This is a genomic window from Pseudomonas putida, from assembly GCF_022627325.1.
In the GTDB taxonomy this organism is placed as follows: Bacteria; Pseudomonadota; Gammaproteobacteria; order Pseudomonadales; family Pseudomonadaceae; genus Aquipseudomonas; species Aquipseudomonas putida_X.
The window spans coordinates 56498-114168 of the sequence record NZ_JAETZZ010000017.1 but is presented as its reverse complement, the minus strand read 5'-3'; the positions used below and the strand labels follow the sequence as shown (position 1 = coordinate 114168).

54 protein-coding genes (2 of these 54 running past the window's edge) are annotated in these 57671 nt (G+C 59.3%); 34 read left to right on the top strand and 20 right to left on the bottom strand.

Annotation, left to right across the window (positions count from 1 at the left end):
- From JNA92_RS23240 to dnaA, 5 genes are all read right to left on the bottom strand, one after another.
- Positions 1-142 carry the 5' end (the start) of a TnsA endonuclease N-terminal domain-containing protein gene (locus JNA92_RS23240; RefSeq protein ID WP_011953077.1) on the bottom strand. It extends 497 nt beyond the left edge of the window, so only the first 142 of its 639 coding nucleotides appear in the window; the start codon lies at positions 140-142; its stop codon lies off the left edge, out of view.
- Between the two features lie 836 nt (positions 143-978).
- Entirely contained in the window at positions 979-3399 is a 2421-nt protein-coding gene (gyrB, locus tag JNA92_RS23235) for a DNA topoisomerase (ATP-hydrolyzing) subunit B (RefSeq protein WP_241806868.1), read from the bottom strand.
- Positions 3400-3403: 4 nt separating this feature from the next.
- Positions 3404-4507 (bottom strand): DNA replication/repair protein RecF, encoded by a 1104-nt coding sequence (gene recF, locus JNA92_RS23230; protein ID WP_241806867.1) that lies wholly within the window; start codon positions 4505-4507, stop codon positions 3404-3406.
- A gap of 15 nt (positions 4508-4522) precedes the next feature.
- The gene (dnaN, locus tag JNA92_RS23225; protein WP_012312006.1) at positions 4523-5626 is read right to left on the bottom strand and encodes a DNA polymerase III subunit beta; all 1104 of its coding nucleotides are present in this window, start codon (positions 5624-5626) and stop codon (positions 4523-4525) included.
- Between the two features lie 40 nt (positions 5627-5666).
- Positions 5667-7202: a chromosomal replication initiator protein DnaA gene (gene dnaA, locus JNA92_RS23220; RefSeq protein ID WP_241806865.1), complete on the bottom strand. Its 1536-nt coding sequence runs from the start codon at positions 7200-7202 to the stop codon at positions 5667-5669.
- Between the two features lie 582 nt (positions 7203-7784).
- Here dnaA and rpmH point away from each other — a divergent pair.
- The 22 genes from rpmH (at position 7785) to JNA92_RS23110 (ending at position 29505) form a co-directional block, all read left to right on the top strand.
- A complete protein-coding gene (gene rpmH / locus JNA92_RS23215; RefSeq protein WP_003253163.1) occupies positions 7785-7919 on the top strand; it encodes a 50S ribosomal protein L34 in 135 nt (44 codons plus the stop codon).
- Positions 7920-7932: 13 nt separating this feature from the next.
- Positions 7933-8337 carry a ribonuclease P protein component gene (rnpA, locus tag JNA92_RS23210; protein ID WP_080516507.1) on the top strand — a complete coding sequence of 135 codons (405 nt, stop codon included), beginning with the start codon at positions 7933-7935 and terminating at the stop codon, positions 8335-8337.
- Positions 8330-8575: a membrane protein insertion efficiency factor YidD gene (yidD, locus tag JNA92_RS23205; RefSeq protein ID WP_241806864.1), complete on the top strand. Its 246-nt coding sequence runs from the start codon at positions 8330-8332 to the stop codon at positions 8573-8575. Before rnpA ends, yidD begins: the two co-directional genes overlap by 8 nt.
- Before the next feature lie 2 nt (positions 8576-8577).
- Positions 8578-10260: a membrane protein insertase YidC gene (gene yidC / locus JNA92_RS23200; RefSeq protein ID WP_241806863.1), complete on the top strand. Its 1683-nt coding sequence runs from the start codon at positions 8578-8580 to the stop codon at positions 10258-10260.
- Positions 10261-10346: 86 nt separating this feature from the next.
- Positions 10347-11717, top strand: a complete 1371-nt coding sequence (mnmE, locus tag JNA92_RS23195; protein ID WP_241806862.1) for a tRNA uridine-5-carboxymethylaminomethyl(34) synthesis GTPase MnmE — start codon at positions 10347-10349, stop codon at positions 11715-11717.
- 514 nt (positions 11718-12231) lie between these two features.
- Positions 12232-14124, top strand: coding sequence for a tRNA uridine-5-carboxymethylaminomethyl(34) synthesis enzyme MnmG (gene mnmG, locus JNA92_RS23190; RefSeq protein ID WP_241806861.1), 1893 nt, complete (start codon positions 12232-12234; stop codon positions 14122-14124).
- Complete coding sequence (gene rsmG, locus JNA92_RS23185) at positions 14121-14771, top strand: 16S rRNA (guanine(527)-N(7))-methyltransferase RsmG (protein ID WP_241806860.1); 651 nt, start codon at positions 14121-14123, stop codon at positions 14769-14771. The genes mnmG and rsmG overlap by 4 nt, the downstream gene beginning before the upstream one ends.
- A gap of 18 nt (positions 14772-14789) precedes the next feature.
- Positions 14790-15581 carry a ParA family protein gene (locus JNA92_RS23180; RefSeq protein WP_012316952.1) on the top strand — a complete coding sequence of 264 codons (792 nt, stop codon included), beginning with the start codon at positions 14790-14792 and terminating at the stop codon, positions 15579-15581.
- 9 nt (positions 15582-15590) lie between these two features.
- Positions 15591-16463, top strand: a complete 873-nt coding sequence (locus JNA92_RS23175; protein ID WP_241806859.1) for a ParB/RepB/Spo0J family partition protein — start codon at positions 15591-15593, stop codon at positions 16461-16463.
- A gap of 148 nt (positions 16464-16611) precedes the next feature.
- Positions 16612-17019 carry a F0F1 ATP synthase subunit I gene (locus JNA92_RS23170; RefSeq protein ID WP_241806858.1) on the top strand — a complete coding sequence of 136 codons (408 nt, stop codon included), beginning with the start codon at positions 16612-16614 and terminating at the stop codon, positions 17017-17019.
- Between the two features lie 16 nt (positions 17020-17035).
- A complete protein-coding gene (gene atpB, locus JNA92_RS23165; RefSeq protein WP_241806857.1) occupies positions 17036-17905 on the top strand; it encodes a F0F1 ATP synthase subunit A in 870 nt (289 codons plus the stop codon).
- A gap of 143 nt (positions 17906-18048) precedes the next feature.
- Entirely contained in the window at positions 18049-18306 is a 258-nt protein-coding gene (gene atpE / locus JNA92_RS23160) for a F0F1 ATP synthase subunit C (RefSeq protein WP_003097235.1), read from the top strand.
- A gap of 56 nt (positions 18307-18362) precedes the next feature.
- Positions 18363-18833, top strand: a complete 471-nt coding sequence (locus tag JNA92_RS23155) for a F0F1 ATP synthase subunit B (RefSeq protein ID WP_003260032.1) — start codon at positions 18363-18365, stop codon at positions 18831-18833.
- Between the two features lie 12 nt (positions 18834-18845).
- Positions 18846-19382, top strand: coding sequence for a F0F1 ATP synthase subunit delta (locus tag JNA92_RS23150; protein WP_039605254.1), 537 nt, complete (start codon positions 18846-18848; stop codon positions 19380-19382).
- 21 nt (positions 19383-19403) lie between these two features.
- Positions 19404-20948: a F0F1 ATP synthase subunit alpha gene (gene atpA, locus JNA92_RS23145; protein ID WP_241806855.1), complete on the top strand. Its 1545-nt coding sequence runs from the start codon at positions 19404-19406 to the stop codon at positions 20946-20948.
- Between the two features lie 48 nt (positions 20949-20996).
- Positions 20997-21857 (top strand): F0F1 ATP synthase subunit gamma, encoded by an 861-nt coding sequence (gene atpG, locus JNA92_RS23140; RefSeq protein ID WP_012316947.1) that lies wholly within the window; start codon positions 20997-20999, stop codon positions 21855-21857.
- A gap of 27 nt (positions 21858-21884) precedes the next feature.
- Positions 21885-23261, top strand: coding sequence for a F0F1 ATP synthase subunit beta (gene atpD, locus JNA92_RS23135; protein ID WP_012316946.1), 1377 nt, complete (start codon positions 21885-21887; stop codon positions 23259-23261).
- A gap of 44 nt (positions 23262-23305) precedes the next feature.
- The gene (locus JNA92_RS23130) at positions 23306-23725 is read left to right on the top strand and encodes a F0F1 ATP synthase subunit epsilon (RefSeq protein WP_012316945.1); all 420 of its coding nucleotides are present in this window, start codon (positions 23306-23308) and stop codon (positions 23723-23725) included.
- Between the two features lie 121 nt (positions 23726-23846).
- Positions 23847-25214: a bifunctional UDP-N-acetylglucosamine diphosphorylase/glucosamine-1-phosphate N-acetyltransferase GlmU gene (gene glmU / locus JNA92_RS23125; protein WP_241806854.1), complete on the top strand. Its 1368-nt coding sequence runs from the start codon at positions 23847-23849 to the stop codon at positions 25212-25214.
- A 232-nt stretch (positions 25215-25446) separates the two neighbouring features.
- Positions 25447-26223 carry a DeoR/GlpR family DNA-binding transcription regulator gene (locus JNA92_RS23120; protein WP_241806852.1) on the top strand — a complete coding sequence of 259 codons (777 nt, stop codon included), beginning with the start codon at positions 25447-25449 and terminating at the stop codon, positions 26221-26223.
- A 2-nt stretch (positions 26224-26225) separates the two neighbouring features.
- Positions 26226-28061, top strand: coding sequence for a glutamine--fructose-6-phosphate transaminase (isomerizing) (glmS, locus tag JNA92_RS23115; protein ID WP_241806851.1), 1836 nt, complete (start codon positions 26226-26228; stop codon positions 28059-28061).
- Positions 28062-28665: 604 nt separating this feature from the next.
- Complete coding sequence (locus JNA92_RS23110) at positions 28666-29505, top strand: DUF3800 domain-containing protein (protein ID WP_241806849.1); 840 nt, start codon at positions 28666-28668, stop codon at positions 29503-29505.
- Positions 29506-30017: 512 nt separating this feature from the next.
- Here the strand turns inward: JNA92_RS23110 and lpdA are convergent.
- Entirely contained in the window at positions 30018-31418 is a 1401-nt protein-coding gene (lpdA, locus tag JNA92_RS23105; protein ID WP_241806847.1) for a dihydrolipoyl dehydrogenase, read from the bottom strand.
- A gap of 199 nt (positions 31419-31617) precedes the next feature.
- Here lpdA and cfaB point away from each other — a divergent pair, with 199 nt between their 5' ends.
- Entirely contained in the window at positions 31618-32802 is a 1185-nt protein-coding gene (gene cfaB, locus JNA92_RS23100) for a C17 cyclopropane fatty acid synthase CfaB (RefSeq protein ID WP_241806846.1), read from the top strand.
- A gap of 38 nt (positions 32803-32840) precedes the next feature.
- Here the strand turns inward: cfaB and cls are convergent, their stop codons facing one another.
- Positions 32841-34280: a cardiolipin synthase gene (gene cls / locus JNA92_RS23095; protein WP_241806844.1), complete on the bottom strand. Its 1440-nt coding sequence runs from the start codon at positions 34278-34280 to the stop codon at positions 32841-32843.
- A 130-nt stretch (positions 34281-34410) separates the two neighbouring features.
- Here cls and JNA92_RS23090 point away from each other — a divergent pair, with 130 nt between their 5' ends.
- Positions 34411-34938, top strand: coding sequence for a DUF3617 domain-containing protein (locus JNA92_RS23090; RefSeq protein WP_241806843.1), 528 nt, complete (start codon positions 34411-34413; stop codon positions 34936-34938).
- Positions 34939-35283: 345 nt separating this feature from the next.
- Here the strand turns inward: JNA92_RS23090 and JNA92_RS23085 are convergent, their stop codons facing one another.
- Positions 35284-35664, bottom strand: a complete 381-nt coding sequence (locus JNA92_RS23085; RefSeq protein WP_241806842.1) for a glutamine synthetase — start codon at positions 35662-35664, stop codon at positions 35284-35286.
- Positions 35665-35775: 111 nt separating this feature from the next.
- On the opposite strand from JNA92_RS23085, the gene zigA reads away from it, so the two are divergent.
- Genes zigA through JNA92_RS23070 form a run of 3 tightly spaced genes read left to right on the top strand, consistent with a single transcriptional unit; the run spans position 35776 to position 38618 of the window.
- Positions 35776-36984 carry a zinc metallochaperone GTPase ZigA gene (gene zigA / locus JNA92_RS23080; RefSeq protein WP_241806841.1) on the top strand — a complete coding sequence of 403 codons (1209 nt, stop codon included), beginning with the start codon at positions 35776-35778 and terminating at the stop codon, positions 36982-36984.
- Positions 36981-37607, top strand: a complete 627-nt coding sequence (locus JNA92_RS23075) for a DUF1826 domain-containing protein (RefSeq protein WP_241806840.1) — start codon at positions 36981-36983, stop codon at positions 37605-37607. Before zigA ends, JNA92_RS23075 begins: the two co-directional genes overlap by 4 nt.
- A gap of 39 nt (positions 37608-37646) precedes the next feature.
- Positions 37647-38618: a CobW family GTP-binding protein gene (locus JNA92_RS23070; RefSeq protein ID WP_241806839.1), complete on the top strand. Its 972-nt coding sequence runs from the start codon at positions 37647-37649 to the stop codon at positions 38616-38618.
- Here JNA92_RS23070 and JNA92_RS23065 read toward each other — a convergent pair whose 3' ends face one another.
- Complete coding sequence (locus JNA92_RS23065; protein WP_241806838.1) at positions 38619-39011, bottom strand: DUF3301 domain-containing protein; 393 nt, start codon at positions 39009-39011, stop codon at positions 38619-38621.
- 120 nt (positions 39012-39131) lie between these two features.
- Between JNA92_RS23065 and pdxY the strand changes: the two genes are divergently transcribed.
- Entirely contained in the window at positions 39132-40004 is an 873-nt protein-coding gene (pdxY, locus tag JNA92_RS23060; RefSeq protein WP_241806837.1) for a pyridoxal kinase PdxY, read from the top strand.
- Here the strand turns inward: pdxY and JNA92_RS23055 are convergent.
- Positions 40001-40486, bottom strand: a complete 486-nt coding sequence (locus JNA92_RS23055) for an acyl-CoA thioesterase (RefSeq protein ID WP_241806836.1) — start codon at positions 40484-40486, stop codon at positions 40001-40003. The two genes, pdxY and JNA92_RS23055, sit on opposite strands and share 4 nt — an antisense overlap.
- Before the next feature lie 321 nt (positions 40487-40807).
- Here JNA92_RS23055 and JNA92_RS23050 point away from each other — a divergent pair, with 321 nt between their 5' ends.
- Positions 40808-42568: a cation:proton antiporter gene (locus JNA92_RS23050; protein WP_241806834.1), complete on the top strand. Its 1761-nt coding sequence runs from the start codon at positions 40808-40810 to the stop codon at positions 42566-42568.
- An 87-nt stretch (positions 42569-42655) separates the two neighbouring features.
- On the opposite strand, the gene JNA92_RS23045 is transcribed toward JNA92_RS23050, so the two are convergent.
- The 5 genes from JNA92_RS23045 to zwf all read right to left on the bottom strand — a co-directional run bounded on the left by JNA92_RS23045 (position 42656) and on the right by zwf (position 48379).
- Entirely contained in the window at positions 42656-43063 is a 408-nt protein-coding gene (locus JNA92_RS23045; RefSeq protein WP_012316884.1) for an SMI1/KNR4 family protein, read from the bottom strand.
- Between the two features lie 114 nt (positions 43064-43177).
- Positions 43178-44032 carry a Tim44 domain-containing protein gene (locus JNA92_RS23040; protein ID WP_241806833.1) on the bottom strand — a complete coding sequence of 285 codons (855 nt, stop codon included), beginning with the start codon at positions 44030-44032 and terminating at the stop codon, positions 43178-43180.
- A 120-nt stretch (positions 44033-44152) separates the two neighbouring features.
- The gene (gene uvrD, locus JNA92_RS23035) at positions 44153-46342 is read right to left on the bottom strand and encodes a DNA helicase II (protein WP_241806831.1); all 2190 of its coding nucleotides are present in this window, start codon (positions 46340-46342) and stop codon (positions 44153-44155) included.
- 135 nt (positions 46343-46477) lie between these two features.
- The gene (locus JNA92_RS23030) at positions 46478-46795 is read right to left on the bottom strand and encodes a hypothetical protein (protein WP_241806830.1); all 318 of its coding nucleotides are present in this window, start codon (positions 46793-46795) and stop codon (positions 46478-46480) included.
- A 141-nt stretch (positions 46796-46936) separates the two neighbouring features.
- Positions 46937-48379 (bottom strand): glucose-6-phosphate dehydrogenase, encoded by a 1443-nt coding sequence (zwf, locus tag JNA92_RS23025; RefSeq protein WP_241806828.1) that lies wholly within the window; start codon positions 48377-48379, stop codon positions 46937-46939.
- 103 nt (positions 48380-48482) lie between these two features.
- Here zwf and hexR point away from each other — a divergent pair, with 103 nt between their 5' ends.
- On the top strand, positions 48483-49349 hold the full coding sequence (gene hexR / locus JNA92_RS23020) for a transcriptional regulator HexR (RefSeq protein ID WP_012316879.1): 867 nt from the start codon (positions 48483-48485) through the stop codon (positions 49347-49349).
- 112 nt (positions 49350-49461) lie between these two features.
- Positions 49462-49680, top strand: coding sequence for a PA3496 family putative envelope integrity protein (locus JNA92_RS23015; protein ID WP_241806827.1), 219 nt, complete (start codon positions 49462-49464; stop codon positions 49678-49680).
- Here the strand turns inward: JNA92_RS23015 and JNA92_RS23010 are convergent.
- Positions 49622-50569, bottom strand: coding sequence for a LysR family transcriptional regulator (locus JNA92_RS23010; RefSeq protein ID WP_241806870.1), 948 nt, complete (start codon positions 50567-50569; stop codon positions 49622-49624). The two genes, JNA92_RS23015 and JNA92_RS23010, sit on opposite strands and share 59 nt — an antisense overlap.
- A 205-nt stretch (positions 50570-50774) precedes the next feature.
- On the opposite strand from JNA92_RS23010, the gene JNA92_RS23005 reads away from it, so the two are divergent.
- Together JNA92_RS23005 and oadA are read left to right on the top strand one after the other, a co-directional pair.
- A complete protein-coding gene (locus JNA92_RS23005) occupies positions 50775-52190 on the top strand; it encodes an acetyl-CoA carboxylase biotin carboxylase subunit (RefSeq protein WP_012316877.1) in 1416 nt (471 codons plus the stop codon).
- Positions 52191-52288: 98 nt separating this feature from the next.
- Positions 52289-54097 (top strand): sodium-extruding oxaloacetate decarboxylase subunit alpha, encoded by a 1809-nt coding sequence (gene oadA, locus JNA92_RS23000; protein WP_241806826.1) that lies wholly within the window; start codon positions 52289-52291, stop codon positions 54095-54097.
- 136 nt (positions 54098-54233) lie between these two features.
- Here oadA and JNA92_RS22995 read toward each other — a convergent pair whose 3' ends face one another.
- Both JNA92_RS22995 and JNA92_RS22990 read right to left on the bottom strand, forming a co-directional pair.
- On the bottom strand, positions 54234-55055 hold the full coding sequence (locus JNA92_RS22995; RefSeq protein ID WP_241806824.1) for an amino acid ABC transporter permease: 822 nt from the start codon (positions 55053-55055) through the stop codon (positions 54234-54236).
- Complete coding sequence (locus tag JNA92_RS22990) at positions 55052-55873, bottom strand: ABC transporter substrate-binding protein (protein ID WP_241806823.1); 822 nt, start codon at positions 55871-55873, stop codon at positions 55052-55054. The genes JNA92_RS22995 and JNA92_RS22990 overlap by 4 nt, the downstream gene beginning before the upstream one ends.
- A 105-nt stretch (positions 55874-55978) precedes the next feature.
- Between JNA92_RS22990 and JNA92_RS22985 the strand changes: the two genes are divergently transcribed.
- Complete coding sequence (locus JNA92_RS22985; protein ID WP_241806822.1) at positions 55979-56878, top strand: homocysteine S-methyltransferase family protein; 900 nt, start codon at positions 55979-55981, stop codon at positions 56876-56878.
- Positions 56879-56881: 3 nt separating this feature from the next.
- Here JNA92_RS22985 and JNA92_RS22980 read toward each other — a convergent pair whose 3' ends face one another.
- Positions 56882-57556, bottom strand: a complete 675-nt coding sequence (locus tag JNA92_RS22980; RefSeq protein WP_241806821.1) for a GNAT family N-acetyltransferase — start codon at positions 57554-57556, stop codon at positions 56882-56884.
- Between the two features lie 14 nt (positions 57557-57570).
- Positions 57571-57671, bottom strand: partial view of a GNAT family N-acetyltransferase gene (locus tag JNA92_RS22975; RefSeq protein ID WP_241806820.1) — the 3' portion only. The gene runs 346 nt beyond the window's last position; 101 of the gene's 447 nt are visible here — the last part of the coding sequence; its start codon lies off the right edge, out of view; its stop codon occupies positions 57571-57573.

Below are 57671 nucleotides of genomic sequence, written 5' to 3'. Positions count from 1 at the left end.
TGACCGCAGGAGACAGCTCAAGAAGCCGAAAAAGAGCGCCTTCGAGCTGGGACTCCCAGGGCACAGGCTTTTTATTTTTGAGCGATGGGAAGTAGCCGCGGTAATGGTTGGACCGCCGCGTGACCACCTTTCGTACTGTCATGAAACACCTCCGAAAATCTCGAAACGAGCGCCGACGCTGCGCCAAAAAATCAAGGCGCAGGGCGGGCGAAGTGAGGCCTTTCGACAGGCAACACTGTGCCGTCGAGTAACCTCGCTAAGGTCGAAAAAATGGGAGAGGATTGACAGTCGCTTCGAAAAAGCAGACATTGCGGGTTCTGAGGACGCAAGTCTGCTTCGCTAAGCGCGGTCAGTCCTCTCGGGATTGATCGCGTTTTTCTACATTTTCAGGTCTCCTTTTCTCTCATTGGTCATGACTCTCATGACTGATCAGAATCTAAAGCAATCGGCTTGCTCTCTTTATTTCTAAACGGCCACTTCGTGATCGCTGGAGCAATTTGGATCAGGTCTGAAGCTCTCGCTTCAAACAGCTGATTTGGCTGAAAATCTTCAGTGCAAAGCGGAAAAGTTGGTCATAGATCTTATTCCAACATCCCTTCGAAATCTACAAAAAATCCAAAATGGCAACTTCCACCAAATTCCATTTCCATACTAAATTGTTCAAATTAATACTTAACACGTACGCTTAATTAACTATTAAGGTGTTCAAATATTAGTTTTAAAGTCCTCTCAATCTCTCTGCTGCTCAGATCCGCCCGCCGACCCTCTCAGCACTTCCAGCGCCCCATCAAATCACTTCCTCAAATCCCCCCATCTGCATCATTTTCCAATGAGCGGAGTAGGGCGCCCCGGCAGGAATTCCAGGCAAAAAAAAGCCCGCGAAGGCGGGCTTGATGGTGACCGACAGGGGCCATGGTTGAAGCCCGGCCGGTCATCTATTTGTGAAAGCGTGCAGCTTTTCTGTGAACCTACACCTGATCAGAAGTCCAGGTTCGAAACCGACAGCGCGTTGCTTTCGATGAAGTCACGGCGAGGCTCAACCGCATCGCCCATCAAGGTGTTGAAGATCTGATCGGCGGCAATCGCGTCTTCGATGGTGACCTTGAGCATGCGCCGTACAGTTGGGTCCATGGTGGTTTCCCACAACTGATCCGGGTTCATCTCACCCAGCCCTTTGTATCGCTGGATGGTGTGTCGCTTGGTGGTCTCGTTCATCAGCCAATCCAGGCCTTCCTTGAACTCGACGATCGCCTTGCGACGCTCACCACGCTGTACATAAGCACCTTCACCCAGCAGGCTCGACAACTTGGAACCTATGTTGACCACCGTGCGGTAGTCGTTGCTGCCGAAGAAATCGCGGTTGAAGGTGATGTAGCTGGCCAGGCCGTGCGAGGTGATTTCCACTTCTGGCAGCCACACATTGCGCTCCTTGTCCTCGCGCAGGGTGGCCTTGTATACCAGGCCAGACTTCTGGCTATTGCTCAGGCGCTCCTGCAGTTTGGCCAACCAGTTCTCCATGACGGCATGGTCGCCCAATTGCTCAAGGGTAACTTCCGGCAGGTAGATGAAGTGCTCGGTCAACTCTTCCGGGTACAAGCGAGACAAACGCTTGAGGGTCTTCATTACACTGCGGAACTCGTTGACCAAAACCTCCAGCTGAACACCGGAAACGGCTGGCGCAGATTCATCCAGGTGCAGGCTGGCATCTTCGAGGGCCGACTGGGTCATGTATTCTTCCATGGCCTCGTCGTCCTTGATGTACTGCTCCTGCTTGCCTCTCTTCACCTTGTACAGCGGTGGCTGGGCAATGTAGATGTAGCCACGCTCGACCAGCTCTGGCAGCTGACGGAAGAAGAAGGTCAGCAGCAGGGTACGGATGTGCGAACCGTCAACGTCAGCATCGGTCATGATGATGATGTTGTGATAGCGCAGCTTGTCGATGTTGTACTCTTCACGGCCGATGCCACAGCCCAGCGCGGTGATCAGTGTGCCCACTTCCTGGGAGGAGATCATCTTGTCGAAACGTGCTTTCTCGACGTTGAGAATCTTGCCCTTGAGCGGCAGGATCGCCTGGGTACGACGGTTACGACCTTGTTTGGCCGAGCCACCTGCGGAGTCACCCTCCACCAGGTACAGTTCGGAAAGGGCAGGGTCCTTCTCTTGGCAGTCCGCCAGTTTGCCCGGCAAGCCGGCGATATCCAGCGCGCCCTTACGGCGAGTCATTTCACGCGCTTTGCGCGCCGCTTCACGGGCACGGGCAGCATCGATCATCTTGCCGACGACCGCCTTGGCTTCGTTGGGGTTCTCCAACAGGAAGTCGGCGAAGTACTTGTTCATTTCCTGTTCCACGGCGGTTTTCACCTCCGAGGAGACCAGCTTGTCCTTGGTCTGGGAGCTGAACTTCGGATCCGGCACCTTGACCGAAATGATCGCAGTCAGGCCTTCCCGAGCGTCGTCACCGGTGGTGGAAACCTTGTTCTTCTTGGCCAGGCCTTCCTGCTCGATGTAGTTGTTAAGGCTACGGGTCAGCGAGGAGCGGAAACCAACCAGATGGGTACCGCCATCGCGCTGTGGAATGTTGTTGGTGAAGCACAGCAGGTTTTCGTTGAAGCTGTCGTTCCACTGCAGGGCGACTTCAACACCTACGCCATCGTCACGTTGAACGTTGAAATGGAACACCTGGGAGTTGACCGGCGTCTTGTTGGTGTTCAGGTATTCAACGAATGCACGCAGGCCGCCTTCATATTTGAAGAACTCTTCTTTGCCCGAGCGCTCGTCTTTCAGCAGGATGCCAACACCCGAGTTCAGGAACGACAACTCACGAATACGCTTGGCCAGGATATCCCAGCTGAAGTGAATGTTCTTGAAGGTCTCAGCCGAAGGCTTGAAATGAATGTGGGTGCCGGTAGTTTCGCTTTCGCCCACAACGGCCATCGGCGCCTGTGGAACGCCGTGAACGTAGGTCTGTTCCCAGATCTTGCCGCTACGGCGAACGGTTAGCACCAGTTTTTCAGACAGGGCGTTTACGACCGAAACACCTACGCCGTGCAGACCGCCGGAAACCTTGTAGGAGTTATCATCAAATTTACCGCCGGCGTGCAGCACGGTCATGATGACCTCGGCTGCGGAGACGCCTTCTTCTTTATGCACGTCGACCGGAATGCCGCGACCGTTGTCGCGCACACTAATCGATTCGTCCGGGTGGATAATGACGGTAATGTCATCGCAGTGCCCGGCGAGGGCTTCGTCGATCGAGTTGTCGACCACTTCGAAGACCATGTGGTGCAGGCCGCTACCGTCATCGGTGTCGCCAATGTACATGCCGGGACGCTTGCGCACGGCATCCAAACCTTTCAGCACCTTGATGCTTGAGGAGTCGTACGTTTGATTTTCGCTCATGCCTTCACTCCCGATGGTCGTGGGTCTGGGTGATACGGCCTTGTTCCACGTGGAACAAAGCGACTGGCGTTTCCGTCTGCCAGCCTTCCCTCAGTAATTCTTGATCTACACAGGTGATGAACACCTGGCAGCGTAATTCTTCTAGCAAGCGGCACAGTGCACGGCGATGCTGGTCGTCCAACTCGGACGGCAAGTCATCCACGAGATAAATACAGTGGCCGCGGCGAGCCTGGCTAACGAGATGGCCTTGAGCAATGCGCAGAGCACAGACCACCAACTTTTGCTGACCACGCGACAGGATGTCGGCTGCATTATTGGCAGCCAGACGAAGGCGCAGATCAGCACGCTGCGGGCCGGCCTGGGTATGGCCCATCTGCTGATCGCGAAGGAGAGAAGAGGCGAGTACTTCGTTGAGTTCCCGGTCCTTGTCCCAGCCTCGGTAGTAGCTAAGGGTCAACCCGTCCAGCTCGACCAGTTCGCTCAGGGTTTGCTCGAAGACGGGCTTCAAGGCCTTCATGTAGTTGCGACGGTATTCATCTATTTCCGCGCTGGCCAGGCACAATTCCCGGTCCCAGGCGGCTTGCGAAGCTGGGTCAAGTGTACCATGCCGCAACCATGAGTTCCGCTGCCGCAACGCCTTCTGCAGACGCTGCCACGCTGGCATGAAGCGAGGTTCCACGTGGAACACTCCCCAATCGAGAAACTGGCGGCGGATCTTCGGTGCGCCTTCAAGCAACCTGAAACTGTCTGGGTTGATGAGCTGCAGGGGCAGCAATTCTGCGAGCTGCGCAGCGCTCTTGGCATTCTGCCCATCAATACGGATAGTGAAATCGCCCCCGCGCTCGCGCGACACACCCAGGTTGCTGATGCCGCCTTGGCCTGACTGCACTTCGCCAAAAACCGTACACGCTGCCTGCTCGTACTGGATGACCGGGTTCAGTCGAGTACTGCGGAACGACCTGGCCAAGCCGAGCAAATGCACCGCTTCAAGCACACTGGTCTTGCCGCTGCCGTTTGCGCCGTAGAGGATATTGATGCGGGGGGAGGGTGAGAGGGTCACCGGGTGCAGGTTGCGCACCGCGGTGACCATGATACGTCGAAGGGACATCTGGCCTGCTACAGGTTACAGGCGCATTGGCATGACAACATAAGACGAGTCGTCATTGCCTGCTTCTTGCAGCAGAGCACTGCTATTGGAATCGGAGAGAATCAGGCGAACCTGTTCGGTTGTCATCACACCCAAGACGTCCAGCAGGTAACTGACGTTGAAGCCGATCTCCAGCGATGCCCCGTCATAGTCGACGCTGATCTCTTCTTCCGCCTCTTCCTGTTCCGGGTTGTTCGCCTGGATTTTCAACTGGCCGGCAGCCAACTGCAGACGAATACCACGGTACTTCTCGTTGGAAAGAATCGCCGTACGGCTGAACGCTTCGCGCAAGGCCTGTCGATCGCCAATGACCAGCTTGTCACCACCCTTGGGCAGTACACGCTCATAGTCCGGGAACTTGCCATCGACCAGCTTGGAAGTGAAGGTGAACTCGCCTGTGTTCGCACGGATGTGGTGCTGGCCCAGGACAATGCTGACCATGCCTTCGGGGTCGGTGAGCAGGCGCGCCAGTTCGAGGATACCTTTACGAGGCACGATGACCTGATGCCGCTCATCCTGCTCGATGGCTGCGCTCATGGAGCACAGTGCAAGGCGGTGGCCATCGGTAGACACGGCACGCAGGGTATTGCGCGACACTTCAAGCAGCATACCGTTGAGGTAGTAACGTACATCCTGCTGAGCCATGGCAAAGCTGGTGCGCTCGATCAAGCGACGCAGTTTGCTCTGCTCAAGGTTGCAGGTCAGCGAACCTGGGCCTTCTTCCACGGTGGGGAAGTCGTTGGCAGGCAGGGTCGACAGGGTGAAACGGCTACGGCCGGCCTTGACCAACAACTTCTGTTCATCGACCTTGATATCGATCAGCACGTCGTTCGGCAGGCTTTTGCAGATGTCCATCAGCTTGCGCGCCGGGACAGTGATTTCGCCTGGCTCAGCCGGCTCTTCCAGTTGTACACGGCCTACCAGTTCGACTTCCAGATCGGTACCCGTCAACGACAGTTGCTGGCCTTGCACGACCAGCAGTACGTTGGACAGGACCGGCAAGGTCTGACGGCGCTCGACGACACCGGCGACCAGTTGCAGGGGTTTCAACAGGGCTTCGCGTTGAATGGTGAAATGCATGGTCTAGTCCCTTGCCTTCAATTAGCTGCGCTGGCGGCCATCAGGTGGTGAGCGTGCGCAGGAGGTTCTTGTAGTCCTCGCGGATGTCCGCGTCGGATTCCTTCAGTTCGTTGATCTTGCGGCAAGCGTGCAGCACCGTAGTGTGGTCACGACCGCCAAACATGTCGCCGATCTCTGGCAGACTGTGGTTGGTCAGCTCTTTGGACAACGCCATGGCCACCTGACGCGGGCGCGCTACCGAGCGCGAACGGCGCTTGGACAACAGATCGGAGATCTTGATCTTGTAGTACTCGGCCACGGTGCGCTGAATGTTATCCACACTCACCAGTTTGTCTTGCAGCGCCAGCAGGTCCTTCAGCGACTCGCGAATCAGCTCGATGGTGATGTCGCGGCCCATGAAGTGCGAGTGAGCGATGACACGCTTCAGTGCCCCCTCGAGCTCACGCACGTTGGAGCGAATACGCTGAGCGATGAAGAACGCGGCATCGTGCGGCAGCTCGACCTTGGCCTGGTCGGCCTTTTTCATCAGGATCGCCACACGGGTCTCGAGCTCCGGCGGCTCGACAGCCACTGTGAGGCCCCAGCCGAAACGCGACTTCAATCGCTCCTCCAGACCTTCGATTTCCTTCGGATAGCGGTCACTGGTGAGAATCACCTGCTGACCACCCTCCAGCAAGGCGTTGAAGGTGTGGAAAAACTCCTCCTGAGAACGCTCCTTACGGGCAAAGAACTGGATATCGTCGATCAGCAACGCATCGACCGAACGGTAGAAGCGCTTGAATTCATTGATCGCGTTGAGCTGCAACGCCTTGACCATGTCCGCGACGAAGCGCTCGGAATGCAGATACACCACCTTGGCATTCGGGTTCTTTTTCAGCAGGTGGTTACCCACAGCATGCATCAAGTGGGTTTTACCCAAGCCCACACCACCGTAAAGGAACAGTGGGTTGTAGCCATGCTTCGGGTTGTCGGCAACCTGCCAGGCGGCGGCCCGGGCCAATTGGTTGGACTTACCCTCTACAAAGGTTTCGAAGGTGAACGTACGGTTCAGATAGCTGGTGTGCTTGAGCGCACCCTCCACCTGAACGTTGCGCTGTTCGGTACGACCTGGTGCGACAGGTGCCGGAGCGCTGTCGGCCATCGAATCATAGCTGTCTCGCGAAGGCGCCTCGGCCATATCCGAGGCCTGCGCAGGCTCCGCCGAAGGCACCGAGACCGGGTCAGCAACAGCCATGACTGGCGCGGCTGCTGGCTGCGCGTGGGTCTGCGCAAGGGATGCAGCCACTGCAGCGCTGACCGGGGCGTTAGGCGCGGCCCGCGGTGCGGAGCTGCGACGGCTGCCTATTAATAAGGAAAGGGCAGGCGCGATGCCGCTACCGTTTTCACCCAACAGTTCGAGCAGACGGCCGAGGTACTTTTCATTCACCCAATCGAGAACGAAACGGTTTGGCGCATACACGCGCAACTCGTCGCCTTCGGCTTCGACCTGTAGCGGACGGATCCAGGTGTTGAATTGCTGGGCAGGCAGTTCATCGCGCAGAAGCTCCACGCACTGCTGCCAAAGTTCCACTGACACGGATATCCCCTGAGTTTGAAAGCCGGATGAGGCTAAAACAAACGGCCATTGTACCGGTCAAGCGATCAGTTATCCACATGTGGAAACATTATGATCCATGGCAAAACAGCCATTTAGCGACCAAAAAGCCACGCACGGACTGTGAATAAGCTCTGTGGATAACCCACCCTGAGGGCTATGCACAATCCTGGCCTGAAATCTGTTGATAAGTCGCCTGTGCATAACATAGCTTTTCATCCACAGGCTGTACTCAGGCGCGACACAAGCGCAGCACGGGTTGTGGACAACGTTTCAGGACGCTGGATGACGCGTGATCATGGGCCTCCAGAAGGTTATCCACAGATCTTTATCCACCTAAGATCTATAAGTTATTCAGAAAAGCTTTTTATATGTCTCTTCTTTTTTTTACTTTTGTCATCCGTTTGGCTTACCGACCCGGCACCGCCCACCCGATCGCTCAAAGCACCTTCCATAAGGAAAGGCTGGTTGGAAATTGACCTATTGGCTTGCTTTCTCTAGAATCGCCGATCTCTTAAAAAGGGGGCCATTCCGGCCCGTTGTCGACAAACCAGGTAACACGCCATGAAACGTACTTTCCAACCAAGCACCATCAAGCGCGCTCGCACCCACGGCTTCCGTGCCCGTATGGCTACCAAGAACGGCCGTGCTGTTCTGTCGCGTCGTCGTGCCAAAGGCCGTAAGCGTCTGGCCATTTGATCTTTCGGCAAAGGTGGTGAGTCAGGACTTCAGTCGGGAAAAGCGACTGCTTACACCCCGGCATTTCAAAGCGGTCTTCGACTCCCCAACCGGCAAGGTTCCAGGGAAAAACCTGCTGATCCTTGCTCGCGAGAACGGTCTCGATCATCCACGCCTTGGCTTGGTGATCGGCAAGAAGAGCGTCAAGCTTGCCGTTCAACGCAATCGCCTCAAGCGCTTGATGCGCGATTCCTTTCGTCTGCACCAGCAAATGCTCGCTGGCCTGGACATAGTGATCGTCGCGCGCAAGGGATTGGGTGAGATAGAAAACCCGGAATTGCACCAACACTTTGGCAAGCTCTGGAAACGCCTGGCGCGCAGCCGGCCCACTCCAGCGGCTAACGCCGATTCCGCAGGGGTAGACAGTCAAGATGCGTAAACTGGTACTCGTTCCGATCCAGTTTTACCGTTATGCCATCAGTCCTCTGATGGCCAGCCACTGTCGTTTTTACCCCAGTTGCTCCTGTTATGCGTTAGAAGCCATTGAAACCCATGGCGTCTTGCGTGGCGGGTGGCTGACCGTTCGTCGCCTGGGGCGTTGTCATCCGTGGAACGACGGCGGTTTCGATCCCGTTCCCCCCGCTCCTTCCTCCCGAACTTCTTCGATAGCCGAGTAATCATGGATATTAAACGCACGATCCTGATCGCCGCCCTGGCAATCGTGTCCTACGTCATGGTCCTGAAGTGGAACGATGACTACGGCCAGGCTGCCTTGCCGACTCAGAATACTGCTGCCAGCACCGTTGCTCCGGGCCTGCCCGATGGCGTACCGGCCGCTAACAACGGCGCCAGCGCCGATGTACCGAGCGCCAACGCCGAGTCGAACGCTGCCGAACTGGCACCCGTTGCACTCAGCAAGGATCTGATCCGGGTCAAGACCGATGTCCTGGAACTGGCTATCGATCCAGTCGGCGGTGACATCGTCCAGCTGAACCTGCCGAAGTACCCACGCCGCCAGGACCATCCGGACATTCCGTTCCAGCTGTTCGACAACGGCGGTGAGCGCCTGTACCTGGCCCAAAGCGGCTTGACCGGTACCAATGGTCCGGATGCCCGCAGCACCGGCCGTCCACTGTACGCCGCCGAGCAGAAGGCCTACCAACTGGCTGATGGCCAGCAACAATTGGTAGTCGACCTGAAGTTCAGCGACAACGGTGTGAACTACATCAAGCGCTTCAGCTTCAAACGTGGTGAGTACGACCTGACCGTCAGCTACCTGATCGACAACCAGAGCGGCCAGGCCTGGAGCGGCAACATGTTTGCCCAGCTCAAGCGTGACGCCAGTGGTGATCCGTCCTCGAGCACCGCCACCGGTACCGCCACCTACCTGGGTGCTGCCCTGTGGACAGCTGGCGAGCCGTACAAGAAAGTGTCGATGAAGGACATCGACAAAGGTAGTTTGAAAGAAAATGTGTCTGGTGGCTGGGTTGCCTGGCTGCAGCACTACTTCGTGACTGCCTGGATCCCTGCCAAGTCGGACAACAACGTCGTCCAGACCCGCAAAGACAGCCAGGGCAACTACATCATCGGTTATACCGGCCCGGCCATCAGCGTACCTGCTGGCGGCAAGGTCGAAACCAGCGCCATGCTGTACGCCGGCCCGAAGATCCAGTCCAAGCTCAAGGAACTGTCCCCAGGCCTGGAACTGACTGTCGATTACGGCTTCCTGTGGTTCATCGCCCAGCCGATCTTCTGGTTGCTGCAACATATCCACAGCCTGCTGGGTAACTGGGGCTGGTCGATCATTGTGCTGACCATGCTCATCAAAGGCTTGTTCTTCCCACTGTCGGCCGCCAGCTACCGCTCGATGGCGCGCATGCGTGCCGTGGCGCCGAAGCTTGCCGCACTGAAGGAACGCTTCGGTGACGATCGCCAGAAGATGTCCCAGGCAATGATGGAGCTGTACAAGAAAGAGAAGATCAACCCGCTGGGCGGATGCTTGCCGATCCTGGTACAGATGCCGGTGTTCCTGGCCCTGTACTGGGTGTTGCTGGAAAGCGTCGAGATGCGCCAGGCGCCATGGATGCTGTGGATCACTGACCTGTCGATCAAGGACCCGTTCTTCATCCTGCCGATCATCATGGGCGCGACCATGTTCATCCAGCAGCGCCTGAACCCGACGCCGCCGGATCCAATGCAGGCCAAGGTGATGAAAATGATGCCGATCATCTTCACCTTCTTCTTCCTGTGGTTCCCAGCTGGCCTGGTGCTGTACTGGGTTGTGAACAACTGCCTGTCGATTTCGCAGCAGTGGTACATCACCCGCCGTATTGAAGCAGCCACCAAAAAAGCTGCTGCTTGACGGGCTACTGCGCTAGCCTGTGAATAAAAACGCCCCCTCGGGGGCGTTTTTGCTATCTGTCGTTTTTGTCGTAGAGGCTTTCGAGCATGAACACTGTGCGTGAAACCATCGCTGCCATCGCAACCGCACAAGGACGCGGAGGGGTGGGCATCGTCAGGCTGTCCGGCCCACTGGCGGCCAAGGCTGGCCAGCTCATCACCGGCCGCACACTGACGCCGCGCCATGCCCACTACGGGCCATTCCGCGACCAGGAAGGGCTGGTACTGGATGAAGGCATTGCGCTGTTCTTCCCCGGCCCCCACTCGTTCACCGGTGAGGACGTACTCGAGTTGCAGGGGCATGGTGGCCCGGTGGTTCTGGACATGCTCTTGCAACGCTGTGTGCAGGCGGGTTGCCGCTTGGCCCGGCCGGGTGAGTTCAGTGAGCGGGCGTTCCTCAACGACAAGCTCGACCTGGCACAGGCCGAAGCGATTGCCGACCTGATCGAAGCCAGTTCCAGCCAGGCAGCACGCAACGCCCTGCGATCGCTGCAAGGCGAATTCTCCAAACGTGTGCATAGCTTGACTGAAGCACTGATCGCGCTGCGGATCTATGTCGAGGCAGCGATCGACTTCCCGGAGGAAGAGATCGACTTCCTTGCCGATGGCCACGTCCTGTCGATGCTCGACGCAGTGCGCGGCGTGTTGTCCACAGTGCAGCGTGAGGCGGGGCAGGGTGCGCTGCTTCGTGACGGCATGACGGTGGTGATCGCCGGCAGGCCCAATGCAGGTAAATCGAGCCTGTTGAATCAACTGGCCGGTCGTGAAGCGGCAATCGTCACCGACATCGCGGGTACCACGCGGGATATCCTGCGTGAACATATCCACATCGATGGCATGCCGCTGCACGTCGTCGATACGGCCGGTTTGCGCACTACCGACGACCATGTGGAAAAGATTGGCGTCGAGCGCGCGCTCAAGGCCATAGGGGAGGCCGATAGGGTGTTGCTGGTGGTCGACTCCACCGCCCCTGAGGCCAGTGATCCGTTCGCCTTGTGGCCGGAGTTTCTTGATCAACGGCCTGATCCGGGCAAGGTCACACTGATTCGTAACAAAGCCGATCTCAGTGGCGAACCTGTAGGGCTGGAGCAGTGCGATGACGGTCATGTAACCATCACGCTGAGCGCCAAAGGTTCCGATCACGGCCTGCAGCTGCTACGCGACCACCTGAAAGCCTGCATGGGTTATGAACAGACTGCAGAGAGCGGCTTCAGCGCACGCCGGCGCCACCTCGATGCCCTGCGCCAGGCCAGTGCTCACCTGGAGCACGGTCGTGCGCAGTTGACCTTGGCCGGGGCCGGTGAGTTGTTGGCTGAGGACCTGCGCCAGGCACAGCATGCACTGGGTGAGATCACGGGCGCGTTCAGTTCGGATGACCTGCTGGGGCGGATCTTCTCGAGTTTCTGCATCGGTAAGTAGCTTTTCAACCACACCTTCATGAGGCCGCTCTCCTTGGAGCGGCTTTTTTTTGCCCGAGATTTGATCACCGGGCCTTAGGGACACGGATGGGAGATGCAGATTTTTAATCAACAGCCTGATAAACACACGCATGAGCCCTGTGGAAAAGTCGTCTTCAGCTCCGTTGATAACCCTGCTTTTTTTCTGAGGACAATCTGCCCTGTGGGTAAATAGGCATTTCATCCACAGGCTAAATCGGCTTATCCATAGCCCTCATGGTACTTCAGCCACAGGGTTCAATTTTGCTCTACACAGCGAAACTAGGGGCCTGCATAACGTTATCCACAGATAGGTGCGTGCATAAGAATAAACATAAAAACAAAGCTTTTTTAAATTTTTTCTCTCTAGTTTCTGTTATCAGCCATTCATCCACAGCCTGGTCAAAATTTGCGCAAAAGGTTTCTTTAGGGGGGGTGAAGTCCCTATACTTGTCCGCTTACCTTCTCTATTCGCAAAAACAGGCACGAGGTGCGTGGTGGATTTCCCTTCCCGTTTTGAAGTGATCGTCATCGGCGGCGGCCATGCCGGTACCGAGGCTGCGCTTGCGTCTGCACGCATGGGTGTAAAAACCCTGCTGCTGACCCATAACGTGGAAACCCTCGGTCACATGAGCTGCAACCCAGCCATCGGTGGCATTGGCAAAAGCCATCTGGTCAAAGAGATCGATGCGCTCGGCGGTGCCATGGCACTGGCCACTGACAAGAGCGGCATTCAGTTCCGCGTGTTGAACAACCGCAAGGGCCCGGCTGTTCGCGCCACGCGTGCACAGGCCGACCGCGCCATCTACAAGGCTGTGGTTCGCGAAATCCTGGAAAACCAGCCGAATCTGTGGATATTCCAGCAGTCCTGTGACGACCTGATCGTCGAGCAAGACCAGGTCAAAGGCGTGGTTACGCAAATGGGCGTGCGGTTCTTCGCCGATTCCGTGGTGCTCACTACCGGTACTTTTCTGGGTGGCCTTATCCACATCGGCCTGCAGAATCATTCCGGCGGCCGCGCTGGTGATCCACCTTCGATCGCCTTGGCCCACCGCATGCGTGAACTACCGCTGCGCGTCGGTCGACTGAAAACCGGCACGCCTCCGCGCATCGATGGTCGTTCGGTGGACTTTTCGGTGATGACCGAGCAGCCGGGTGACACACCAATCCCGGTCATGTCGTTCATGGGCAATGCCGCGATGCACCCACGTCAGGTCAGCTGCTGGATTACCCATACCAATGCGCGGACCCACGAAATCATCGCTTCGAACCTCGACCGTTCGCCGATGTACTCGGGTGTCATCGAAGGTGTCGGCCCACGTTACTGCCCGTCGATCGAGGACAAGATCCATCGCTTTGCCGACAAGGAAAGCCATCAGGTGTTCATCGAGCCGGAAGGGCTGAACACCCACGAGCTTTACCCCAACGGTATCTCCACTTCTCTGCCGTTCGACGTGCAGCTGGAGCTGGTGCGCTCGATTCGCGGCATGGAAAACGCGCACATCGTGCGCCCGGGCTACGCCATCGAGTACGACTACTTCGACCCGCGTGATCTCAAGTACAGCCTCGAAACCAAGGTGATCGGCGGCCTGTTCTTCGCTGGCCAGATCAACGGCACCACTGGTTACGAAGAAGCCGGCGCCCAGGGCCTGCTGGCCGGTACCAATGCCGCGCTGCGCGCGCAGGGCCGCGAAAGCTGGTGCCCGCGCCGTGACGAGGCCTACATCGGGGTGCTGGTCGACGACCTGATTACCCTGGGTACCCAAGAGCCGTACCGCATGTTTACCTCGCGGGCCGAATATCGCCTGATTCTGCGAGAAGACAACGCCGACCTGCGCCTGACCGAGAAAGGCCGTGAGCTTGGCTTGATCGACGACGAGCGCTGGGCTGCGTTCTGTGCCAAGCGTGATGGCATCGAGCGTGAGGAACAGCGCTTGAAAACGACCTGGGTCCGTCCGAATACCCCACAGGGCCAGGCCGTTGTGGATAAGTTCGGTACTCCGCTGAGCCACGAATACAGCCTGCTCAACCTGCTTGCGCGGCCAGAGGTGGATTACGCTGGGCTGATCGAAGCGACCGGCGGCGAACAAATCGATCCACAAGTTGCCGAACAGGTCGAAATCAAGACCAAATACGCCGGTTACATCGATCGCCAACAGGACGAGATCGCTCGCCTGCGCGCCAGCGAGGACACCCGCCTGCCTGTGGATATCGACTACACCTCGATTTCCGGGCTGTCCAAGGAAATCCAGGGCAAGCTCGGCCAGACTCGCCCGCAGACGCTCGGCCAGGCTTCGCGCATCCCTGGCGTGACACCAGCGGCCATTTCCCTGTTGTTGATTCATCTGAAAAAACGCGGCGCTGGCCGCGAATTGGAGCAAAGCGCTTGAGTTCCCTGGTCACCCCGCAACACGCTGAAGAGTTGTCCACAGGTGCACGCCAGCTTGGTGTCGAACTGAGCGCCGAACAGCACGAACGGCTGCTTGGCTACCTGGCCCTGTTGATCAAATGGAACAAGGCCTACAACCTGACCGCCGTGCGCGACCCGGACGAGATGGTTTCGCGGCATCTGCTGGACAGCCTCAGCGTCATGGGTTTTATCCACAGTGATCGCGATACCTGGCTTGATGTCGGCAGCGGCGGTGGCATGCCAGGGATTCCATTGGCTATCCTGCATCCGCACAAACGCGTAACGGTGCTGGACGCCAATGGCAAGAAAACCCGCTTCCTCACCCAGGTGAAGATGGAGCTGAAACTGGACAACCTGACGGTTATCCACAGCCGGGTCGAGGCCTTCCAGCCAGCACAGCCGTTCAGCGGTATCATCTCTCGCGCCTTCAGCAGCATGGAGAACTTCACCAACTGGACCCGCCACTTGGGCGACACCGGGACGCAATGGCTTGCAATGAAGGGGCTGCATCCTGCCGATGAACTGGTAGCATTGCCCGCAGACTTCACAGTGGAAAGCGAGCAGGCCCTGACCGTTCCAGGTTGCCAGGGCCAGCGCCATCTGCTGATACTGCGCCGCAAGGCATGACTGGGAACACACGCAACAATGGCTAAGGTATTCGCAATCGCGAACCAGAAAGGTGGAGTGGGTAAAACCACCACCTGTATCAATCTCGCCGCATCGCTGGCTGCGACCAAGCGTCGTGTGCTGCTGATCGACCTCGATCCGCAGGGCAACGCCACCATGGGCAGCGGTGTGGACAAACACGAACTCGAACACTCGGTCTACGACCTGCTGATCGGGGAATGCGACCTTGCCCAGGCCATGCACTACTCCGAGCATGGTGGCTTCCAATTGCTGCCGGCCAACCGCGACCTGACTGCCGCGGAAGTGGTGCTGCTGGAAATGCAGGTCAAGGAGAGCCGCCTGCGCAATGCCTTGGCGCCGATCCGCGAGAATTACGACTTCATCCTCATCGATTGCCCCCCGTCGCTGTCGATGCTGACGCTCAATGCCTTGGTCGCCTCCGATGGCGTGATCATCCCCATGCAGTGTGAGTATTACGCACTGGAAGGCCTCAGCGATCTTGTGGATAACATCAAGCGTATCGCTGCCCGTCTGAACCCCGAGCTGAAGATCGAAGGGTTGCTGCGTACCATGTACGACCCGCGTCTGAGCCTGAACAACGATGTATCGGCGCAGCTCAAGGAGCACTTCGGCGAGCAGCTCTACGATACCGTCATTCCGCGCAACATCCGCTTGGCCGAGGCACCGAGTTTTGGCATGCCGGCGCTGGCCTACGACAAGCAATCGCGTGGCGCACTGGCCTATCTGGCCCTGGCCGGTGAACTGGTTCGCCGTCAACGCCGTCAATCACGCACTGCACAAACAACTTAAGGAATCCGCATGGCCGTTAAGAAACGAGGTCTCGGACGTGGGTTGGATGCACTGCTCAGTGGTCCTTCCGTCAGCGCGCTCGAAGAGCAGGCTGTCAAGATCGACCAGAAAGAACTGCAACACCTGCCGGTCGAGTTGATCCAGCGCGGTAAATACCAGCCGCGTCGTGACATGGATCCGCAGGCGCTGGAAGAACTGGCGCACTCGATTCGCACGCACGGCGTGATGCAGCCCATCGTGGTGCGCCCGATCGAGGGCAACCGCTACGAGATCATCGCGGGTGAGCGCCGCTGGCGCGCCACGCAGCAGGCCGGCCTGGACACCATCCCGGCGATGGTGCGCGAAGTGCCTGATGAAGCTGCCATCGCCATGGCCCTCATCGAGAACATCCAGCGAGAGGACCTCAACCCGTTGGAAGAGGCCCTGGCCCTGCAACGCCTGCAACAGGAGTTCGAGCTGACCCAGCAGCAGGTGGCCGATGCCGTCGGCAAGTCGCGGGTGACCGTGGCCAACCTGCTGCGCCTGATCTCGCTGCCTGAAGCGATCAAGACCATGCTTGCCCATGGTGATCTGGAGATGGGGCACGCACGTGCGCTGCTCGGTCTTGAGCAAGATCGCCAGGAAGAGGGGGCGCGTCATGTTGTCGCACGCGGGCTCACTGTGCGCCAAACTGAGGCACTGGTGCGCCAGTGGCTCAACGGCAAACCTGACCCGGTAGAGCCGAGCAAACCTGATCCGGATATCGAGCGCCTTGAACAGCGGCTTGCAGAGCGCCTGGGCTCCCCGGTGCAGATTCGTCACGGAAACAAGGGAAAAGGCCAGTTGGTTATTCGCTATAACTCGCTTGACGAGTTGCAGGGCGTCCTTGCTCACATCCGCTGAAACAATTCCAGTTGTAGCGCGCAGTCGGAAATCACTACCCAAGAGTTGAATAGGGGTTAATCCACCCCTATACTCTGCGCGCATTTTGTCGGCACAATTTATGCCAAGTCGTTACTGACTTGTTGGTCGACTTCGAGGAGCAGTTGTGATGGAAATACGCACGCCAAACCGCCTGCCTTTCCATCGCTGGGCGGTTTTTCCGGTACTGCTGGCTCAATGTGTAGTGCTTCTGCTGGCGACATTGGTGTTGTGGCAGTGGAAAGGGGCAGTCAGTGGATATTCAGGTCTCTGCGGAGGTTTGATTGCCTGGCTACCCAATATGTATTTCGCCTGGAAGGCTTTTCGCTTTAGCGGAGCCCGGGCGGCGCAGGCCATCGTCAAGTCGTTTTACGCAGGCGAGGCCGGCAAGATGATTTTGACGGCAGTGCTATTCGCACTGACCTTCGCAGGAGTGAAGCCACTGGCGCCGTTAGCAGTCTTCGGCGTCTTCGTGTTGACCCTTTTGGTCAGCTGGTTTGCGCCCCTGCTGATGAATAAAAGACTTTCGAGACCTTAGGGCGTTTGAGGCAACCATGGCAGCAGAAACCGCTTCGGGCTATATCCAGCACCACTTGCAGAACCTGACCTACGGTCAACTACCAGACGGCAGCTGGGGCTTCGCCCATTCGGCTGCAGAAGCCAAGGCAATGGGCTTCTGGGCGTTCCACCTGGACACCCTGGGTTGGTCCGTCGCGCTGGGTCTGATCTTCCTGTTCATCTTCCGCATGGCGGCGAAGAAGGCGACCTCCGGCCAGCCTGGCGGCCTGCAGAACTTCGTCGAAGTGATGGTCGATTTCGTCAACGGCAGCGTGAAGGACTCCTTCCACGGCCGTAGCCCGGTGATTGCGCCGCTGGCACTGACCATCTTCGTCTGGGTATTCCTGATGAACGCCGTCGACCTGGTACCGGTCGACTGGATTCCTCAGCTGGCCATCATGATCTCCGGTGATCCGCACATTCCGTTCCGCGCCGTGTCGACCACCGACCCGAACGCGACGCTGGCCATGGCCTTCTGCGTGTTCGCCCTGATCATCTTCTACAGCATCAAGGTCAAGGGCCTGGGCGGCTTCATCGGTGAGCTGACCCTGCACCCGTTCGGCAGCAAGAACATCTTCGTGCAGATCCTGCTGATTCCGGTCAACTTCCTGCTCGAATTCGTCACCCTGATCGCCAAGCCGATCTCGCTGGCGCTGCGACTGTTCGGCAACATGTACGCCGGTGAGCTGGTGTTCATCCTGATCGCCGTGATGTTCGGCTCCGGCCTGCTGTGGCTGAGCGGCCTGGGTGTGGTGCTGCAGTGGGCGTGGGCTGTGTTCCACATCCTGATCATCACCCTGCAAGCTTTCATCTTCATGATGCTCACCATCGTCTACCTGTCGATGGCTCACGAAGATAACCATTAAGACCGCCTGGCGTGTCTGATAGCCTTCCCCGCTCGTTTGGGGGGAGGGCTTTAAAAGTCCGCAAGGGCAGCTGTTCCAAACGATTTGTTTTACCGCTTCAAACTAAAAACCTAACCAATACGACGTAAAAGTCGGGAGGAAAGATGGAAACTGTAGTTGGTCTGACCGCTATCGCTGTTGCTCTGCTGATCGGCCTGGGTGCTCTGGGTACCGCCATTGGTTTCGGCCTGCTGGGCGGCAAATTCCTGGAAGGTGCTGCTCGTCAGCCTGAGATGGTTCCGATGCTGCAGGTCAAAATGTTCATCGTTGCCGGTCTGCTCGACGCCGTAACCATGATCGGTGTTGGTATCGCTCTGTTCTTCACCTTCGCGAATCCGTTCGTTGGTCAGATCGCCGGCTAATCACTCGTATTCACGAGTTGATGGCTGTATGAATTAAGACCGAGCGAGGTGTTGGCGTGAACATTAATGCAACCCTGATTGGCCAATCCGTTGCTTTCCTGATTTTTGTACTCTTCTGCATGAAGTATGTATGGCCTCCGGTCATCACTGCTCTGCAAGAGCGTCAAAAGAAGATTGCCGACGGCTTGGACGCTGCCAACCGCGCAGCTCGCGACCTGGAGCTGGCCCAAGAGAAAGCGGGTCAGCAACTGCGTGAAGCTAAAGCACAGGCAGCCGAAATCATTGAGCAAAGCAAGAAACGCGCTGCTCAGCTTGTCGAGGAAGCCCGTGACCAGGCCCGCGTCGAAGCTGACCGTGTGAAGGCTCAGGCTCTGGCCGAGATCGAGCAGGAACTGAACAGTGCCAAAGACGCCCTGCGTGCCCAAGTGGGTGCCCTGGCCGTTGGCGGTGCTGAAAAGATCCTTGGCGCCACAATCGATCAAAACGCGCATGCGGAGCTGGTTAACAAACTGGCCGCTGAAATTTAAGCGAGGGCGATCATGGCAGAACTGACCACGTTGGCCCGACCTTACGCTAAGGCTGCCTTCGAGCATGCCCAGGCCCATCAGCAACTGGCCAATTGGTCAGCCATGCTCGGCCTGGCTGCTGCGGTGTCGCAAGACGACACCATGCAGCGCCTGCTCAAGGCCCCGCGACTGACGAGCGCAGAAAAGGCCGCCACGTTCATTGACGTGTGCGGTGACAAGTTCAATGCACAGGCACAGAATTTCATTCGTGTTGCCGCGGAAAACGACCGTCTCCTGCTTCTGCCGGAGATTGCAGCTCTGTTCGACCTGTACAAGGCCGAGCAAGAGAAATCCGTGGACGTGGAAGTCACCAGTGCTTTTGCGTTGAACCAAGAACAGCAAGACAAACTCGCCAAGGTTCTCAGTGCACGGTTAGGCCAGGAAGTGCGCCTGCACGCGTCGGAGGATGCCAGCCTGATTGGTGGCGTCGTCATCCGCGCTGGTGACCTGGTAATCGATGGCTCTGTTCGCGGCAAAATCGCGAAACTGGCCGAAGCCTTGAAATCTTGAGTTTGAAGGGGCAGCAGAGCAATGCAGCAACTCAATCCTTCCGAAATTAGTGAAATCATCAAGGGCCGCATCGACAACCTCGATGTGAGCTCCCAAGCCCGTAACGAAGGTACCGTCGTTTCGGTTTCCGACGGTATCGTGCGGATCCACGGTCTGGCCGACGTCATGTACGGCGAAATGATCGAGTTCCCTGGCGGCGTCTACGGTATGGCCCTGAACCTGGAGCAAGACTCCGTAGGTGCAGTGGTCCTGGGTGCCTATGACACCCTCGCCGAAGGCATGAGCGCCAAGTGCACCGGCCGCATCCTGGAAGTTCCGGTTGGTAAGGAACTGCTGGGTCGCGTCGTCGACGCACTGGGCAACCCGATCGACGGCAAAGGTCCTCTGGGCAACACCGAGACCGACGCGGTCGAGAAAGTGGCTCCAGGCGTGATCTGGCGTAAGTCGGTAGACCAGCCTGTACAGACTGGCTACAAGTCCGTCGACGCCATGATCCCGGTCGGCCGTGGCCAGCGTGAGCTGATCATCGGTGACCGTCAGATCGGTAAGACCGCCATGGCCATCGACGCCATCATCAACCAGAAAGACTCCGGTATTTTCTGCGTTTATGTGGCTGTCGGCCAGAAGCGTTCCACCGTTGCCAACATCGTTCGCAAGCTGGAAGAAAACGGCGCCCTGGCCAACACCATCGTGGTGGTTGCCAGTGCTTCGGAATCCGCCGCACTGCAATTCCTGGCGCCATACGCCGGTTGCACCATGGGCGAGTTCTTCCGTGACCGCGGCGAAGACGCACTGATCGTTTACGATGACCTGTCCAAGCAGGCTGTTGCCTACCGTCAGATCTCCCTGCTGCTGCGCCGTCCACCAGGACGTGAAGCGTACCCAGGCGACGTGTTCTATCTCCACTCCCGTCTGCTGGAGCGTGCATCGCGCGTTTCGGAAGAGTACGTCGAGAAGTTCACCAACGGTGCTGTAACTGGCAAAACCGGTTCCCTGACCGCGCTGCCGATCATCGAAACCCAGGCTGGCGACGTTTCCGCGTTCGTTCCGACCAACGTGATTTCCATCACCGACGGTCAGATCTTTCTGGAATCGGCCATGTTCAACTCGGGCATCCGCCCTGCAGTGAACGCCGGTGTTTCGGTATCCCGCGTAGGTGGTGCCGCTCAGACCAAGATCATCAAGAAGCTCTCCGGTGGTATCCGTACCGCTCTGGCTCAGTACCGTGAACTGGCGGCATTCGCCCAGTTCGCTTCTGACCTGGACGAAGCCACCCGTAAGCAGCTCGAGCACGGTCAACGTGTTACCGAGCTGATGAAGCAGAAGCAATACGCTCCGATGTCCATCGCGGACATGGCGCTGTCGCTGTATGCCGCTGAGCGTGGGTTCCTGACCGACATTGAAATCGCCAAGATCGGTAGCTTCGAACAAGCGCTGATTGCCTACTTCAACCGTGATCACGCCGAACTGATGGCCAAGATCAATGTGAAGGGTGACTTCAACGACGAAATCGACGCTGGTATCAAAGCCGGTATCGAGAAGTTCAAGGCCACCCAAACCTGGTAAGCCGCGGCGGGGGCTTTGGCCCCCGCTTGCTAACCTGATAGGTGATACATGGCAGGCGCAAAAGAGATTCGCAGTAAGATTGCGAGCATCAAAAGCACGCAAAAGATTACCAGCGCCATGGAAAAAGTGGCGGTCAGCAAAATGCGCAAGGCTCAAATGCGCATGGCTGCTAGCCGTCCTTATGCGGAGCGTATCCGCCAGGTGATCGGTCATCTGGCCAACGCCAACCCGGAGTACCGCCACCCCTTCATGATCGAGCGCCCTGTAAAGCGTGCCGGTTATATCGTGGTGAGCAGTGACCGTGGTCTGTGCGGTGGCTTGAACACCAACCTGTTCAAGGCCTTGGTCAAGGACATGAACGTCAACCGCGAACAGGGCGTGGAAATCGACCTGTGCGTGATCGGCAGCAAAGGTGCGACTTTCTTCCGCATCTTTGGCGGCAACGTCGTAGCAGCGATCAGCCACCTGGGCGAAGAGCCATCGATCAATGATCTGATCGGCTCCGTCAAAGTGATGCTGGACGCCTACCTGGACGGCCGTATCGATCGCCTCTCCGTGGTGTCGAACAAGTTCGTCAATACCATGACCCAAACTCCGACGGTCGAGCAGTTGGTACCGTTGGTGGCAACCCCGGATCAGGAACTCAAGCACCACTGGGATTACCTGTACGAACCCGACGCCAAAGAGCTGCTGGACGGCTTGATGGTGCGTTACGTGGAGTCGCAGGTGTACCAGGCGGTGGTCGAGAACAACGCTGCTGAACAAGCAGCCCGGATGATCGCCATGAAGAACGCCACAGACAACGCCGGTGACCTGATCAGCGAACTCCAGCTGATCTACAACAAGGCGCGTCAGGCTGCGATCACCCAGGAGATCTCGGAAATCGTCGGCGGCGCTGCCGCGGTTTAACGGTTCAAATATTCAGAGGATCCAGCTATGAGTAGCGGACGTATCGTGCAAATCATCGGCGCCGTCATCGACGTGGAATTCCCACGTGACGGCGTACCGAGTGTTTACAACGCGCTGAAAGTGGAAGGCGCGGAAACCACTCTGGAAGTTCAGCAGCAGCTGGGCGACGGCGTGGTTCGTACTATTGCGATGGGCTCGACCGAAGGCTTGAAGCGCGGTCTGAACGTCATCGACAGCGGCGCGGCCATTTCCGTCCCGGTCGGTAAAGCGACCCTGGGCCGTATCATGGACGTGCTCGGCAACCCGATCGACGAAGCTGGCCCGATCGGCGAAGAAGAGCGTTGGGGCATTCACCGCGACGCACCTTCCTTCGCTGACCAGGCAGGCGGCAACGACCTGCTGGAAACCGGCATCAAGGTTATCGACCTGGTTTGCCCGTTCGCCAAGGGTGGTAAGGTGGGTCTGTTCGGTGGTGCCGGCGTCGGCAAGACCGTAAACATGATGGAACTGATCCGTAACATCGCCATCGAGCACAGCGGTTATTCCGTGTTCGCTGGTGTGGGTGAGCGTACTCGTGAGGGTAACGACTTCTACCACGAGATGAAGGACTCCAACGTTCTCGACAAAGTAGCCTTGGTCTACGGTCAGATGAACGAGCCACCAGGAAACCGTCTGCGCGTAGCGCTGACCGGCCTGACCATGGCTGAGAAGTTCCGTGACGAAGGTAACGACGTTCTGCTGTTCGTCGACAACATCTATCGTTACACCCTGGCCGGTACCGAAGTATCCGCACTGCTGGGCCGTATGCCTTCGGCAGTAGGTTACCAGCCGACCCTGGCTGAAGAGATGGGCGTTCTGCAAGAGCGCATCACCTCCACCAAGGAAGGTTCGATCACCTCGATCCAGGCCGTATACGTACCTGCGGACGACTTGACCGACCCGTCGCCAGCGACCACCTTCGCCCACTTGGACGCCACCGTCGTTCTGTCCCGTGACATCGCCTCCCTGGGTATCTACCCAGCGGTCGACCCACTGGACTCGACTTCGCGCCAGCTGGACCCGAACGTCATCGGCAACGAGCACTACGAAACCGCTCGCGGTGTTCAGTACGTGCTGCAGCGTTACAAAGAGCTGAAGGACATCATTGCCATCCTGGGTATGGACGAACTGTCCGAATCCGACAAGCAGCTGGTATCCCGCGCTCGTAAGATTCAGCGCTTCCTGTCCCAGCCGTTCTTCGTGGCAGAAGTCTTCACTGGTTCCCCAGGTAAATACGTTTCCCTGAAAGACACCATTGCTGGCTTCAGCGGCATCCTCAAAGGTGACTACGACCACCTGCCAGAACAAGCGTTCTACATGGTCGGCAGCATCGAAGAAGCCGTCGAGAAAGCCAAGAAACTGTAATCCCGGCGCCCCGAGAGGGGCGCTAATCAGGTTGAGGCAAGCAGATGGCTATGACAGTCCATTGCGATATCGTCAGCGCGGAAGGAGAGATTTTCTCCGGTCTGGTCGAGATGGTGGTTGCGCACGGTAACCTGGGTGATCTTGGTATCGCTCCAGGCCACGCGCCGCTGATCACCAATCTGAAGCCAGGTCCGATCACGCTGACCAAGCAGGGTGGCGCCCAAGAGGTGTATTACATCTCTGGTGGTTTCCTCGAGGTTCAGCCGAACATGGTCAAGGTGCTTGCCGATACCGTGCAACGTGCTACAGACCTGGATGAAGCTCAGGCACAGGAAGCCCTCAAGGCTGCCGAGAATGCCCTGAGTCTGAAAGGCGCGGACTTCGATTACGGCGCCGCCGCCGCACGTCTGGCCGAGGCCGCAGCTCAGCTGCGTACCGTCCAGCAAATGCGCAAAGGCAAGTAATCGGCCCCGGCTGATCACTGCTGTTGCGATTGAGTAAAAGGGTAGCCTCGGCTACCCTTTTTCTTTTTCCGAATTCCCCTCTCGGTCATTTTTCTGACCGCCCAGGATTGGTAGCCAGTCAATGTCACTCGATATCGTTATTCTCGCCGCCGGCCAAGGTACCCGCATGCGCTCGGCGCTGCCCAAGGTGCTGCATCCGGTGGCCGGCAACTCCATGCTCGGTCATGTTATCCACAGCGCACGGCAGCTTGAGCCTCAAGGCATTCACGTAGTGATTGGCCATGGTGCGGAGCAGGTGCGTGAGCGCCTGGCAGCCGACGATCTGAATTTCGTTATGCAGGACAAGCAACTGGGTACCGGGCATGCCGTTGCCCAAGCCCTGCCGGCGATCACAGCCGACACGGTACTGGTGTTGTATGGGGACGTACCGCTGATTGAAGTGGAAACCCTGCAACGCCTGCTGGCCAAGGCCACAGACCAGCAGCTGGGCTTGCTCACCGTTAACCTGCAAGACCCGACCGGTTACGGGCGCATTGTGCGTGATGCCCAAGGCAAGGTGACTGCGATCGTCGAGCACAAGGACGCCAGCGATGCGCAGAAAGCGATCAAAGAAGGCAATACCGGTATTCTGGCCCTGCCAGCCGCTCGTCTTGCCGACTGGATGGGACGGTTGTCGAACAACAACGCCCAAGGCGAATACTACCTGACCGACGTCATCGCCATGGCGGTCGCTGATGGCCTCGTGGTGGCTACCGAGCAACCGCACGACCCCATGGAAGTGCAAGGTGCCAACGACCGACGCCAGCTGTCCGAACTCGAGCGCCACTATCAATTGCGCGAAGGCCGTCGACTGATGGCCCAGGGAGTGACCCTGCGTGACCCGGCTCGCTTCGACGTGCGTGGTGAAGTGAGCGTTGGCCGCGATGTGCTGATCGACATCAACGTCATCCTCGAAGGCAAGGTCGTGATCGAGGACGATGTTCAGATTGGCCCTAACTGCGTGATCAAGGACAGCACCCTGCGCAAAGGCGTGGTGGTCAAGGCCAACAGCCATATCGAAGGCGCTGTGATGGGCGAGGGTAGCGATGCCGGTCCGTTCGCGCGTCTGCGCCCGGGCAGCGTGCTGGATGCCAAGGCCCATGTGGGTAACTTTGTCGAGCTGAAGAATGCCCACCTGGGTGAAGGCGCCAAGGCGGGTCATTTGAGCTATCTGGGTGATGCCGAGATCGGTGCACGTACCAATATCGGAGCCGGCACCATCACGTGCAACTACGATGGCGCCAACAAGTTCAAGACCGTGATGGGCGAGGATGTATTCATCGGCTCGAACAACTCGTTGGTTGCGCCTGTGGATATCAAGGCGGGGGCCACGACCGCGGCGGGTTCGACGATTACCCAGACCGTCGAGGCTGGCCAACTTGCCGTGGGACGTGCGCGTCAACGCAATATCGATGGCTGGAAGCGGCCGGAGAAGATCAAGATGAGCTGATTATCCACAGCTCTTTCGATCGAAAGCCGACTTATGTGGATAAGTCGGTTTTTTTTTGGCTGCATAAATGACATCAGAGGAGCATGCCGGGAAGCGTTGGTCCGCGCTCGAAAACCAAGGCCGCAATCATTTATCCACAAGCCAGTATTTTTTCGGATTGGCAGCCTTGACGAATCCTCTTCGATAGGTTTTGATTGCAATCATTATCTTTCGAATCGAAACTTAAGCGCCCATGTCGAAACGAAACACCCCCCAGCGCCGTCACAACATCCTGGCCATGCTCAGTGAGCAAGGCGAGGTTAGTGTGGACGCATTGGCCAAGCGCTTTGAAACCTCGGAAGTCACTATTCGCAAGGACCTCGCTGCCCTTGAGGCCAATGGCTTGCTGCTGCGTCGCTATGGCGGCGCGGTACCGGTTCCGCAGGAAATGCTTGGTGAAACTGCGCAGCCGGTGTCGGCTTATAAGAAAGCCATCGCCCGCGCTGCCGTCGGCCGTATTCGTGAACACGCTCGGATCATCATCGACAGTGGCAGTACCACCGCCGCGATGATCCCTGAGCTCGGTCGCCAGCCAGGCCTGGTGGTGATGACCAACTCGTTGAACGTGGCCCGCGCCATCAGCGAGCTTGAGCATGAACCGGTGCTGCTGATGACCGGCGGCACTTGGGACCCGCATTCCGAGTCTTTCCAGGGCCAGGTCGCCGAGCAGGTCCTGCGCTCATACGATTTCGACCAGTTGTTCATCGGCGCCGATGGCATCGACCTCAACCGCGGTACCACGACGTTCAATGAGCTGCTGGGCCTGAGCCGAGTCATGGCCGAGGTGGCCCGCGAGGTGATCGTGATGGTCGAATCGGACAAGGTCGGGCGCAAGATCCCTAATCTTGAACTGCCCTGGGGCAGTGTCAGCACCCTCATTACAGACGAACGCCTGCCAGCTGTGGCACGCGAACAGATTCAAGCCCGCGGCGTCAACCTGATCTGCGCCGCGATCAGCCAGGAGAAATAATCATGTGTGGAATCGTTGGCGCCGTCGCCGAACGCAACATCACCGCCATTCTCATCGAGGGCCTGAAGCGGCTTGAGTACCGCGGGTACGATAGCGCCGGCCTTGCTGTTTATACCCAGCAGGGTGAACTGCAGCGCCGACGCCGCATCGGCAAAGTGGCTGAACTGGAAGCTGCCAACACTGCCGAGCCGTTGATCGGCCAGTTGGGCATTGCACACACCCGTTGGGCCACCCATGGCGCGCCGACCGAGGGCAATGCCCACCCGCATTTCTCGGGTGAAGAAGTGGCGGTTGTACACAACGGTATCATCGAGAACCATGAAGAGCTGCGCGAGGAGCTCAAAGGCCTGGGTTATGTGTTCAATTCGCAAACCGATACCGAGGTCATCGTCCACCTGATCCACCACACCCTCAAGGCCATCCCGGACCTGGCGGATGCACTGAAGTCTGCGGTCAAGCGCCTGCATGGGGCCTATGGCCTGGCACTGATCAGCGTGAAACAACCTGATCGCCTGGTTGCTGCGCGCAGTGGCAGCCCCTTGGTAATTGGCCTCGGCCATGGTGAGAATTTCCTGGCTTCCGACCAGTTGGCGCTGCGCCAGGTCACTGACCGCTTCATGTACCTGGAAGAGGGCGACATCGCCGAAATCCGCCGTGACCAGGTGAAGGTCTGGGACCAGGCCGGCAACGCGGTACAGCGCGAAACCGTGCAATATCACGAAGGCGCCGAAGCCGCCGACAAGGGCGCATACCGCCACTTCATGCTCAAGGAGATTCACGAGCAGCCAAGCGTGGTTCAGCGTACGCTGGAAGGCCGCCTGGGCAAGGACCATGTGCTGGTCCAGGCTTTTGGCCCACAGGCCGCGGAGCTGTTCGCCAAGGTGCGCAACGTGCAGATCGTAGCCTGTGGTACCAGCTACCACGCCGGTATGGTTGCCCGTTATTGGCTGGAAAGCCTGGCCGGTATCCCTTGCCAGGTCGAAGTCGCCAGTGAGTTCCGCTACCGCAAGGTGGTGGTCCAGCCGGACACCCTGTTCGTTTCGATTTCCCAATCTGGCGAAACTGCCGACACCCTCGCGGCCCTGCGTAATGCCAAGGAACTGGGCTTCCTCGGCAGCCTGGCCATCTGCAACGTGGGTATCAGCTCGCTGGTACGCGAATCCGACCTGACCCTGCTGACACTGGCCGGCCCGGAAATCGGCGTGGCATCGACCAAGGCGTTCACGACCCAGCTGGTATCGCTGATGCTGCTGACCCTGGCCTTGGGCCAGGTGCGTGGCACCCTCGAGGCTGGTGTGGAAGCGGAGCTGGTCGAAGAGCTGCGTCGCCTGCCGGCACGCCTGGGCGAAGCCCTGGCCATGGACCACACCGTCGAAAAGATCGCCGAGCTGTTTGCCGACAAGCACCACACGCTGTTCCTGGGCCGGGGTGCGCAGTACCCGGTAGCGATGGAGGGTGCGCTCAAGCTCAAAGAGATTTCCTACATCCACGCCGAAGCGTACCCGGCAGGTGAGCTCAAGCATGGCCCGCTGGCGCTTGTGGATAACGACATGCCGGTGGTGACTGTGGCGCCGAACAACGAGCTGCTGGAGAAACTCAAATCGAACCTGCAGGAAGTCCGCGCCCGGGGTGGTGAGCTGGTGGTGTTCGCCGATGAGCACGCTGGTATGAGCAACGGCGAAGGTACTCATGTGATCAAGGTGCCGCACATCGCTGACGCACTGGCACCGATCCTGTACACCATCCCGCTGCAGTTGCTGTCGTATTACGTGGCGGTGCTCAAGGGTACGGATGTCGACCAACCGCGTAACCTGGCTAAGTCGGTGACGGTGGAATGAGGGCGGCAGCGACCGGCCATGGTTCGATTTAGGGAATTAAATCTGTCGCAGGTAACCCTAGTCGGGGACCAATCCGGGTTGGCGGGGTGCAGTCTTTAAAGGTGATTGGGACCACTCTAACTCGGGCAAGTATATCTCCGAGGGCGAGCGGTTCACCGAATGGGAAGCGGCCTGAATTGCCCCTAGTCTTGTAGGCACCTCCTACCCTCCTGATGAGGCCCTAACAGGAGGTGGCATGCAGCTGTCAGTCGACTATGGGAGACGCTATTTCCTGAGCTTGGAGCATGTCTAGGAAACCAGGTGGGGCGATTCAGGCCGCTGCAACGAGCTCCGAGACCATTGAACGCCGCTGCTTGATGGGGGCCGAGCCGCAGGTCAAGCCTTCATGAGGCTACGTAGAGGTACGCGGCCTGGAGAGAGCTCACGCTGCATCAGGAAAGGTCACGCCAGATCACGGCGGTTAATCAAATTTGATTGACATACGTGTCATCTATCCATATATTTTCTCTCAACGCATGAGGGGCGACTCTCGTGCCTACCTTCCGAGACCCGCCTAGCGAAAGCAGCGGGTTTTCGTGTATCTGGGGCAAGGAATCCGGTAGATATGACGCATTACGTCGCGTACCTGGACGAATTCGGGCACGTCGGCCAATACGTCTCGCGCAACCACCCGCAGTACAAAACACACCCCGCCTTTGGGTTCGCTGGCTTGATACTCCCGGCCACCGAAATCCGCGAGTTCGCTATTTTTTTCTTCAAGCTGAAATGCCAGCTTCTGAAGTTCGACCTCGAAAACGACAACCCCCGAGGCCTGCCGGCGTACCAGTGGGAAAAGAAGGGGTCCCAGCTCTACGCCCTGCGCAACGTTGTCAAATACCCGGAGCTGCGCCGGGCTACGTTCCGGATCCTGAACCACATCAAGAAGGTCGGCGGCTACGTCTTCTACACGGGCGTGCACAAGGTCACCGATCCTGATGCACACAACTCAACCGAGACGTTCAAGCGGCAGCTCCTGCAGTCGGTGCGCAAAATCGACCGTTTCTGTGCCCAGTCCGACTCCACTTTCATGCTTATGCTCGATGAGCAGCGCGCCGGCAACGAGTGGCGGGAGAAAAACGTCGAGGTCTGCACGCTGGCCATGTTTGAGGACGCCTCCGAGAAGTGCCGGACGCTGATCGAGCCGCCCATCCAGGCAGAAAGCCACCTGTTCCAGACGATCCAGGCAGCGGACTGGATCTGCGGCCTTCTCGGGCGCCTGATTGCCCTGATGGTAGCGCCGGATGAGTACCAAGAGCTGGAGCCGTTCGACAAGTTTTTCTCGGCACGCCTCGCAGAGGTTCTACTGGACAGCAGCGGACTCGAGCACCAGAAGACCGCCGAGATCCCAGCCGAATATGCAGGCGAGGCCATTCCAGACGCCGAAGGCGAGCTGGTTGGCGAGTAAACCCTACATGCAAAAGCTCATGGGCAAACCAAGGGCTTTTTGCTGTTCCCGGGTGAGATCCGCGCTGACGTGCATATCACCGTAAACTTCAGCATTGCGGTTACGGCAAAGCACAGCTGAGAAACATCTTCAGCATGGAAATTGGATAGATGCGCTGCCGCCACTTGCTGAAAGATTTGGAGGTTGTGCTCGCTGACAAAGCGCTGGTCGGTGCGCCTGAAACCTGAGGGTGCCAAGCCCCAGCTTTTGCTGCGCTTCAACGCCTGGGCAAATCGTTCCTCGTAGTCGCGGGCTGGTTGGCCGATCCGGTAGAGGGAAGGGCACACTTCCCTCTACCGGCGGTTCACCCGCCCTCAGCGTCACGCTCCTGATTCAGCCTGATGAGTATTCTCAGTCATGCTGTATTAGGCAGCCCCCTGATGATTTACACCAATTCCCGCAAACACTCTTCAGTTCACTGAATTCACAGTGACAACCCCAGTGGGGAGGCGGTTGTTGCGGAGTGTCGAACCTCAAATCTGCATCGCCATCCCATCCACGTTCATCGCCGCCTGGCGCAAGGCCTCGGAGCGGGTGGGGTGCGGGTGGCAGGTGAGGGCGATGTCTTCAGCAGAGGCGGAGAACTCCATTGCCACGCAGAATTCGCCGATCATCTCGCTGACGCTTGGGCCGACCAGATGCACGCCCAGTACTTCATCGGTGTTGGCATCGGCGATGACTTTGGCGAAGCCTTCGGTTTCATGGTTGATCTTCGCGCGGCTGTTGGCGGTGAAGGGGAACTTGCCCACTTTGTAGGCGCGGCCTTCTGCCTTGAGCTGCTCTTCGGTCTTGCCGACGCTGGCCAACTCGGGGCGGGTATAGATCACCCCGGGGATCAGGTTGTAATTGACCTCGTGGGGTTTGCCGGCGATGCGCTCGATGCAGGCGACGGCTTCGTCTTCGGCCTTGTGCGCCAGCATCGGGCCGGAGGTGACGTCGCCAATCACCCACACCCCCGGCACCGAGGTGCGATGGTGCTCGTTGGTGAGCATGCCGCGTTTATCGGTTTGCAGCCCGACGCTTTCCAGATTCAGGCCTTGGGTATAAGGACGACGGCCGATGGCAACCAGCACGTAGTCGGCTTGCAGCGTTTCTGCAGTACCGCCTGCGGCCGGCTCCAGCGTCAGGCTCACGCCGTCGGGTGAGGCCGTCGCTTGGGTCACCTTGCTGCCGAGCTTGAAGGCCATGCCTTGCTTGGCCAGTGCCTTTTGCAGGGTCTTTGCCGTTTCCTCATCAGTACCGGGGCAGATGCGGTCCAGGTATTCGATGACGGTGACCTGGCTGCCCAGGCGGCGCCACACCGAACCCAGCTCCAGGCCGATCACACCAGCGCCGATCACGATCAGGTGCTTGGGCACCTCGGGGAGGGCCAGGGCGCCCGTGGAGTCGATGATGCGTTGGTTATCGATAGTCACGCCGGGCAGGGGAGTGGGCTCGGAGCCGGTAGCGATGACGATGTCCTTGGCCTGCAACGCGGTCTCGCTGCCGTCCTCGGCTTTGACGATAACCTTGCCGGCGCCATCCAGGCGGCCCCAGCCTTTGATCCACTCGACCTTGTTCTTGCGAAACAGGTACTCGATGCCCTTGGTCAGGCCAGTCACGCTCTCGTCCTTCTGTTTCATCATCTGGGCGAGGTTCAGGGTTGGCTTCACCTCGATGCCCAGGTGGGCAAACTCGTCACCGCTGGCGGCCTCATACAATTCGGAGGCATGCAGCAATGCCTTGGACGGCATGCAGCCGACATTCAGGCAGGTGCCGCCAAGGGTCGAGCGGCCTTCCACACAGGCGACACTCAAGCCCAGTTGCCCAGCACGAATCGCCGCGTTGTAGCCGCCGGGGCCACCGCCGATGATCACCACGTCATAGGATTTCATGGGTTTCTACTCCAGATGAGGAAGCGCGAGAGGGACACAAGGTTAAGCTGAGAACAGCAAGTTGTATACAATCTGAGGTGTTCATAGATCAGTTAGTTGTAGACCTTGGTCTCGTTCAGCGGAAATTTCGCACGTTTGAACTACCCTGTTTCGGTGGTGTTCGAAATTTCATGTATCGAGCCCAGAAGGAGGGTCGTTCATGCTTGCGCAACTTCCGCCGGCGCTGCAGAGCCTGCACTTGCCACTTCGTCTGAAGCTGTGGGACGGCAACCAGTTCGATCTGGGGCCCAGTCCGCAGGTGACTATCCTGGTCAAGGAACCTCAGCTGATCGCCCAGCTGACCCATCCAAGCATGCACCAGCTGGGTGCTGCGTTCGTGGAAGGCAAGCTGGAGTTGGAGGGCGACATCGGTGAAGCCATTCGGGTGTGCGATGAGCTGAGCGAAGCCTTGCTGATGGAGGAAGATGAGGCACCGCCACAACGTGTAGCTCACGACAAGCGCACAGACGCCGAGTCCATCTCCTACCACTACGACGTCTCCAACGCGTTCTATCAACTCTGGCTCGATCAGGACATGGCGTATTCGTGTGCCTACTTCCGTGAGCCGGACAATACCCTCGATCAGGCACAGCAGGACAAGTTTGACCATCTATGCCGCAAGCTGCGGCTGCAGGCCGATGACTACCTGCTGGATGTCGGCTGCGGTTGGGGTGGGCTGTCACGCTTCGCCGCGCGCGAGTACGGTGCCAAGGTGTTCGGCATCACCTTAAGCAAGGAACAGCTCAAGCTGGCGCGGCAGCGCGTCAAGGCTGAAGGCCTGGCTGACAAGGTCGAGCTGCAGATCCTCGACTACCGCGACCTCCCTCAGGATGGCCGCTTCGACAAGGTCGTCAGCGTCGGCATGTTCGAGCATGTCGGGCACGCCAACCTGGCGCTGTACAGCCAGAAGCTGTTCGGCGCTGTGCGCGAGGGTGGCCTGGTGATGAACCATGGCATCACCGCCAAGCACGTCGATGGTCGTCCGGTGGGGCGAGGGGCGGGTGAATTCATCGACCATTATGTGTTCCCCAACGGTGAGCTGCCGCACCTGTCGATGATCAGCGCGAGCCTGTGTGCTGCGGGGCTGGAGGTCGTCGATGTCGAGAGCTTGCGCATGCATTACGCCAAGACCCTGCACCATTGGAGCGATAACCTGGAGAACCAGCTGCACAAGGCTGCTGCACTGGTACCGGAAAAAACCCTGCGCATTTGGCGCCTGTATCTCGCTGGCTGCGCCTATGCATTCCAGAAGGGCTGGATAAACCTGCACCAGATCCTTGCCGTCAAGCCTTACGCCGATGGGCATCATGACCTGCCCTGGACACGTGAAGACCTGTATCGCTGATTGACCTGGGGCACGCTTCAGGCGGCCCCGGTCACCCATCAGAGGATCGGTGAGATCAACCGCGCTACACGCATCCCCAGCTGTTGAAGACGGTGGGTTTTGCTGCTGTCCTCAGGCGTAATTTCCCTGGCCTGCTCGAAGTCAGTGGTCAACATCTTCTCTACCTGATCGGCGAAATCCCGATCCACTGTCAGTAGGGTGATTTCGAAGTTCAGCCGGAATGAGCGGTTGTCCAGGTTGGCACTACCGATAGCACTGACCTCATCGTCCACCAACACCACCTTCTGATGAAGGAACCCTGGCTGATAACGGTACATGCGTACCCCCGCCCGCACCGCCTCGAAGGCGAACAGGCTGGAGGCGGCGTAAACGACCCGATGGTCGGGGCGAGCTGGGATCAGGATGCGCACATCCACACCGCGCAGCACGGCCAGGCGCAGCGCGGCGAACACGGCCTCGTCGGGAATGAAGTAGGGGCTTGTGATCCACACGCGGCGAGTCGCGGAATGGATGGCTTCGATGAAAAACAGCGCGCAGGTCTCTTGCGGATCTGCCGGCCCGCTGGCCAGCGCCTGGCAAAGCACACCGTTGTCCGGATAGGTGTCGGGCAGGATCAGTGGCGGTAGCTGGCGCGTTGCCCAGTACCAGTCTTCGGCGAAGGACTCCTGTAGGCAAGCCAGCACCGGGCCGCCGATCTGCACATGGGTATCACGCCAGGGCGAGAGGTGAGGGTTGCCGCCCAGGTATTCATCACCGACGTTGTGCCCGCCGATGAAGCCGGTAACCCCATCGACCACGACAATCTTGCGGTGGTTACGGAAGTTCACCTGGAAGCGATTGAACCAGCCGCGGCGGGTGGCGAAGGCGTGGATCTGCACCCCGCCGTCTCTGAGGCTCTGGCTATAGCTGGCGGGCAAGGCATGGCTGCCAACCCTGTCATACAGCACGAACACCTTCACGCCCTCGGCCGCTTTGCGCAGCAACAGTTGCTGCAGCGCTTTGCCGATGGTGTCGTTGTGGATGATGAAGAACTGTACCAACACCACTTCTCGTGCTTGTTCGATAGCAGCGAAGATGGCGTCGAAGGTGGCTTGGCCATCGATCAGCAGCTTTACTTGGTTATTGGCCAAGCACGGCATTCGCCCAAGTTTTGGCATGGCACGCAAGGCGGCGTAGCTCTGCGACTCCCGAGCTGTGAGCGCTTCCTCTACCCAAGGCCGCCAGTTGAGGTTGGCCATCGCCACGTGCATTTCCTGGTTGGCCTGGCGCCGAGCCTTGATGTAGGCGTTGAAGGAGCGGGCACCGAACACCAGGTAAGGAATGAGTGTGAAGTAGGGAATGAAGAACAGCGACATGGCCCAGGCAATTGCCCCTTGGGCCGTACGCACGGTAAACACCGCATGCAGCGCGGCGATAATGCCAAGCAAGTGAACGAGCCCGAGCACATAGCCGAAGAAGTAGGGGCTGTGGTAATCCATACGCATCCTGCTTGGCAAATACACAGCAGATAACAGAACACTTCCAGGCCCGCCTTGCAACCTGAAAGCGGATTTGCCGTCTAAGCCTGTACCCGGCCATCGAGTCGGTTATTTTGAGGAGCGTTCGTCCATGAAGATTCGTCTGCCACTGCTGGCCCTGGCTTTTGGCCTGGCCAGCCCACTTGTGCATGCGCAGATGTTGCAGCCTGGTCTGTGGGAGCTCACCACCAGCAACATGCAGGTCGACGGTAAGCCATTGCCGGACATGCAGTTCATGCTCGGCCAACTGAAGAACCTGCCGCCCGAGCAGAGGGCCATGATGGAAGGGGCACTGGCCAAGCAGGGCATCGCGGTAGCAGGCAATGGCGTGCGTTCATGCCTGACGCCGGAGCAGGTGAAAACCAACGATATTCCCTTGCAGGACCCTCAGTCAGGCTGCACGCAAAAGATTACCGAGCGGACCGGCAATGTCTGGAAGTTTCAGTTCAGTTGCCCCAAAGCCCAAGGTGCCGGCCAGGCAACCTTCCTTAGTGACAAGGAGTTCACTACCCAAGTCAACGGGACATTCAATGCGTCGGGTGTGCAACAGCGCGGCAGTATGAATACCCGGGCGGTATGGTTGGGCAATGACTGTGGAACAGTAAAGCCCCGCACCTGACGCGCTCCCTCTTGCCGATCGTTGTCGGCTACTGCGTCGTGGGCATGCAGGCTTCTGCATGTACCACGCGCAGTTCGATACCGGCTGGGTTCGGTGAATTGCCCTCAGCACTAGCAGGTCGCCTATAAGCCAAGCGAACTGATAGTTCCACGTGGAACATTCCATTCCAATTCTGGCAGCCACGCTTATCGCTTACCCCTCCATGCCGCGAATGGTGGGCTGAGGAGCGCCTGCCTTCTCTATAAGAGACCGATGATGCCCACCCAGGCCAGTGGCGCGCTGGGTATCTGCGCGGAAATCGCTGGCGTCGGGCTAGATCAGCGTCAATGTCAGGCAAACGAACGATCACTGGCAGCCACCGACCAGGCTGCAACGCAGACTGAAACGTTCGCCGTTGGAGCTGGAAACGCGGGTCAGGGAGGTCCAACCAGCTCGGCGGCTATAGCCAACCCAGGCTTCACCATCGCTGGCCAGGCCAGTGAAGAAAGTCAGCGCTCCATAGCGGCTGTTGGTTTGCGCCCACACGCGGTGCGTCGCACTATCGAAACCGCGTAGGTAGATGTGGCTGCCCTCGGTACGCACGCTGTAGTAACTGCCAGTGGCGTCTTTACAGGCCACCAGCGTCGCGCTCCTCGTGCATGACGCCTGCGCGTTCTGCTGAGGTATCGCAAGCAACGGTGTTGGCGCAGCGAGCAGCAATAACAGTACTGCGGGTGACAGGTTCATTTTCCTTCCCGGGTAACCGTCCGACGAGAACGGCTTGGCGAAATTGTATTGTTACTTTATAACGTTGTGCAATGCATCGTTTCGAATGCGTCCGCCTGTAGAGGATCCGCCATGACCAATCGACTTCCTGTCACTGTACTTTCCGGCTTTTTGGGTGCCGGTAAAAGCACCTTGCTCAACCATGTGCTGCGTAATCGCGACAACCTGCGTGTCGCCGTCATCGTCAATGACATGAGCGAAATCAACATTGATGCCAGTGAGGTCCAGCGTAATGTCAGCCTAAACCGGGCGGAAGAAAAGCTGGTTGAGATGAGCAACGGCTGCATCTGCTGCACCCTGCGCGAGGACCTGTTGGAGGAAGTCGCACGGTTGGCGGATGAAGGCCGGTTCGATTATCTGCTGATCGAGTCGACGGGCATCTCCGAGCCGCTGCCCGTCGCAGAGACGTTCACCTTCCGCGATGAGCAGGGCCGTAGCCTTAGCGACATGGCACGGTTGGACACCATGGTGACGGTTGTCGACGGCTTGAACTTCCTGCGCGATTACCAGGCCGCCGATAGCCTGGCCAGCCGTGGTGAAACCTTGGGCGATGACGATGAGCGTTCCATCAGCGACCTGTTGATCGAACAGGTGGAGTTCGCGGATGTGCTGCTGCTGAGCAAGATCGACCTGATCAGCCAGCATGAGCGCGAGGAGCTCATCGCGATTTTGCGCAGCCTCAATGCCCGAGCGAAGATTTTGCCGATGGTCATGGGCCAAGTGCCGCTGGTACAGATCCTGGATACCGGCCTTTTCGATTTTGAACTGGCTGCACAGGCACCTGGATGGCTTCAGGAATTGCGCGGGGAGCATGTGCCAGAAACCGAGGAATACGGCATTGCCGCTACCACCTGGCAAGCTCGCAGGCCGCTGCACCCGCAACGCTTTTTTGATTTCATCCACAAGCAATGGACCAATGGCCGGTTACTGCGCTCCAAAGGCTTTTTCTGGCTGGCCAGCAGGTTTCAGGAGGCCGGCAGCTGGTCGCAGGCTGGCGGCATGATGCGCTATGGCTTGGCCGGCCGGTGGTGGCGATTCGTGCCAAAGGAACATTGGCCGCAGGACGAACAGAGCTCTGCAGAAATTCTCAAACACTGGGTGCCTGAGAGTGGCGACTGCCGCCAGGAACTGGTGTTCATTGGGCAGAACATCGACTTCGTCCAGTTATCCACAGACCTGGATGCCTGTTTGTTGACCGATGATGAAATGGAAATGGGCCAGGCGGCCTGGCGGGACTTGCCGGATCCCTTCGGGCCCTGGCACGCCGAGGAGGCAGCATGACGCCCGCGGCTCAGCGTGTGGATATCCGCCAAGTCCATGGTGAATCGCCTCGGGTGCTCACCGACATTCTGCAAGACGGTGTCAACCTGGCAGTCTGGGAGCGACACTTGCCTGCCCAGGTTGAAGACTTCGCGGCATTGGTAGTCAGCCTCGGCCAACCGTTCGCGGACCAGCGGGTCGTCGATGTGAATGAGGATGAGCCGCCAGTGCTACCAGATCTGTTGCGGGAAGCGGCCGATCTGCAGGGCTATGAGAGTTTCGTTGCAGATGTGTGCTGGCTGGTTTCGGCGTATACATGTCTGGTGGGTGCCCGGCGCGTCGGTCTGCGCCTGCGGGTGCTGCACAATGCGATGTGCCCGCGCTTCCATGTGGATAACGTGCCTTTGCGCCTGCTCACCACCTATGTGGGCTGCGGCAGCGAATGGCTGCCCGAAGGTGCCATCGAACGAGCGGGGTTGCAGCTCGCACCGGCACCTGTGGATAACATCCAACGGTTGCAAGCGGGTGATGTCGCGCTGCTGAAGGGCGAAAAATGGTCTGGCAACGAAGGAGCAGGCCTGATCCATCGCTCGCCCGCTGGCCCTGGCCCGCGCCTGTTGCTCAGCCTTGACTGGTTGGCGTGACGGGGCATAGTGGGGTGAATTCCGACCTGAAGTAAGCGCATGCTGCAGAATATTCCCACTCACGTTATCGCTGGCCCCTTGGGTGCAGGCAAGACCAGCCTCATCCGCCAGCTGATGGCTCAGCGCCCTGCCGACGAGCGTTGGGCGGTGCTGGTCAACGAGTTTGGCCAAGTCGGCCTGGATGCAGCGCTGCTCAGCTGTGATGAAGATGGTGTTGCCATTGCCGAAGTGGCGGGTGGGTGCCTGTGCTGCGTCAATGGCACACCGTTCCAGGTCGGGCTGGGGCGTCTGTTGCGCAAGGCCCAACCCGACCGGTTGTTCATTGAACCCTCTGGGCTTGGTCACCCCCTGCAGCTGATGACCCAATTGAATCAGGCACCTTGGGTTGGGGTTCTGGCGCTGCAGCCAATGGTGATGGTCTTGGATGCTCAAGCGCTGGCGCGAGGTGAGCCGTTACCCGATGCTCAATTGCAGGCTCTGCAAGCGGCCGGACTGGTGATTTTCAACAAGAGCGCGGCTGTGGATGGAAATCGCAGGTTGTTGATAAGTAAGGAAATATCAGCGAAACAGGGCGTTTGGACAGAGCAGGGGCTGTTGGCTGTATCCAGCCTTCCTCGTTCCTCCATAGATGCAGTGGGTGGTGATTCTGTGGATAAAGCCGTTGTGGATAATCGCCAACCGGCCCTCGGCACCCTGTGGATAGACCCTCGTCAACCCATCTGTCATGCACAGCAAGGCGAAGGTGGCTGGAGTGTCGGCTGGCGTTGGCACCCCAGCCAGCAATTCGATCCACAAGCCTTGCGTGGCATGCTCGACGCTTATTCATGGCGCCGGGCCAAGGGTGTTATCCACAGCCCGGAGGGTTGGCAGTCTTTCAACGGCCTTGACGGCAACCTGCCGGCTTGGCAGCCGAGTGAGTGGCGCAAGGATACGCGCATCGAACTGATTTTCGACCAGCCCCAAGACCTGCCAGCGCTGCAGACCGCGCTGGAGGGCTGTCGGGTCAGGTGATCAGTTGTGCCAGCGATTATGTTCCTGGCGCCATTGCTTCATTTCGATCACGTTGTCGGCCCGTGGCGGCGTATTGATCTCGAATGGGTAGGGCGCCAGTTCGATCTGCACGCTATGAGCGCCAAACTGAGTCACCGTGCCTGGGTGGCGCTGTTCGCCGGTGACTGTGAACTCGAAGGCATACACACGGGCCAGGCGCTTTCTGCCCTTGGCATCGCGCAAAAATGCAATGCGCTTGAGCGCGACGGCGTCGTCGAGCAGCTCCAGATCCAGCTTTGCACAATGCTGTTTGACCCGTTCCAAGGCTTTCTCGCGTAGCCCGTGGTTGTGCCATAACCAAGCGCCTGCCGTGGCCACCAGCATCAGGACGAAGAGATTCTCCAGGGTCAACATTTGCGTATGCTCCAAACAGGTCGATCCAGCTTAACTGCGTCCCTGGTCTGTCGTACAGGTGGCAATCGAGTTCATACTGCGCGACGCACAATCCCTGAAACAGCTTTGGAAAACGCCCGCATGAAACGTACCCCGCACCTGCTCGCCATTCAGTCCCACGTGGTGTTCGGCCACGCCGGCAACAGCGCCGCGGTGTTTCCAATGCAGCGTATCGGGGTCAATGTCTGGCCGCTCAATACCGTGCAGTTCTCCAACCACACTCAGTATGGCCAGTGGGCGGGCGAAGTGCTTGCTCCAGCGCAAATTCCTGCGTTGGTGGAAGGCATTTCCAACATCGGTGAACTGGGGCATTGCGATGCCGTCCTCTCGGGCTATCTGGGTAGCGCCGAGCAGGGGCGGGCGATACTGGCGGGTGTCGAGCGGATCAAGGCCGTCAACCCAAAGGCGCTGTATCTGTGCGACCCGGTCATGGGGCATCCGGAGAAAGGGTGCATCGTCCCACAGGAGGTGAGCGAGTTCCTGCTGGACGATGCGGTTGCCCAGGCTGACATTCTGTGCCCCAACCAGCTGGAACTGGACAGTTTTTGTGGCCGGCGCGCGCAAAGCCTGGAAGATTGCGTGCACATGGCACGCGGCCTTCTTGAGCGCGGCCCGCAGGCTGTGCTGGTCAAGCACCTGGCCTACCCGGGGCGTTGCCCAGACACGTTCGAAATGTTGTTGGTCACCGGTGATCACAGCTGGCACTTGCGCCGCCCGCTGCTGGCTTTCCCTCGCCAGCCGGTCGGGGTGGGGGACTTGACCTCAGGGCTGTTCCTGGCCCGAGTGCTGTTGGGCGACAGCTGGGTACAAGCCTTTGAGTACACAGCGGCAGCTGTGCATGAGGTGCTGCTGGAAACCCAGGCCTGCGCCAGTTACGAACTGCAGCTGGTGCGGGCCCAGGACCGCATCGCTCACCCGCGTGTGCGCTTCGAGGCGCAGCGCCTGGCGCTTTAAAGGGCGTCGGTCTTCAAATCCTGATAACGCTTTTCCAGTTCCTGACGGATCTGCCGGCGTTGCTGGCCCTGGAGGAAGCGGCGCTTTTCTTCACTGGACTGCGGCTGACGCGCAGGGACCGGGACCGGGCGGCGGTTGTCGTCGACCGCGACCATGGTGAAAAAACAGCTGTTGGAATGACGCACCGAGCGTTCGCGAATGTTCTCGGTGACGACCTTGATGCCCACCTCCATGGAGGTAGTGCCGGTGTAGTTCACCGATGCCAGGAACGTGACGAGTTCGCCCACGTGCACCGGCTCGCGGAAAATCACCTGATCGACCGACAGGGTGACCACATAGCTGCCGGCATAGCGGCTAGCGCAGGCGTAGGCCACTTCATCGAGATACTTGAGCAAGGTGCCGCCATGTACGTTGCCCGAAAAGTTGGCCATGTCCGGGGTCATCAGTACGGTCATGCTCAGCTGGGCGTTTCCAGGTTCCATAGTGTGCTCACGGTGAGGTTGCGCTGAATCGGGGCGGGTATCTGCTGACACTTTCTGTTTCCCCTCTTGAAGTTTGCCTTCCTGATACGGGACGTTGACTGACGCTCCGTCGTCACGCCGATCATGCCATCAGCGGCCGTTGACCGGCCGATCTGTTTCTACATATTGCATCAGCAATATGCGGCGGGGTGCGATGTTAACCTGAGTACGCCCATGCAACATGGGCATTGCTGCATCCAATACAGCGTGTACTTGCCGCTCGCTCGGGCATGCCTTGGCAGAGGGGCGGTTTGCCCGGGCATCGAAAAGGAGTATCGCGCCATGCATGCCATCAGCTTCATCCAGGATCTGGCAGTGATCATGCTGGTCGCCGGGGTAGTGACGATTCTCTTTCATCGTTTCAAACAGCCAGTGGTGCTGGGCTACATCGTCGCCGGTTTCATCATCGGCCCACACACCCCGCCGTTCGGCCTGATTCACGATGAAGACACCATCAAGACCCTCGCCGAACTGGGCGTTATCTTCCTGATGTTCTGCCTGGGCCTTGAGTTCAGCCTGCGCAAGCTGTTCAAGGTGGGGGCCACGGCGTTCATTGCAGCGTTCCTGGAAATCGTCCTGATGATCTGGATCGGTTTCGAGATCGGCCGCTGGTTTGGGTGGAGCACCATGGATTCGCTGTTCCTCGGCGCGATCCTGGCGATTTCCTCGACCACCATCATCGTCAAGGCACTCAATGACCTGAAGATGAAAAACGAGCGTTTCGCCCAACTCATCTTTGGCGTGCTGATCGTCGAGGATATTCTCGGCATCGGCATCATCGCCCTGCTGTCTGGCATTGCGGTCAGCGGTACGGTCAGTTCCGGGGAAGTCTTTTCCACCGTCGGCAAGCTTTCGCTGTTCATGATCGTGGCGCTGGTTATCGGCATTTTGCTGGTGCCGCGATTGCTGGCCTACGTTGCGAAATTCGAGAGCAACGAGATGTTGCTGATCACCGTGCTGGGCCTGTGTTTCGGCTTCTGCCTGCTGGTGGTCAAACTCGAGTACAGCATGGTGCTGGGGGCGTTCCTGATCGGTGCGATCATGGCCGAGTCCCGCCAGTTGCTGAAGATCGAACGGCTGATAGAGCCGGTGCGTGATTTGTTCAGCGCCATTTTCTTCGTCGCCATCGGCCTGATGATCGACCCGAACGTGCTGCTCGACTATGCCTGGCCGATCATGGTCATCACCGTTGCCGTGGTGCTGGGCAAGATGCTGTCTTGCGGTATGGGTGCGTTCATTGCCGGCAACGATGGCCGTACCTCGCTGCGGGTGGGCATGGGGCTATCCCAGATCGGCGAGTTCTCTTTCATCATTGCGGCCTTGGGTATGACGCTGCAAGTTACCAGCGACTTCCTTTATCCGGTTGCGGTGGCGGTTTCGGCCATCACCACGCTGCTTACACCGTATCTGATCCGCGCGGCCGACCCGTTGTCGCTGAAGCTTGGCAACGTCATGCCCAGCCGGCTGTCACGCGTGCTTTCACTGTATGGCGAGTGGCTGCGCAGTATCCAGCCGCAAGGTGAGAGCGCGATGCTGGCTGCGATGATCCGGCGCATCCTGCTGCAGGTTGGTGTCAACCTGGCACTGGTGATCGCGATTTTCTTCAGCGGCGGGTATTTCGCCGTACGCATCGGTGCCTGGCTCAATGAGTGGGTCAGTGATGTCAGCCAGCAAAAGGCGCTAATCTGGGGGGCCGCGCTGTTATTGTCGCTGCCCTTCCTTATCGCGGCCTATCGCAAGCTCAAGGCGTTGTCGATGTTGTTGGCGGAGATGGGCGTCAAGCCGGAAATGGCAGGGCGCCACACCCAGCGCGTTCGCCGTGTAGTGGCCGAAGTGATCCCGCTGCTGTCACTGCTGGTCATCTTCTTGCTGCTGTCGGCGTTGTCGGCGAGCATCCTGCCGACCAGTGAATTACTGCTGATCATCGCCGTGGTGGCCGCGATGGTAGTGGCGGTGCTGTGGCGATGGTTCATCCGTGTGCATTCGCGGATGCAGATCGCCTTGCTGGAGACGCTGGAAAACAGCCGGGAACATACGCACTGAGGGCGCTGTGCGCGGGATTGCGGCAACGTGCGCAAAGGAGCGGTAACGATGTCGCCAGGCCAGGAAGCCTGGCGACTGTGTGACTGATCAGCTTTCCAGCCAGACGTCCCGTGCCCAATGCCAGACCGATTCCCAGCTGTCTTCGCCAACCCCTTCCTCGTCGCCATCCCACAGCACTACCGTGCCGTCTTCCTCGACGCAGTAAAAGTTGTCACCGTCCTGGCATAGCGGGATCAGGTCCCGCGGTACGCCGGCGTCCCAGGCATTGGCCGCCACATCGGGCAGGTAGGTATGGGACTGGGGATCGGTGACGGTCACCGGCTCCAGAGAGCCATACACCACGTCACTGACGGTCAAGAGGAACTCTTTGAACACGAACGGAATGTTGATGAACAGTTGTTCCTCGATCTCGACCAGTTGGTCCTCGTCGGGAAGCTCCAAGGGTACCGGCACCGGTTCATTGGCTTCACGGAGTTGTTCGATCACTTCTTCCACGGTTCATTTCCTCCAACCTTGATGTCATCGCTGCGCGTTATACCCTAGTAGGGCGGTCTGGCAAAAGCAAAAACCCCGGGGCTAGCCCGGGGTTTTTTGTGCAACGTGCGACGGTTAACCGTTTTGGCGGATACCGGCGACCAGCCAAGGCTGGTTCTCGCCCTGGGCACGAACCATGTGCCAGCTTTCGCTGAACGGTTCGCCCTGGTCGAAGCGCGAGGTCTTCGACACGCCACGGAAGGTCAGGGTGGCGTCGGTACGGTCGGCGCGATCGTCGACACCGTCCAGTTGCACATCGAGGTTATCGATGTAGGTCGCCTGGAAACCATCACCCAGGTCAGCACGCTCACGCTTGAGGAACTCCAGCATCTGCGGCGTGACGAACTCGGCGATCTTGTCCATCTCGTTGGCATCCCAGTGCTGCTGCAGCGCCTGGAAGTGGCTACGGGCTGCAGCCAGGAAGCTCTGCTCGTTGAACCAGGCCGGGGCATTGATGGCCGGTGCGGCTGGCGCTGCAGGAGCAGCCGAGCCACCGAAGATCGACGGCTGGGCAGGCTGGCCATGGGCTTCACGCTGGAACGGCGCATGGCCCGGAGCGGCCATTTGCGGCTGCTGCTGGCGGCGCCGTGCGGCGATGAAGCGGAACACCAGGAACGCGATCAGGGCGACGATCAGGAAGTCCATGATCTGCAGGCCCTCGAAGCCGTCACCCATGAACATGGAGGCCAGCAGGCCACCGGCGGCGAGGCCGGCCAATGGGCCCAGCCAGCGCGAAGCACCGCTGGCGGCGGCCGGGGCACGGCCAGGAGCGGTCGGTGCGGCGGCAGGCGTGGTTGGCGTAGCCTGGCGGGTCTGGTGGATTGGCGCGGAGCCCGAGCTCTTGCCGCCGCCGAAGCGCTTGGCGTTGGCGTCCAGGCTCAGCGTCAGGCCGACGCAAAGCGCCAGTGCGATGCTAAGAAAACGTTGCATAAATGGGATTTCCCCTGTTGTGGATTGCACGCGCGTCATGTTGCACAGGTTCCTGTGCACATGACCAGCGACATAATGTTTCCAGCTTTTGCCTAAATAGTTCAGCGCGCCCTGAAGGCCTCAGATAGCTTCGAGCTTGGCATAGCCGAGCATCAGCCACTTGCTGCCTTCGGCAAAGTTCACCTGCACACGGGCCTGGGCGCCGGAACCCTCGAAGTTGAGGATAACGCCTTCACCAAAGACCGAATGCTGTACCCGCTGGCCTAGATTGAAAGCGGTCTGTGGAATGTTGGCATTGGCGAACATGCTGCTGGCGCTGGTGCTCTTGGCGCCGCCGAACGGGCGGCTGACGCTGTTCGAGAGACGCACTTCCTGAACCAGGCCTGGTGGAATCTCCCGGACGAATCGTGACACCTTGTTGTAGGTCTCACTGCCATACAGCCGACGCGTTTCGGCATAGGTCATGAAGAGCTGGCGCATGGCACGGGTAATGCCCACGTACGCCAGGCGGCGTTCCTCTTCCAGGCGGCCTGGCTCTTCCAGGCTCATCTTGTGCGGGAACAAGCCTTCTTCCATGCCCACCAGGAACACGTAGGGGAACTCCAGGCCTTTGGCGCTGTGCAATGTCATCAGCTGAATGCTGTCTTCGTGCTCGTCAGCCTGGGCCTCGCCGGCTTCAAGCGAAGCATGACCGAGGAAGGCCGACAGAGGCGAAAGGTCGGCGTCATCGTCAGTGGCTTCGAAGTTGCGAGCGGCGCTTACCAGCTCCTCAAGGTTTTCTACCCGTGCCTGGCCCTTTTCACCCTTTTCTTCCTGGTGATAGATGATCAGACCGGACTGCTCGACGACTGTCTGCGTCATGGTATGCAGGGGCATGTCCGCGACTTTGCCAGCCAGGCTTTCAATCAGCTCGATGAACGCGCCCAGCGCACTGGCCGCCCGGCCTTTGAGGGCCTTGGCGGCGAGCAGTTGGCACATGGCTCCCCACATCGACAGTTGACTGTGGCGAGCCTGTTCACGAATGGCCTCGACAGTTTTCTCGCCGATGCCACGCGGTGGCACATTGATGACCCTTTCGAGGGCGGCGTCGTTGCCACGGCCTTCTATCAAGCGCAGGTAGGCCATGGCGTTCTTGATCTCGGCGCGCTCGAAGAAGCGCTGGCCACCATAGATGCGGTAGGGGATGCGCTCGCGCAACAGGGCTTCTTCCAGCACCCGCGACTGGGCGTTGGAGCGATACAGGATGGCGATTTCGCTACGCGAATGGCCTTGCTTGATCAGGCTCTCGATGGTCTCGACCACGTAGCGCGCTTCGTCATGCTCGTTGTAAGCCGCATAGAGGGTCAGAGGCTCTCCCTCGCCCAGGTCGGTCCACAACTCTTTGCCCAAGCGGCCGCTGTTGTTGGCGATCAGCGCGTTGGCAGCTTTGAGAATGCCCCCTGTGGAGCGGTAGTTCTGCTCCAGGCGGATCATCTCGGCGTCAGGGAAGTCAGCCGTGTACTGATGGATGTTTTCAATCTTGGCGCCGCGCCAGCCGTAAATCGACTGGTCGTCGTCGCCCACCGCCATCAAGCTGCCGCCGTCCTTGCCAGCCAGCAGTCGTAGCCAGGCGTACTGCACGGCGTTGGTGTCCTGGAACTCGTCCACCAGCAGGTGGCGGAAGCGCCGCTGGTAGTGTTCGAGCAGGCTCGGGTGGTCGCGCCACAAGTCCAGGGCACGCAGCAGCAGTTCGGAGAAGTCGATCACCCCGGCGCGTTCGCAGGCCTGTTCGTAGGCTTCATAGATGCTACGCATGGTCCCCAGGAACAGATCGCCGCCGGCCTGGATATGCTGCGGCCGCAGGCCTTCGTCCTTCTGCCCGTTGATGAACCACTGTGCCTGGCGCGCGGGCCAGCGCTGCTCGTCCAGACCCAGCTCGCGGATCACCCGCTTGACCAGGCGCTGCTGGTCGTCACTGTCGAGGATCTGGAAGTTCTGTACCAGGCGCGCTTCCTGCCAATGGGCGCGCAACAAGCGGTGCGCCAGGCCGTGGAAGGTGCCCACCCACATGCCGGCCGGGTTGATGCCCAGCAATTGCTCGATGCGCTGGCGCATTTCAGCGGCGGCCTTGTTGGTGAAGGTCACCGACAGGATCGAGTGCGGTGAGGCCTGCTCGACCTGGATCAGCCAGGCGATGCGATGCACCAGCACGCGGGTTTTACCGGAACCGGCGCCAGCAAGCACCAGCTGACGCCCGAGCGAGGCCGCGACGGCCTGGCGTTGGGCATCGTTGAGGGAGTTCAGCAGGAGGGAGAGGTCATCTGTGTGCATCCGGCCATTCTAGGGGCAGGCCGGGTACGGGGCAAACGCCTACTGTATAAATGTTCACCTTGGAGGGCTGTCGCTCATCGGGTTCTGGCTACAGCACAATGCCAAACCGCTCGCAGCGGTCTGGCACTGTCAGGCTCAGTCGTTGACTACACGGTGCCCGATCTCGAACATTTGCGGACCGTCGTCCTTGATGATTTCCAGCCTTGTCCACGAGCTCGCACGTTCGCGCCGGTAAAATACTGGTTTCTGGGTAAGGACCTGCAGGTTGATCTCCCCGTTGTCCACCAGATGCAGCTCAAGCACTTCCCAGCCACCTCGGTGACGTACCCTGGGTTCTATCAGCACAGGCACAATACCCGGGTGGCCAACGGTCACCGTTCCCCGAACTTCAAAGCAGGCTGGGCGGCCTGGCGCTTCAATGTTGTACGCTTGCAGGTTTTCGATTTTGCTCATGATGGATCCTTGTCAGTTGAGTTTGCGCTCAATAGCGCAATGCAACTTTCTCCACTGCAAGGGAGCATTTGAACGGGGACGGCGTTCTTCTGTGCCAACGTTTGCCGCCACCTTCATGCTTGGGTGAAGTCGGCAATGGCTTCAGCTGTGCCAGGTTCTGCCCTGGTGTGCCAGCAGGCTGTTGGCTTGATCCGGGCCTGTGCTACCTGCGGCATAGTGGCGGGGTGCTTGAAAATGATCCTCCCAGCCCTGGATGATCGGGTCTATCCAGGCCCATGCCGCTTCAACTTCGTCGCGCCGCATGAACAGGGTAGAGTCCCCCTCAAGTACATCCAGCAGCAAGCGCTCGTAGGCCTCCCAGCGACGGGTCTGGCCGAACACCTGCGCCAGGTTCAGGTCGAGGTCGACCGGCTCCAGGCGCATGCCCTTGCCCGGGCTCTTGGTCATCATGCGCAGGCTGATGCGCTCGTCTGGCTGCAACTGGATCAGTAGCTGGTTGACCTGGCCACCGCTGAACAGCTCATGCGGCACGGGCTTGAACTGGATGACGATCTGCGACGAGCGCCGTGCCATGCGTTTGCCGGTGCGCAGATAGAAAGGCACGCCAGCCCAGCGCCAATTGTCGATGTGGGCGTGGACGGCGACGAATGTTTCAGTGTCGCTGTCATTGTCCACGTCCTTCTCGAAGTAGTAGGCGGGCACCTCCTGGCCGCCGATGTGCCCGGCACCGTACTGACCGCGCACGGTCTTGTCCTGAACGTCCTGGCCGGTGATCGGCTTGAGGGCGCGCAGAATCTTGACCTTCTCGTCGCGGACCGCCTCGGCCTCGAACTGCGCGGGCGGCTCCATGGCGACCAGGCACAGCAGCTGCAACAGGTGGTTCTGCAGCATGTCGCGGGTGGCACCTGCCCGGTCGTAGTAGCCGCCTCTGTTTTCTACACCGAGGGTTTCACACACACTGATCTGCACATGATCGACCTGACCGTTGCGCCATACCGGCTCCAGCAACGCGTTGGCGAACCGCAGGGCCATGAGGTTCTGCACGGTCTCCTTGCCCAGGTAGTGATCGATGCGAAACACCTGCGATTCCTCGAACACCGCACCGATCGCTTCGTTGATGGCGGTGGCTGACTCAAGCGAATGGCCGATCGGCTTCTCCAGCACGATGCGTGCCTCGTGGTCGGCCAGCCCCGCCACCCGCAGGTGGTTGGCAATCGGCACGAACAGATTGGGCGCGGTGGCCAGGTAATAGATGCGGGTCAGCCCGCCGGGCTCGCCGAGGTAGCGCGCCAGGCGCCCGAAGTCGGCGCTTTGCGCGGCGTCCATGGGAAAGTAGTCAAGGCGTGCGCAAAAGCGTTGCCACACCTCTTCGTCGAACTCACTCCGGGCGATCTGCGCCCGGCAATGGCGTTCGGCGAGCTTCAAATAGTCGTTGCGCGACAGGTTGCGACGGGCCAGGGCAATGATGCGCACGGCAATGTTCAGACGTGCCTCGCGATACAGGTGATAGAGCGCCGGTAGCAGTTTGTGCAGGGCCAGATCGCCAGTGCCACCGAATACCAGAATGTCGCAAGGAATAGTCAAACCACCACTCTCCACGTTCGTTTAACTGGGCGGGTTGGCGTCCATGTAGTATAACTACAAGAAAGCTACATCCCGGCCAGCCGATCATAACCGAGTCCAGCCCGTGAATCTGTTGCAACATATCGCCCAATCGCGCCACCTGCTGCGCAAATCGGAACTGAAAGTGGCCGACCACGTGCTGCTGGACCCGGCCGCCGTCATGCACAGTTCGATGGCGGACCTTGCACACAGCGTGGGTATCAGCGAGCCGACCATCGTGCGGTTCTGCCGGGCGATCGGCTGTTCAGGTTTTCAGGACCTCAAGCTCAAGCTGGCGCAGAGCCTGGCTGCCGGCGCCAGCTTCGGGCAGTTCGCCATCCATGAAGACGACTCGGTTGCCGATTACAGCCTGAAGATTTTCGACACGACCTTGCACACCCTGATGGAAGTGCGAGAGCACCTCGACCCGCACGCGTTGCAGCAGGCAGTGAGTGCCATGGCGCAGGCGCAACGTGTGGAGTTCTATGGTTTTGGTGCATCCGGCGCGGTTGCTGCCGACGCGCAGCACAAGTTTTTCCGCCTGTTGCTCAGTGCCGCCGCCTACTCCGACCCGCACATGCAGGCCATGTCGGCGGTGACCCTCAAGCCGGGTGACGTGGCGGTGTGCATTTCCCAGTCCGGGCGTTCCAAAGACCTTTTGATCACCGCCAACCTCGTGCGTGAGAGCGGCGCCAACCTGATCACCCTGTGCCCCAGCCAGACCCCGCTGGCCGAGCTTTCGACCGTCAACCTGGCGATCGATGTGCACGAAGACACGGAAATCTACACCCCGCTGACCTCGCGTATCGCCCACCTGGTAGTGATCGATGTGCTCGCCATGGGCGTGGCCATGGCCCGTGGGCCAAGCCTGGTCAATCACCTCAAGAGTGTGAAGCGCAGCTTGCGCAGCCTGCGTTTGTCACCCAAGTCGATCAAGGCGATGGATGACTGATCGACCCTTGCGCAAGGTGCTGCAAATTTCATCGATTTGTCACCAATCCTCAGCAGAACGGTAAAGCATTCAAGCGAGTCTGAACTCCCCGCACTCGATCAGGGAGACAGACATGGCTCGTGATTTCGATGGCGCTTACCTACCTAGCGCCAAGGCTCGCAAACAGCAGGAAAAAGATCAGCGCCGCATGGAGTACCGCCGTGCGATCGAAAGCTACTGCGACCAACGACAACTGCTGCGCGACCTCGCGGATTACCCGGAGTTGCAGGCCCTCACGGTGTGGCAGACTTCAGCGGCAAATTCCCCGAAAAGCGTTCAACAAGCGCGCTGATCAGCGCACGTTCGCTGCGGATGAATGCCAGAAAGGCCAAGGCTACCGGTGACTGCCGCTTGGCCTTTGCCTGCACCACACACCAGCTGCGGTACAGCGGCAGTTCCTCCACCGGCAACTCTTTCAGCACGCCCATGGCCAGTTCCATGTTCACGGCATGGCGGGTCAGCAAGGCAATGCCTAGGCCGGCGATGACGCATTCGCGCTGGGCATCGGCCGAGGCGACCTCCAGCGTCTGGGTGAAGTGCACACGCTTGTCCTTGAAGTACTCTTCACAGGCTTTGCGGGTGCCTGAGCCCTGTTCACGGACCAGCAGGGTATGAGGCTCCAGGTCCTGCAGGCGCAAGTGCTCGAGTTTGCACAACGCATGGTCCGGCGGCGCCACGGCGATGATCGGGTTGTTGAGAAACGGCAGAAACTCCAGGCCCATGTCCTGCGGCACCATAGACATGATGATCAGGTCGTCACGGTTATCGGAAAGGCGCCGGATCGCTTGGGCGCGGTTGACGACGGTAAGGGTCAGGTTGACCTCAGGGTGACGTTGCTTGAAGGCGGCGAACAGGTGAGGAACGAAGTATTTGGCGCTGGATTCGATCGCCAGTTTCAGTTGCCCTTGCAGTGAGCCCTGCATGTCCGAAAGCTGCATGTCGAGGCTTTCCAGGCGCCCGAAAATATCCCGACTGGCGCGCTGCAGCGCCTCGGCGGCTTCGGTCAGGTAAAGCTTCTTGCCGACGTATTCGAAAAGCGGCTGGCCCACCAGCTCTTCCAGCTGACGAATTTGCAGACTAACGGCGGGTTGCGTCAGCGCCATTTCTTCGGCGGCGCGGCTGTACGAGCGCAAATCGCACACCTCATTGAAGACCTGTAGCTGACGCAATGTCATACGCATCAAGGACTTACGCATTTTTATTATGGGCTCCGGTAAAACCTTGTTACCTAACTATAAGCTTTTGCTAATACAGCCCCTAACAAATATTGATTTTTGTTTATCGACCTACAGCGCTAGGGTGAATATGCGACTGGCCAACGACACTTGGTCACGCGCCGACCGGTAGAACCGGCTCGATTGTTCCTACGGCTTTGGGAAGACTCCAGTGATAAAAAAAATCCTGATCGCCAACCGGGGTGAAATCGCAGTTCGCATCGTGCGTGCCTGCGCTGAGATGGGCATTCGCTCTGTCGCGATCTATTCCGACGCCGACCGTCACGCTTTGCACGTCAAGCGCGCTGACGAGGCCTACAGCATTGGTGCCGAGCCGCTGGCGGGCTACCTGAACCCGCGCAAGCTGGTGAACCTCGCTGTGGAAACCGGCTGTGATGCCCTGCACCCGGGCTACGGTTTCCTGTCGGAAAACGCGGAGCTGGCAGAGATCTGCGCCGAGCGCGGTATCAAGTTCATCGGCCCTGCCGCTGAAGTCATTCGCCGGATGGGCGACAAGACAGAAGCGCGCCGCACCATGATTCAGGCCGGCGTGCCCGTGACCCCAGGCACCGAAGGCAACGTCGCCGACATTCACGAAGCGCTGAGCGAAGGCGAGCGTATCGGTTACCCGGTGATGCTCAAGGCCACCTCCGGCGGTGGCGGCCGGGGCATTCGCCGTTGCAATAGCCGTGAAGAGCTGGAGCAGAACTTCCCACGCGTCATCTCCGAAGCTACCAAGGCCTTTGGTTCAGCGGAAGTGTTTCTGGAAAAGTGCATCGTCAACCCCAAGCACATCGAGGCGCAGATCCTGGGCGACAGCTTCGGCAATGTGGTGCACCTGTTCGAGCGTGATTGCTCGATCCAGCGCCGCAACCAGAAGCTCATCGAAATTGCCCCAAGCCCTCAACTCACGCCCGAACAGCGTGCCTACATCGGTGACCTGGCGGTCCGTGCAGCCAAGGCTGTGAACTACGAGAACGCCGGTACTGTGGAGTTCCTGCTCGCCGATGGCGAGGTGTACTTCATGGAAATGAACACTCGCGTGCAGGTCGAGCACACCATTACCGAAGAAATTACCGGTATCGATGTGGTTCGCGAGCAGATCCGTATCGCCTCGGGCCTGCCGCTGTCGGTCAAGCAGGAAGACATTCAGCACCGCGGCTACGCGTTGCAGTTCCGCATCAACGCTGAAGATCCGAAGAACAATTTTCTGCCCAGCTTCGGCAAGATCACCCGCTACTACGCCCCAGGCGGCCCGGGTGTGCGCACCGATACAGCGATCTACACCGGTTACACCATCCCACCGTTCTATGACTCCATGTGCCTGAAACTGGTGGTATGGGCGTTGACCTGGGAAGAAGCCATGGATCGCGGTCTGCGGGCCCTTGACGACATGCGCGTGCAAGGGGTGAAGACCACCGCCGCGTACTACCAGGAAATCCTGCGCAATCCGGAATTCCGTAGCGGCCAGTTCAACACCAGCTTCGTCGAAAGCCACCCTGAACTGACCAACTACTCGATCAAGCGCAAACCCGAAGAGCTGGCCCTGGCCATCGCCGCCGCCATCGCCGCCCACGCAGGCCTATGAATGCAGCTGCAAGCTGTGAGCGACCCGCTGCAAGTTGAAGCGAATCGGCTTTATCTTGCGGCCTGTAGCTTGAAGCTTGCCGCCATGAGGAGATAAGAATGTCCAAGAAGATCTTTGTTACCGACACAATCCTGCGTGACGCCCACCAGTCCCTGCTGGCTACCCGCATGCGTACCGAAGACATGCTGCCGATCTGCGACAAGCTCGACAAGGTCGGCTACTGGTCGCTGGAAGTCTGGGGCGGCGCCACGTTCGATGCCTGCGTGCGTTTCCTCAAGGAAGACCCGTGGGAGCGCCTGCGCAAACTGCGCAATGCGCTGCCCAACACCCGCTTGCAGATGCTGCTGCGCGGGCAGAACCTGCTGGGCTACCGCCACTACAGCGATGACGTGGTCAAGGCGTTCGTCGCCAAAGCAGCGGTCAACGGTATCGATGTGTTCCGCATCTTCGATGCCATGAACGACGTGCGCAACCTGCGCGTGGCCATCGAGGCGGTCAAGGCTGCTGGTAAGCACGCCCAAGGTACCATCGCTTACACCACCAGCCCCGTGCACACCATCGAAGCCTTCGTGAACCAGGCCAAGCAGATGGAAGCCATGGGTTGCGACTCGGTAGCGATCAAGGACATGGCTGGCCTTCTGACCCCGTATGCCACCGGCGAGCTGGTCAAGGCGCTGAAGGCCGAGCAGTCGCTGCCGGTGTTCATCCATTCCCACGATACTGCAGGCCTGGCCGCCATGTGCCAGCTCAAGGCTGTGGAAAACGGTGCAGACCATATCGACACCGCCATTTCGAGCTTCGCCTGGGGCACCAGCCACCCGGGTACCGAATCGATGGTCGCCGCGCTCAAGGGCAGCGAGTTCGATACCGGTCTGGACCTGGAACTGCTGCAGGAAATCGGCCTGTACTTCTATGCCGTGCGCAAGAAGTACCACCAGTTCGAAAGCGAGTTCACTGCGGTGGACACCCGCGTGCAGGTCAACCAGGTGCCAGGGGGGATGATTTCCAACCTTGCCAACCAGCTCAAGGAGCAGGGCGCACTCAACCGCATGAACGAAGTGCTGGCCGAAATCCCACGGGTGCGAGAAGACCTGGGCTTCCCACCGCTGGTGACCCCGACCTCGCAGATCGTCGGTACCCAGGCGTTCTTCAACGTACTGGCCGGCGAACGCTACAAGACCATCACCAACGAAGTGAAGCTGTACCTGCAGGGCGGTTATGGCAAAGCGCCGGGTGTGGTCAACGAGCAACTGCGCCGCCAGGCGATCGGCAGCGAAGACGTGATCGATGTGCGCCCGGCCGATCTTCTCAAGCCGGAAATGACCAAACTGCGTGCCGATATCGGCGCCTTGGCGCGCAGCGAGGAAGATGTGCTTACCTTCGCCATGTTCCCGGATATCGGCCGTAAGTTCCTCGAGGAGCGTGAAGCCGGCACCCTGACGCCCGAAGCGCTGCTGCCGATCCCGGAAGCCGGTGCAGTCGCCGCCCCGGGTGGGGAAGGCGTGCCGACCGAGTTCGTCATCGACGTGCACGGTGAAACCTACCGCGTCGACATCACTGGCGTTGGCGTCAAGGCAGAAGGCAAACGCCACTTCTACCTGTCGATCGACGGCATGCCGGAAGAAGTGGTGTTCGAGCCCCTCAACGAATTTGTCGGCGGCGGCAGCAGCAAGCGCAAGCAGGCCAGCGCGCCAGGCCACGTCAGCACGACCATGCCGGGCAACATCGTCGATGTGCTGGTCAAGGAAGGCGACACCGTCAAGGCCGGCCAGGCGGTGCTGATCACCGAAGCGATGAAGATGGAAACCGAAGTGCAGGCGGCCATCGCCGGCAAGGTCGTAGCCATCCATGTGGCCAAGGGCGATCGCGTGACGCCGGGCGAGATCCTGATCGAGATCGAGGGCTGACATAAGCCCTCATCTACAAGCGGTTAACCTCTGGGGAGCGGATGCTCCCCTTTTTTTGCGTGGCTGTCAGGCCCTTGGCGAAGCGCGCGGCGCTCGATCTGAAGGCCAGCTCACGTATCACTCGGCGCAGCTGGGCCTAGCGCTGATAGCCCTTGCCAAAATGCCGCTCCAGCCTGGCCTGGGCCAGTTCGAGCAGGATCGACAACACCCAATAGATCACCGCAGCTGTCGTCAGCATCTCCAGGTAGCGATAGCTTGAGCGGCCATACGACTGGGCCAGGAACATCACTTCCCAGACACCCATCACCGAAATCAGCGACGAGTCCTTGAGCATCGAGATGAACTGGTTGGCGGTCGGCGGGATGATGGTGCGCATGGCCTGCGGCAGGGTGATGTGCCAGAAGATCGCCACCGGGCGCATGCCCAGGGCGAGCGCTGCCTGGCGCTGGCCCACGGCAACGCCAATGATGCCGGCCCGGAAGATTTCGCTCAGGTAAGCACCATAGTTGAGCGACAGGGCGATGATGCCCGCTGCGATTGCACCTGGCACCAGGCCCACTTGGGGCAAGCCGAGGTAGATCAACAGGATCTGGATCAGCAGTGGCGTGCCGCGGAAGAACGAGGTGTAGAAGCTCGCCACGCCGAACAGTAGCGCGCTGTTTGACAACCGCGCCAGGGCGGCGGCAAAGCCCAGCAGCACCGATATCACCATGGAGCACAAGCACAGGAACAGGGTCAGCGCAGCGCCCTGGAGGAACCCGTTGGGCCCTAGCTTGAAGCCTGCCAGGTTGGGGAATTTCTCGACGATGATCGAGAATTTCAGATCAAAACTGAGAAAGAAGCCCACGAACAGCAGCAGCAACACCAGCCACGTCAGGTACAGACGGGTGCGAAAGCCGAAAAGGCTTGAACCCGTCGAGGCGGCGACGGGTTTGGGGGCAGGTTGATGGGCGCTCATTTACTGATGTCGGCGCCGATCCACTTCTGCGACAGCTTGGCCAGCGTGCCATCGGCCTTCAGCTCGGCGAACACCTGGCGCAGCTTGGCGTCCCACTCCGGGTCGCCTTTCTCGATGGCGACCGCGTTGGGCTCTTCGTACAGTGGCTCGCCTGCCAGTTTGAAGCGCTTGTCCTGGTCCAGGCGTGGTTGCGCGGTCACCAGGTTGGTCAGGATCGCATCCAGGCGCACGCCTGCTCCCAGGCCGAGGTCCTGGAAGGCGACGTTGTCGGTGTCATAGGGGGCAATCTGGACAAAATCGAAGGGGTACTCGATTTTCTTGTCTTCCGCGCCTTCGATCACCAGGTTCTTGTTCAGGTAGCTCTCGTAGCTGGAGGCACTGGTCAGGCCGACCTTGAGGCCGTTGAGGTCCTTGGCCGAGTGAATCCGCTCATCCTTGGCATTGACCACGATCACCGCAGGCGAAGCGTAGTACTCGACCGGGAAGTCGAACACCTGGGCGCGCGCCTTGCTTGGCGTCATCGAACAGATGCACAGGTCGTAGCGACCACTCCAGCGGCCCGCAGCAATGACATCCCAGGAGGGTGTTTCCAGCCGCAGCTTTACGCCGAGCTTGGCCGCGACCGCCTTGGCGACGTCGACGTCAAAACCATCGAGCTGGTTCTGGTCATTGAGGAAGGAGAACGGTGGGTAGCTCTCCATCAATACGTTGACGACTTCCTTGCGCGACTCGACGCGGTCCAGTGTGGCACCGGCAAAGGCTGCAGAGGTGGCGCTGAGGGCCAGAAGGCCTGCGCAAAGCAAGGAGGGCAAACGCATTAAGACACCTGAAAAAGTTGTTAAAAAAACAGATTTCGATATTTAATAGTTATAAGCTTAAAGCCACCAGTGAATATTATTCATATCAATATAAGCGGAAGTTATATGGGCGACCGGACGTTGGACATTCTTGATGGCGGTATGGGTCGGGAGCTGCAGCGCCGAGGCGCGCCGTTCCGCCAGCCGGAGTGGTCGGCACTTGCACTGAGCGAAGCGCCGGACGCCGTAGTGGCGGTGCATGCCGCTTATATCGATGCCGGTGCCGGGGTGATCACCAGCAACAGTTATGCAGTGGTGCCATTCCACATTGGTGAAGACCGCTTCGCCGATGAAGGCTTCGCCCTGGCCGCCACCGCTGGTCAGCTGGCGCGTACGGCGGCGGATGCCAGCCCACGGCCAGTGCGCGTCGCTGGTTCATTGCCACCGCTGTTCGGCTCCTACCGCCCTGACCTGTTCGAGCCGCAGCGCGTGGCTGAGGTCCTGCTCCCATTGGTGGTGGGCTTGGCACCGTATGTGGATCTGTGGCTGGCCGAGACCCAGAGTGCGATCGCAGAAGTGCAGGCAATTGCCGCCCAGCTGCCTGCAGACGGCAAGCCGCTGTGGGTGTCGTTCACCTTGCAGGATGAAGAGGTCGGCGACGTACCGATGCTGCGCTCTGGTGAAACTGTGAGCGCAGCTGCCGAAGCGGTGGTAACGCTGGGCGTCAAAGCCATGCTGTTCAACTGCAGCCAGCCGGAAGTGATCGGTGCTGCCATCGACGCTGCACGCGAAGTGTTCGAGCGCCAAGGTGTGGATATCGCCATCGGCGCCTATGCCAACGCGTTCCCGCCGCAACCCAAGGACGCCACCGCCAACGATGGCCTGGATGAGTTGCGCGAAGACCTCGACCCGCCGGGTTACCTGAGCTGGGCCCAGGACTGGCGCCAGCGTGGTGCCAGCCTGCTTGGCGGATGCTGTGGCATCGGCCCAGAGCACATCGCTGAGCTCAAGCGTAACCTGAGCTGAACTTCAGCCCTGCTCGCGACAGGCTTCCAGCGTTTTCGACTGACCTTCGGGGCGCTGGTTGTCGGCACTCAGCCAGCGCTCGAAAGCCGCCGCCACGGCCGGCCACTCCTCATCGATAATCGAGTACCAGGCCGTGTCGCGGTTCTGGCCCTTGATCACCATGTGATTGCGGAACACACCCTCGTAGGTGAAGCCAAAGCGCTCTGCTGCGCGCTTGGAGCGGGCATTGGCGTTGTTGCACTTCCATTCCAGCCGGCGATTACCCAGTTCAAACCCTAGCTTGCCCAGCAGGTATACCGCCTCGGTGCCTTTGGGGGAGCGTTGCATGGCTGCACCGAAGGCGATATGCCCGATCTCGATGCGGCCATGGGCAGGCACGATCGACATCAGGCTGAGCATGCCTTGTACCTGGCCGCTGCTGCGGTCGATGACGCTGTAAAAAAGCGGATCGCGGCTGGCGGCATTGTCTGCAAGCCATTGATCGAACGGACCACGCTCGGCGAACGGGCCATAGGGCAGGTAGTCCCACAGTGCGGGATCGCAGTGCGGACCTTGCAGCGCCTCCCAGAGATCGTCGGCATGCCGCGCCGGGTCGAGCTTCTCCAGACGGATGAAACGCCCTTCAAGCGGCTCGGCCTGGGGCAGGGCTGCAGGTTGCCAGTGACTTGGTTGACTCATGCGTTGCTCCCGTCTCACAGCGTTTGGCGAAATTGGATGAAGCCGGGTCGCTCTGCGACCTGCTCGTACAAGCCGATGGCGGTCGTGTTGGTTTCATGCGTCAGCCAGTGCACCT

Excerpts from the sequence above, each read along its gene's own strand:
- JNA92_RS23090 (WP_241806843.1), top strand. The coding sequence starts at position 34,411 with ATGAAGATTCGTCTGCCACTGCTGGCCCTGGCTTTTGGCCTGGCCAGC.
- atpD (WP_012316946.1), top strand. The coding sequence starts at position 21,885 with ATGAGTAGCGGACGTATCGTGCAAATCATCGGCGCCGTCATCGACGTG.
- JNA92_RS23040 (WP_241806833.1), bottom strand. The coding sequence starts at position 44,032 with ATGCAACGTTTTCTTAGCATCGCACTGGCGCTTTGCGTCGGCCTGACG.
- atpA (WP_241806855.1), top strand. The coding sequence starts at position 19,404 with ATGCAGCAACTCAATCCTTCCGAAATTAGTGAAATCATCAAGGGCCGC.
- JNA92_RS23015 (WP_241806827.1), top strand. The coding sequence starts at position 49,462 with ATGGCTCGTGATTTCGATGGCGCTTACCTACCTAGCGCCAAGGCTCGC.
- JNA92_RS23065 (WP_241806838.1), bottom strand. The coding sequence starts at position 39,011 with ATGTTGACCCTGGAGAATCTCTTCGTCCTGATGCTGGTGGCCACGGCA.
- JNA92_RS23110 (WP_241806849.1), top strand. The coding sequence starts at position 28,666 with ATGACGCATTACGTCGCGTACCTGGACGAATTCGGGCACGTCGGCCAA.
- rpmH (WP_003253163.1), top strand. The coding sequence starts at position 7,785 with ATGAAACGTACTTTCCAACCAAGCACCATCAAGCGCGCTCGCACCCAC.
- glmS (WP_241806851.1), top strand. The coding sequence starts at position 26,226 with ATGTGTGGAATCGTTGGCGCCGTCGCCGAACGCAACATCACCGCCATT.
- JNA92_RS23055 (WP_241806836.1), bottom strand. The coding sequence starts at position 40,486 with ATGGAACCTGGAAACGCCCAGCTGAGCATGACCGTACTGATGACCCCG.
- atpB (WP_241806857.1), top strand. The coding sequence starts at position 17,036 with ATGGCAGCAGAAACCGCTTCGGGCTATATCCAGCACCACTTGCAGAAC.
- JNA92_RS22980 (WP_241806821.1), bottom strand. The coding sequence starts at position 57,556 with ATGAGTCAACCAAGTCACTGGCAACCTGCAGCCCTGCCCCAGGCCGAG.
- JNA92_RS23120 (WP_241806852.1), top strand. The coding sequence starts at position 25,447 with ATGTCGAAACGAAACACCCCCCAGCGCCGTCACAACATCCTGGCCATG.
- pdxY (WP_241806837.1), top strand. The coding sequence starts at position 39,132 with ATGAAACGTACCCCGCACCTGCTCGCCATTCAGTCCCACGTGGTGTTC.
- oadA (WP_241806826.1), top strand. The coding sequence starts at position 52,289 with ATGTCCAAGAAGATCTTTGTTACCGACACAATCCTGCGTGACGCCCAC.
- JNA92_RS23075 (WP_241806840.1), top strand. The coding sequence starts at position 36,981 with ATGACGCCCGCGGCTCAGCGTGTGGATATCCGCCAAGTCCATGGTGAA.
- cls (WP_241806844.1), bottom strand. The coding sequence starts at position 34,280 with ATGGATTACCACAGCCCCTACTTCTTCGGCTATGTGCTCGGGCTCGTT.
- JNA92_RS23050 (WP_241806834.1), top strand. The coding sequence starts at position 40,808 with ATGCATGCCATCAGCTTCATCCAGGATCTGGCAGTGATCATGCTGGTC.
- JNA92_RS23030 (WP_241806830.1), bottom strand. The coding sequence starts at position 46,795 with ATGAGCAAAATCGAAAACCTGCAAGCGTACAACATTGAAGCGCCAGGC.
- JNA92_RS23085 (WP_241806842.1), bottom strand. The coding sequence starts at position 35,664 with ATGAACCTGTCACCCGCAGTACTGTTATTGCTGCTCGCTGCGCCAACA.
- JNA92_RS22985 (WP_241806822.1), top strand. The coding sequence starts at position 55,979 with ATGGGCGACCGGACGTTGGACATTCTTGATGGCGGTATGGGTCGGGAG.
- dnaN (WP_012312006.1), bottom strand. The coding sequence starts at position 5,626 with ATGCATTTCACCATTCAACGCGAAGCCCTGTTGAAACCCCTGCAACTG.
- JNA92_RS23175 (WP_241806859.1), top strand. The coding sequence starts at position 15,591 with ATGGCCGTTAAGAAACGAGGTCTCGGACGTGGGTTGGATGCACTGCTC.
- mnmE (WP_241806862.1), top strand. The coding sequence starts at position 10,347 with ATGAACACTGTGCGTGAAACCATCGCTGCCATCGCAACCGCACAAGGA.
- JNA92_RS23070 (WP_241806839.1), top strand. The coding sequence starts at position 37,647 with ATGCTGCAGAATATTCCCACTCACGTTATCGCTGGCCCCTTGGGTGCA.
- JNA92_RS23010 (WP_241806870.1), bottom strand. The coding sequence starts at position 50,569 with ATGCGTATGACATTGCGTCAGCTACAGGTCTTCAATGAGGTGTGCGAT.
- uvrD (WP_241806831.1), bottom strand. The coding sequence starts at position 46,342 with ATGCACACAGATGACCTCTCCCTCCTGCTGAACTCCCTCAACGATGCC.
- JNA92_RS23170 (WP_241806858.1), top strand. The coding sequence starts at position 16,612 with ATGGAAATACGCACGCCAAACCGCCTGCCTTTCCATCGCTGGGCGGTT.
- recF (WP_241806867.1), bottom strand. The coding sequence starts at position 4,507 with ATGTCCCTTCGACGTATCATGGTCACCGCGGTGCGCAACCTGCACCCG.
- JNA92_RS22990 (WP_241806823.1), bottom strand. The coding sequence starts at position 55,873 with ATGCGTTTGCCCTCCTTGCTTTGCGCAGGCCTTCTGGCCCTCAGCGCC.
- yidD (WP_241806864.1), top strand. The coding sequence starts at position 8,330 with ATGCGTAAACTGGTACTCGTTCCGATCCAGTTTTACCGTTATGCCATC.
- JNA92_RS23180 (WP_012316952.1), top strand. The coding sequence starts at position 14,790 with ATGGCTAAGGTATTCGCAATCGCGAACCAGAAAGGTGGAGTGGGTAAA.
- JNA92_RS23130 (WP_012316945.1), top strand. The coding sequence starts at position 23,306 with ATGGCTATGACAGTCCATTGCGATATCGTCAGCGCGGAAGGAGAGATT.
- JNA92_RS23150 (WP_039605254.1), top strand. The coding sequence starts at position 18,846 with ATGGCAGAACTGACCACGTTGGCCCGACCTTACGCTAAGGCTGCCTTC.
- JNA92_RS22995 (WP_241806824.1), bottom strand. The coding sequence starts at position 55,055 with ATGAGCGCCCATCAACCTGCCCCCAAACCCGTCGCCGCCTCGACGGGT.
- zigA (WP_241806841.1), top strand. The coding sequence starts at position 35,776 with ATGACCAATCGACTTCCTGTCACTGTACTTTCCGGCTTTTTGGGTGCC.
- lpdA (WP_241806847.1), bottom strand. The coding sequence starts at position 31,418 with ATGAAATCCTATGACGTGGTGATCATCGGCGGTGGCCCCGGCGGCTAC.
- gyrB (WP_241806868.1), bottom strand. The coding sequence starts at position 3,399 with ATGAGCGAAAATCAAACGTACGACTCCTCAAGCATCAAGGTGCTGAAA.
- glmU (WP_241806854.1), top strand. The coding sequence starts at position 23,847 with ATGTCACTCGATATCGTTATTCTCGCCGCCGGCCAAGGTACCCGCATG.
- atpE (WP_003097235.1), top strand. The coding sequence starts at position 18,049 with ATGGAAACTGTAGTTGGTCTGACCGCTATCGCTGTTGCTCTGCTGATC.
- yidC (WP_241806863.1), top strand. The coding sequence starts at position 8,578 with ATGGATATTAAACGCACGATCCTGATCGCCGCCCTGGCAATCGTGTCC.
- atpG (WP_012316947.1), top strand. The coding sequence starts at position 20,997 with ATGGCAGGCGCAAAAGAGATTCGCAGTAAGATTGCGAGCATCAAAAGC.
- cfaB (WP_241806846.1), top strand. The coding sequence starts at position 31,618 with ATGCTTGCGCAACTTCCGCCGGCGCTGCAGAGCCTGCACTTGCCACTT.